The sequence below is a fragment of the Paenibacillus sp. URB8-2 genome (assembly GCF_013393385.1).
GTDB lineage: Bacteria > Bacillota > Bacilli > Paenibacillales > Paenibacillaceae > Paenibacillus_AQ.
On the sequence record NZ_AP023239.1, the window covers coordinates 4,150,153 to 4,207,823 of the forward strand.

The following is a 57,671-nucleotide window of genomic DNA, read 5'->3' on the forward strand; positions in this document are numbered from 1 at the left end:
CTGCAAGTTGGGAGGTTATCGTCTCAAGGAGTAGCTTTGATAGATCTGTCTTGCGTTCTCCGCTTGTTTTTCGGTATAGGTTACTTCTCTTTCTCTGGTTTTGCGGCTTAGGGGCTGTAACGGCCACAACACAGAATGTCGCAGAAGCTGTATGTCCTTTCATATCCAATCTTTAATCATCCTACTGCCCATCCTATGAAACTGAACACTCTTTGACGTTAATTGCGGGGTAGTTTTGCCCTCTTTTCTCTTGGCTTCAGGATGTAACTGCCGTCTGCCCTATTCTTTCAGTTCCCAATTTCCAGTAACTTTATATAAACCTCATATAAACCACACATCTTACTGTTACACTAAAAATGAAATCAATGGTCTATCATCTTTTCTCAAAACTTAACTCAAATTTCAAGGAGGAATGTTCATGTTAGGAATGAATAGTTTGTCAGGATCAAGAGGTATGTCAAGTGATTGCAAAATGGAAAATATGCATGCAGATTCTACAATAAACAACCTAGAATAACCCAGAAAAGCAAAGAATCTGATCAGAATATCCAGTCAAATAAAATACCTGACAAATTTCTCGGTAATGCAATCGATTTAAAGCTGTAAATTACATTTATGAAAGAAAATTCCAGTATATAAACGTGCTAGTGTAAGCATCTCATTAACTCCGCACTCGTTAGAAAAAAACCTGCTATATATTCGGCATTTAATATTTAGAATTGAAGACATAAGCGTTCAACTGTGGCAGCGGGCGTTTCATTAATCAAACGGATAAATCCTTGAACAACTTTGCGAATTTTTTGTACCGAGTCGAAGAAGACATTATGAATTACGGATGATTTTAACCAGCCCCACAATTCTTCAATCATGTTCAAATTCGGACTATACGGAGGCAAATAAACCAAGGTGAGTTTGGCTTGATGTTCTTTTAAAAAAGGCTGGATGAGGTCTGCGTGATGAATTCGTGCATTGTCCAAAATCATCACGATTCGGTCGCCTTCATACTTTTCCAAGACGCGTTCCAGAAAGGACAAGAATTCTTTGGCGGTATACTGTTCTTCTTGTACGCAAAACACTTCGCCGGATTCATAATCCAGCGTCCCGATCAGCTTCGCTCCCCAATGCTTGCCGTAGGTGGGAATGATTTTTGCTGCCCCTTGGGAAACCAGGTACGAGAAAGCGCTTGGTAATCCCGGATCATGGACTCATCTTCAAACAGAATCCGGTCGATGCGCCCAGCGAGGAGTTTTTAACTCCTGAAAGTGTTCTTTGAATTCTTCTTGTTTCTGTGGGTCTGCTTTAGCCAGTGTGTAGGTCGGCTTCGTAAAGCTAAGCTTCAAACGGTACAAAAGGTCTCGTGTCCCTCGATCCGAATACCGAATATTCCACTTTTGTTCGATCCATTTCCGAACGAGTGGAGAAGTCCAGTTCATCTGGGAAGGAAATCCTTGATCCTCGGGCGTTTGATTCGTTATCACTTCATACACTTGTTGCTCTTGTTCAGCAGTTAACAAGCGATGTCGTCCTGGAGGACGTCCGATTTGTAGCCCCTGCATCCCTTGCTCTCGGTAAGCTTTGCTGTAGTTATATAAGGTCGCAACCGTTCGTCCTGTCACTTCGGAAATTCGTTCGTAGGATTCGCCAAGTAACAGCAGGAGGATCGTCTGATACCTTTCGTGCATCCGTAAATCTTTGTTTATTTTCATCGCGGCTTTGATTTCCAGAATGGCTGCTGCTTTGTGTTCTTCTGCCACACCAACTCGTACACTCATTTGTATCGTCTCCAATAATCATCGTATTGAAGACTATTATACTGGAATTTATTTCTTTGTGGGTTGTGCATGATCGCTCAACTCAATTTATTTTTCGCCGGGTATATAGATTTCTAGCAGGCTCACACTCTGAAAAATTCGCCCCGTTCTAAAGTCCGGCCATAAGCCAAGCTTACATTCTTACTGGCTCGCCGCGGGCTGTTGTTTCAACGTCTCAAGGCACTTTTCCATCATTTGCTTTCCTTCCGGGGTTTGCATCATTTGCATCATTTCATCCATATTTCCACTACCCATTGTCTTCATCTGATCCTGCATATTCCCTTGAGGAGCTTGTTCAGAGGTTTGCTTTGCATCTGCTTTTGAAGCTTGTGCAGTAGGGTGGTGCTGGGCATGTTCGGCCTGTGACACCTGAGTCGGTTCTTGCTTCTTCGAATCATTATTCGCCGCCCACACCACTTGACCTACTACCAGTAACGTTCCTAGTACGGCTATGACAACCAGCAATCTCTTCTTTGACATTGTAAATCCCTCCATATCTTGTGTTTCTTTATGCTTTTATCATACACATTCTTTTTGTTGAATCTATGTAGAGAATATGTGGAAAGTAAGGAGTTGAACAAACTTATTCTTCGTAATACACTTTGACTGTATATCCTCCAAGCTCACTGATCAATGGCGCCATCAGGTTTTCGATAATACGTTGATCTTGAAAGGACCGGTCATCCTAATATCCGGCTCTCGCTTCGAAATTCATTATTGAATCCACTTCTTTATCCACGCTTGACCAACAAATTTGCCTGTTCTTAAGCCGAGACCTGTTCTTTTATTGTACTTACCTTAATGTCATTTCACTTTCCTTGCATCTTTGGACTTGCTAATACCTTATCTTTTCAATGTATTATGGATTCTATCAGCAATGCCCTGGCGTTCAAATATATTTATTAAAATAAAAAAATCCAAGTCTCCAAAATGGGTACTCAGATTTGACCTTTGTTACGTACACACCTGGCTATACTTGAAAAACAGCTATTCTCTCTTTCGTATTCTCACTGAACGGAGCTTGGTTCCTACTATTCCAAAGATTTCTCCATTGGCCTGTAATTGGGATCTGGTGGCATTGGTAATGTCCTACTTGATGAATGACCTGAATTCCCCTTTCCAGTTGTTCAAGCCTAGCTCTCATGGCTTCCGAAGCATCTTTAGTCGTATATTAAACAGAATCGATCAAGGAACGAATTTATTGGGCGGACTGCTCCGATTACACTGCAAGCTTTTACATTTCACCCGTAACCATCGTAAATTCTCGTCCCTGCTCTATTGCTCGGGCAGTTTCAATGAGAGTAATAAGCGTCAACAAATTCGTTTAAGTCGTAATCTTCATAATTACAACAATGATAAGTTCGATTCTCTCGGACTATGGCTAAAGACCTTTAATTTTATTCGCTAACTGCCGAGTTGTTGGATCTAAATGAAGGATTCCTTGACCAGATGTGAGGTTGGATTTGTTCCCGTGCTCAGCCCTTTCTACCATCTTTACGAAAGCAAACGCCCACTTGGGAAGAGATTACGACGATGTACTGTATCGTAAAAAATATGTAGCCACGTTCACGGGATTATCACAAAAACCACATGGTTTCTCTACAAATTTACTCTACGATAAGAACAAATCTAAACTGGAGGGATAAAATATGATTACCGGTCAATCCAATGATTATGATGACCTGAATGCAGATCCCCTTCTCCTTCATAAGGCTTTTGAAATGAGCAGAGGAGACGATAATCAAATTTCGGAATTGATTAATCAAACATTGCGAGCATATATCAACCAAACGAAACTGGAGACTTTAGGATACAGGGAGACTCTCTTCCATCTGGCAAAATACAATGAAGTAAAGAAATTATTTGTCAAACCAATAGCCAAGCATGAGATCAAGCACGACCTAAATACTCACCTGAATGATCCCAACTTCTGCGGAGTAATCTATCCATCTGCTGTAGTTGAAGTTTTCATGACTCCCAAAGGCAATATCCTTATGCAAAAATCTGTGGATCGGGAAATCCACTTTTGCAACGGCGTCGTCATCCGGGATCATACATCCCCTAGAATCATGGAATTTAAGGTGCTGGATCATGCGGATTCTATCCGAAGAGAACTTCCCGATTTAATGCATGCTTCTGTTACAGCAGTATTGAACTCAAAAGGATCAAATCGGCTTTTAAAGGAGTTAGATAGAGATTTTATTGATGCACTCGAGTTGTAAACAGATATACGGTATAAAGGAGCCCTCCGCGGCTCCTTTATTGTTTGTTACAAAATGTTCACGAGGTATTGGAGTTAACTGGGTTGAATAACCACCGCGAGTTCGAGATTTGTACTTTTTCCACGTGTTTCTTCGACTGTCTCAACAAGTCGACCGCCAAACCTCTTTCTGATCGAATTCGTGCACTTTATATTTATCCATCTACTTCCAATGAAGTTCCAACATATATTAACACTTAGGCGGTATTGTATTAACGCTGGTCCAATTATAGGGGCAAATGGCTTATTACAGTAACTATCTTAAAAACACCACTTTCCACTTATCGCCAAATTTCGATTTTTGCAGTACAATAGTCACATAATAATCGAGCCGTTCTATACGTCTTCCAAATGCTACTACGCTTATTCGGACTGGCTTCTTTTTCGGGTCAAGAACCCTCAGCAGACTTCTTAAACCTTCTAGCTCAGCTTCAGATCACGCCGCTCTCAACCGACACGAGTCTTTTTCAAAGATTCTTTTCTCTAAACGATGCTGTAGCCCGATAAGATAATCCTTCCATGAGACATTCTCCAGGTCTTTTCATCCAGGCTGTGCCAAAATGCTTCAATTCGTCCTATTCGGTAACGGTTCTGTTTCATTTGGTCAGGGCCTCTTCCGGAATAGACAAACTCGTAACCGCAACTTAAGCTAGCCGGTTCCTGAACGGCGAGTAATCTGCAATTCATTGATTACTGCTTCTCCATAATGTTCGACGGCTCGGTTTAGACAAGACCAAGGTCCATTTACAAAAAAGGGCGTAGTCGGTCTTACATCGACCTGACGAATAATCTTAGCTGTAAGTCATACACTCCAGCGATTCCAGCAATTGTTGGCTATAGAAATTCACATGTTGTACTTCAAGCTTACGCTGCCGGATATGCTGATTCGGTGTTAGGAAGCCGTGCTGATCCATGAAAGAGAGCAGGTATCTTCTGGCATTGAATAGATTGGGAAATTAAGTTACATTCATCAAACGTTGAATATCTTATGCTATTCCCGATAGATCCCTCGTCTGATCAAACGGATCGGTAACGCAGGGATATGCTCGACCAATAGAGGCATGAATATCTTCACTATAGCACTCATGACAAAAAGATCTGTTAGGTGCTGGCCGTTATTTCAACAAAAGAAGAGGATGCGAGAACCATCTTGCTATTCATCAGCTTTCTTAACCGTTTAGCATGCTCTACGGGCAGGTATGGCGTATAGTAAGGATATAGCATGAACCTATCAATCTAATCATCAGAGGAGAGGACAGCCTTAAAAAGGAATGGCGCTTCTCAAGCACACTCAGATGACTTAGAAGATCGATAGTGGGATAAAGATGCGCAAAAAAAGGAAGCAGGATAAGCTGCAAACAGCTATCCGCTTCCTCCCACACCATACCTTTTACAGAACGTCATAACCTTGCTCTTCGATCGTATCCTTAATTTGGTCCAAAGTTACTTCTGATTCTTTAAATTCCACGGTTACATCTTGATCCCTCAAATTGACTTTTACCCATTCGATTCCCGAAAGTTTGTTTACTGCCCCATCAATGGAATGGACACAATGATTACAGGACATTCCGTCTACTTTCAATACCGCATTGGCCATGTTCTTCACTTCTCCTTTATGAATTGTATTTATAGAAATCCCCAATGAGAGGAGAATTCTTAGAGTTTGACCCTTTTGAGTCTTAGCGCATTCAATACGACAGATACCGAACTGAAAGCCATAGCGGCGCCAGCCACCCAAGGGGCTAACAACCCCGCGGCTGCAACCGGAATTCCAACCGAGTTGTAGAAAAACGCCCAAAACAGGTTTTGCTTAATGTTTCTCATCGTTTTATGGCTAAGCTGAATGGCATCGACAATGCTGTTCAGATCTCCCCTCATCAGGGTAATGTCCGCAGCTTCAATGGCTACATCTGTACCTGTGCCAATCGCCATTCCCACGTCGGAGAGAGCCAGAGCCGGTGCATCGTTGATGCCGTCGCCGACCATAGCAACCTTTTTGCCTTGGTCTTTCAGTTTCTGAATTTCGCTGGCTTTATCTTGAGGCAGGACCTCCGCTCGAATATGGTCAATGCCCACTTGTTTGGCAATGGCTGCGGCTGTCCGCTGGTTATCGCCGGTAATCATGATTACTTCAAGCCCCAGTTTCTTCATACGTGATACGGCTTGACGGGATGTTTCCTTCACCGTGTCCGCAACGGCCACCAAACCGGCAAGAGCATTGTCAATGGCAACCAGAATCGCTGTTTTTCCTTCTCCTTCCCATTTCTCCATGTCGCTTTCAATTTGACGGATATCAATTCCTTGCTGTGCCATTAGTTTCCGGGTACCGACCATAATCGTTTTCCCCTCTACTTCCGCCCGCAAGCCGAAGCCTGGTATAGCTTCGAAATCGTTCGGAATCAGGATAGACATTCCTTGTTCTTCGGCCGCTTTCACAATGGCTTGTGCCAGCGGATGCTCCGAACCTTTCTCGGCACTTGCTACGTATTTCAACAATTCCGCTTGTGACCAAGGATGAAGCGTCACGATGTCCGTTAACTCAGGCTTTCCTTTGGTAATCGTTCCGGTTTTGTCGAGGACGATGGTTTGAAGCTTGTGAGCGGCTTCCAAATGTTCTCCGCCCTTGATCAGTATCCCGTTCTCCGCCCCTTTTCCGGTTCCTACCATAATGGAGGTTGGTGTTGCCAATCCGAGAGCGCATGGGCAAGCAATTACGAGTACGGCGATGGCATTCTCGAATGCCTGTGTAAAATTACCTTTATCCACAATGAAGTACCATATGAGAAATACGATGACAGCGATGACAACCACTATAGGTACAAAAATACCGGATATGCTGTCCGCTAGCCGCTGAATAGGTGCTTTGGAGCCTTGGGCTTCTTCTACTATCTTGATGATTTGGGCCAAAGCTGTTTCCTTTCCAACCTTTGTTGCCTGAAAAACCAAGTTCCCATTCTTATTGATCGTAGCACCGATCACGGTATCTCCCGGTTTCTTATCAACTGGCAAGCTTTCTCCAGTCAGCATCGATTCGTCAACGGCTGAAGCGCCTTCCTGTACAATACCGTCGACCGGAATCTTCTCCCCGGGGCGGACACGGATAAAGTCCCCTGAAAGCACTTCATCGATAGGTATGATCATTTCTTGACCATTTCGGATAACGGCTGCCGTCTTGGCTTGGAGCCCCATCAGCTTTTTTATCGCTTCGGATGTCCGGCCCTTAGCCAGCATCTCGAACCATTTTCCTAAAATAAGCAAGGTAACCAAGATGGCGCTGACTTCAAAGTATAACTCCGGCATCGCTTCGTGCTGGCCTTTCATTCCGGCGTAACGCAGCATCTCCACTATACTGTAGAAATAAGCTGCAGATGTGCCTAATGCAACAAGAACATCCATATTGGCGCTGCCGTTTCGCAATGCCTTATAGGCTCCTCTGTAGAAGGGCCAGCCGATGATGAATTGAACCGGTGTGGCCAGCGCAAATTGGAACCAAGGATTCAAAAGTAATTCAGGTACGTATAGTCCCCAATTGAAGTGGGCAACCATAGCCCAGAGCAGCGGTAACGAAAGAATGGCCGATACGATAAACCTGCGTTTTTGACGTTTTAGTTCGTTATTCTTATTCTGTTCCTGCCCCTTCCCGCTGTCATGGACCTTCGCTTTATAACCAATCGACTCCACTCTGGCTATAAGGTCCGCAATGGACGCCTGTCCTTCCTGGTATCGAACGCTGGCTCTCTCCAAAGCAAAATTGACGGAGGCTGTAACGCCGGGAAGATTGTTTAACCCTTTCTCAATCCGGTTGGCGCACGCCGCGCAAGTCATTCCAATCAGATCAAGCTCCACTTTGCTGTGCTGAACCTTGTAGCCGATTTCGTTAATTTTCCTTTCAATCACGTTCTGGTCGACCCGGTTCGGATCAAAGGTTACATTCGCCTTTTCCACAGCAAAATTCACGTTGGCCTCAAGAACACCATCTATCTTGGAAAGACCTTTTTCAATTCGCGCTGCACAGGCCGCGCAAGTCATTCCTTCAATGTTAAGCATCAAGCTTTGGGAAGCTTCCTCAGGCTGAAACTTCGTTTGAGTAACCGATTCTTGTTGATCCATCACTGATCCCTCTCTTTGTGGTAACTTTTTACTAACTTATCATATACCCCTAGGGGGTATATTAAATTTCCATTAAAGGGAAGTGACGCCAGTCACTTCCCTTATTTTATACTATTTCAACGATTACTAATCGCCTTATTATATACCACACCGGGGTATAATTATTATATATCATAAATTTTACATCATTACAACTAGCTTACAACTATCCATGTTGTTTTTTTTCTTCCTTATGATAAGAGGGATTAACAACAAATGAGACAACGGACCAAAGGAGAATCAAAATCCATGGGAAAATGCTTCCCCCCAATCCCGTAGCGCTATTGGGTAAAAACAAATAAGCAACCAATATGATCGGTAAAACGCAGCAAATGATCATCATCCATTTATGAAATTGTTGCTTTCCGCCGTGTTGGTGTTGTTGCTGACCTGGTTTCTGGCTTCCATGGTTATGGTTTCCGCAGCAGCTTATGTTTTATTCCTCCCTTCAATACGGTTTCAAGCGTTATTTTTTAGACCAAGCAGTTTTTGCTGCAGCGTATCATTCGTCTTCTTAATTCCTCCAGCTCATCCGCGAAATTCTTCTGAGGATCGTGCCGGGAATGATCCGAATAATTTCCCTTCATCATCATGAACATCATAGGAATCATCATAAAGGGACATATCAGGGAAGCAGCAACCAAGACCAGTTCATATTTCCTACCTCCTAATTTTTGATATCCTATTCTTTGATGATTCCATTATAATTAAAGGTTGTGTGGATTCGATGTGGAAAAACTGAAGAAACGAAGTATTTGTGCAAATTACGATCCCTTAAAGAACCTCGTTTTCATGCCGTGCTTTCAGTCTTCTCCATCTGCGTTCGACTTCTTGCTCGAACGATTTCAGGAGTTCTTCTTCTTTCAGCAAGTGCTTCGTTTTACCCATACCTTTCAGCCATTCGCTGACCGGCACACGGTTGTTTTTCGCTTCCGGATTATAGGTGATATTCGTGATTCCATTCTCCACTTCGTACAGCGGGAAGAAGCAGGAGTCTACGGCCGCTTTTACCAATTTTGTGCCGGCACGATCTTCGGCTTTCCAGTTCAGCGGGCAGGAGATCAGAATCTTGCCGTAAGCCAGGCCTTCGTTTTGCGCATACCATTGAGCTTTGGCGGCTTTCTGGATCAGGTCCTGTGGGAATGCTTCGGTACCGGTGAAGACGTATGGAATGTTCGTTGCGGCCAGGATTTGCGCCGTATCCTTATGGTGGCCGGATTTACCCTTTTGTGCTTTGCCTACGCCGGAAGTAGACGTCTGGTGGCCAAGCGGAGTCGAATAGGACAATTGGGAACCGGTGTTCATATAACCTTCATTGTCATACTCGATTATAATCATCTTGTGGTTTCGGAGTGCGGTACCGATGGCCGGCCCCATGCCGATGTCCATTCCTCCGTCACCCGTTACCATGACGAACGTAAAATCGTCGGCGATGTTTACTTCGCCGCGGCGTTTCTTTTCAAGGAAGGCTTCAACCATGCCGGAAACGGTAGCTGCGCCATTCTGGAACAAGTTGTGAACGAATGATTGCTTATGTGAAGTATTCGGATAACCGGTGGTAACTACGTATCCGCAGCCTGTTTGGAACAAAGTTACGACATCGCCTTCGATGCCTTTGAAGAACAGTTCGAGCGCCGGAATGATGCCGCAGCCTGGGCATGCGCCGTGTCCCGAGGCAAAACGCTTCGGTTTCGCGGTAAGCGCGCGAAGCGGTGGAATCTTAACCTTCAGCTTGCCTGTCGCTTCTTCCTGCGTTACGTTGATCAAACCGGTTTTATAAGCTTCGCCTGTCATCGGTTCAATGATTGGCTGCTGACGGCCTTGCGCTTCGCCCGGTACATGTCCAAAATAATCAAACGGCTTCTCGGCATAGCCCTTCTCTGCGGCAGCGATCGCTAGTTTTAAAAACTCTTCCGCTTCGTCCGGGTAGAAATCTTTACCGCCGACACCGAAGATACGGCTCATAACGATTGTTTGGTTGTCTTTATCAAGCTGCAGAGCGGAGCGAATTTCATGTGTCATATTGCCGCCATGAGCGCCGTAGGAGTCCGCCAGTTCGCCTACAAGCAGCGCTTTGACATTCTTAAGTGCTTGGCGAAGCTCTTCCGCCGGGAACGGACGGATGATATTCGGACGAATCAAGCCGGCTTTCACCCCTTGCTTGCGCAGCTTGTCGACGGTGTCTTTCGCAGTTTCAGCTGCGGAATTCATGAGAAACAGAGCGACTTCCGCGTCTTCCATACGGTACAAATCAAGCGGTGAATACGAACGGCCGGAGAGCAGTGCGTATTCATTTGCCACTTGCTGAAAAACTTCACCTGCTTTATATAGAGCTTCGGATTGCTGGAAATGGGCATTGATCAAATCGTCGCCTAACATGTGCGCGCCAACAGTTACGGGGTGATTCTTGTCGATCACATTGTGGAATCCTGCCGGAGCAGGTCCAACGAAATCCTGAACGACCTTACGATCGGCAAAATACATGACTTTACGCTTCTGGTGAGAGGTCAAAAAGCCGTCGTAGCAGACAATGACCGGTAGGCGGACGTCGGAATGCTCGGCGATTTTCAAAGCCATAATGTTCATATCGTAAACGGCCTGCGGTGTCGAAGCCATTAGCGTTACCCAGCCGGTATTGAGCGTGTAATACAAATCGGAATGATCGCCGCGGATATCGAGCGGACCGCTGACAGCGCGGGCTACGAGATTGAGTACCATCGGGAAACGGGTGCCGGATTGGGTCGGCAACTGCTCGAGCATGTACAGCAAGCCTTGTGAGCTCGTCGCATTGATGACGCGAGCGCCGGTCAGGGCAGCGCCGTAGCAAATACCGGCGGAACCGTGTTCCCCGTCGGCAGCGACGAGTTGAATATTATGCTCACCTCGGGTTTTCATTTGGTCCAAATATTGCGCAACTTCCGTAGAAGGCGTAATGGGGAAGTATCCCATCAGGTGATAGTTGATTTGAGCGGCAGCGGTAGCCGCCATTTCGTTGCCGGATTCGAAGACGGCTTTCTGTTCGGCAACATGCAATTGGTTCAGATTTTCCTCAAGAATAGCCATTAGTTAACCCCTCCTGCTGTATAAGGAAATTTTTGCGTTACGGTGTGAGCTTCGGCATAACCGACTTCTTCGCGTAGATCGGTGAGTGCTTGGGTCGGGCATGCATCGACGCATTTCAGACAGCCTTTGCAGTATTTATAATCAATGCCACGCAGGAACATTTGCGGACGGCCTTTCTTGTCGGGAGCTTCTTCCCAAACAAAGCATAAGTCAGGGCAAACATTGTCGCAAGCCGCGCAGCTGATGCATTTATCTTCATGGAACTCAGGCAGCCAGCCTTGACGGGAGCCACTCAAGTCTTTCAATATCGTGTTGGCTTGGGCGATCAGTACGCCGCCGATTTCTTGCGTTTCGTAACCGTATTCGGTTTTCGAACGGATGAACGTTTTGCCTTGCGCCCCTTCGGGAGCTTCGTACGTCTTAAACTTCACTTCATTATAACCACGGTTAAAGGTGTTGATATTCGGTTCGACCAAATGGGGGTATTTCTTCTCAAACGTTTTGCGGATAACGTCCTTCATGCCATCTGGGTTCAAAAATTCGCAAATTCGGTACAGCGCACCCAGCATTGAGGTATTGGCTTTCGTCTTCTCTTCCACCGCAATACCTGTCGCATCTACGATCGCCAGCGTACCGTATTCAAGCTTCAGATCGCGTCTCACTTCATCAAAATCACGGGTCGTATTGACGAGTACGATGCTGTCAGGCTTCACGCCGTTTACGACATTGACGGTTTTGTAAAGAGCTTCATGGAAGATTCCGACAACATGCGGTTCCTCAATCGGGCTGTGGTCGCGAATTTCCACATCAGCTTCGCAAAAACGAACGAACGCCTTAACCGGAGAACCTTTCTTTTCGGAGCCGTAAGACGAGAAATTGGAGCCATTCAAACCGAGCCCGAGCACCCCGGCTTCCGCTAGCATTTTGCCCGCAAGATTCGCCCCCAGACCACCGATTGATTCCAGGCGAATCTCAAAAAATCCGAGTTCATTCTTTTTTGGTAAAATAGACATCAGGTTTTCTCCTTTTTTCGTGATTTCAACATGCTGTCCTTTTCTTCAAGTGGGTTTATTGTAAAATAGGATAATGTAGATTCCATGTAGAAACAGTGTGGACACAAAATGTTTGCAATTAAGAAAAAAGAGAAGCAAATAGGAGAATCAGCTGAAGAAAACCATTCATTGCAGGTAGGAGTCTGGCGAGACCTATGCGTGAAAAGGCGCAGCCAAATTACTGGATCGTCATGATACCGAAACTTAGAAGAGTAGCTCAGTCGAGGAGAAATCGATCATATTTAGTTTAAAGATGAGTCTATGATTTCCGAACGGCAAAAACATAATTTTTCACGGAAAAGTAGCAATATCCAAACGAACGACAAGTAGTATACTGTTGATGCGCTCCCTCGCACAGATTTTCGCCGTACGTAGCTGCGGGGTATTCAGGTAAAATTTGATCCTTCATAAAATAGCCTTGTTCTTTTGCATTTTAAAAATTCTGCACAGAAGTAAAGTATGGGGCATAAACAAACTGCTAAGATTGGCTTACAGAAAAGTTATAATCTGCGGCTAGTTGGGTATAATTTACTTGATCTTTTTTTCTCTATATTTGAAAGGAGAGGTGGAAAAACATGTATAAAGGCCCTCACAAACACCATATGCTTCATTCAAAAATGGAACATCCTCCTGGTCAACCCATGCATGATAATCACCAGAAAGGAATGCATCATAGTCATCACCCTAAAGAAAGCCTTGAAAATCATCATACACATGGCGTTGATAAGCATGCGGGTCATCATGTCGGTGATTTTAGAAAGAGGTTCTATATATCACTATTGTTTACAATACCCATTATGCTCTTATCCCCAATGATCCAAATGTTTTTAGGTGTATCATGGCGTTTTCCTTATGATACATTTCTCCTGTTTCTTCTTTCCTCGTTCGTGTTCTTCTTTGGGGGTAAACCTTTTTTAGTTGGCGCATACCGTGAAGTGACTCTAAAAAGCCCGGGTATGATGACATTAATTGCACTAGCTATTGTTGTAGCTTATTTTTATAGTTCATTAATTCTTACGGGATTAACTGAAGTTGATTTCTTTTGGGAATTAGCGACTCTAATAGACATAATGCTACTGGGACACTGGTTGGAAATGAAATCCATCCTAGGCGCATCTGATGCACTTGAGGCATTGGTCAAGCTCATACCTTCTGAAGCACACCTCATCACGGAAACGGGAGACGTCAAAGAAGTGAGTGTATCGGTGTTAAAAGCAGAACAAACCATTTTGATTAAACCCGGCGAGCGAGTTCCGGTCGACGGCGTTATCGTAAAAGGAGAATCGTCTCTTGATGAATCCATGCTGACCGGTGAATCCATGCCAATTGTTAAAAATCCCGGAGACCGTCTCATTGGAGGATCTATTAATGGCGAAGGCGCTCTAACTATAACGGTTACTAACAGCGGAGAAAAAGGCTATCTCTCACAAGTAATTTCTTTAGTTAAAGAAGCTCAAGAGTCAAAATCCAAAACGCAAAACTTATCTGATCGCGCTGCAAAATGGCTGTTTTATATAGCTCTTAGTGCTGGTCTGGTAACTCTTGTGGTATGGTTAATGCTGGGTTATAGTTTTAATTTTGCGTTGGAACGTATGGTTACGGTTATGATAATCGCTTGTCCTCATGCCTTGGGATTGGCAATTCCACTAGTTGTTTCTACAACCACTTCTATAGCAGCTAAAAAAGGCCTTCTAATTCGCAACCGTACCTCCTTCGAGGAAGCACACAAACTAAATGCCGTTGTATTTGATAAAACAGGAACACTAACAGAAGGTAAATTTGGCATTACCGAGATATTGCCCGCCAAAAGGTTTACCGAGAGTGAAATTCTCAGTCTGGCCAGCTCTCTTGAATCACAGTCAGAACATCCAATTTCGAAAGGATTTACAGAAGAAGTAAAAAGGCGAAATCTTAAAGTTAATGACCCGCAATCTTTCGAGGCGATGACAGGAAAAGGGCTAAGGGGTATTGTCAACGGAATGAATATAAAAGTTGTTAGCCCAGGTTATATGAAATCCGAGGATATAGACTATCCCTCTGAAGACTATAACATGCTTTCTCTTCAAGGAAAGACCGTAGTTTTCATTTTAGTTAATGAAGAATTTGCAGGCATGATCGCGTTGGCGGATAGAGTTAAAGAAAGTGCCAAAGACGCCATTAGCAAGCTAAATATTGCGGGTATTAAACCTATGATGTTGACCGGTGATAATAAACGTGTAGCAGAATGGGTCGGTGAAAGTCTGCATTTAGACGAAATCTATGCAGAAGTTCTTCCTCACGAGAAAGCCGAGAAAATTACCGAGATCCAACACAAAGGTCTTAAGGTCGCTATGACAGGAGATGGTGTTAACGATGCCCCTGCATTGGCGAAAGCAGATTTGGGTATAGCAGTGGGTGCAGGAACGGATGTCGCTATTGAAACAGCGGATATTGTGTTGGTTCGAAGCGACCCTGAGGATGTAGTTTCAATTATTGAACTATCCAGGAGGGCTTATCAGAAAATGATCCAAAATCTTTGGTGGGCAACTGGATATAATATAATTGCCATTCCGCTGGCAGCCGGCTTATTTTATAAAGCAGGTATTGTTTTGGGACCGGCAGTCGGGGCCGCACTTATGTCTTTTAGCACTATTGTAGTAGCTATAAATGCCAAGCTGCTTAGAGCGTAAAAGATACCCTGGTATAAGGAAGAGTTCTTAACCGAACATCTTCCTTAGTTAATGGATCTAGATGTTCTGCAACCGGTCGGCACCCTTTACAGACGAGCTATCGTGTCTCTCATCTTTAAAAATATAGGTCATTTAGATAAACTTTGAATTTCTTTTTTCAACATTTCATTTTGCACTTTCAGCTCATTATAGTCTACATGAAGCGTCCAATCCGTTTCTGACTGTTTGGAATGTGCAGAACGCCCATGCTTTCCCTTCATGCCAAACATCATTGAGACCATCATCAACGGACAAATTAACAACAACAGCAATGACAGATTCATTATTTTTACCTCCTTGGTAAGTTGCTTTCTTGTTGATAATTTCATTGTAGGAGGATTTTATGTGGAAACTGTGTTGAAAGATTGAGGAATCCATGGAGTTAATGATATTTCGCTTTAATAAATCCTAATATCAAGCTCCTAACAGAACATAAAGGGAATGGATAGTGCCGTGTAGAGATGAATAATAAATAATATCCGAGAGGATAAGTTATTAGAGTTTAAGGAATAAAGCAATCGGGCTAGTTGAAACGAATTCTTATTATGAAACCCGAAACTAATTTATCCGAATAGAGTGGTAAAAGGCGCGGAATATTCCGCGCCTTATCATATCATCCATATCTGTAGCTGGTTTCGGTCTTGCTCCCCTGTTTCTTTAGAGTTTCAGGTACAGACAGCGATATTCTTAAATTCATATCTTACCATTCTAGAAGAAGATGCGCTTCGTGAAAGGTTAATCCTTTCGTTCGCATCATCTTTTAAGCAAAAGGGGCCTCAGCATGCTGGATACATTCAGTTGGACAGCTTTCAGCGGCTTCTTGCAGTTCTTCTTGTAAATTTTCCGGAATTGCGGTTACTCCTCGATTATCGTCACCTTCAAAAATAACTTCAGCAATACCATCACTATCGAAATCAAAAATATCCGGTGCAATGGAACCACAAGACCCGCAAGCAATACATGAGTCTTTTTTTACAACAGCATATTTTCCCATAATTAAATTCTCCTTTTATTCAGATAATAGGACAGCATTATTACCTTAGCCATATCGATAAGCAATGCCATATCCGCCCCTCATATAAGTCCAATCAATATTTTCAGACGGACAGGCGATTCGGCATGTACCGCATTCCAGGCAATTTTCGAATGAAATAGTCGGTCTCTTCTGTTCATCATTCCATTCGTATACATCCGATGGGCATATAAAGGTACAGCTTTTCGTCGAGCAATCCATGCATAATCGCTCATTCTTGATTTTTAAATGGGACGTTTCATCGCATTTGTAGCGTATCGTGAACAATCGATCCGTAATTCCTTGTTGGCTCATCCGTTGGTCGCCCTCCATCCCTTGATCCCCAGTTTCACCAGATTAAGTGTGCCGCCGGCAGCTTCCTTTACGAGCCGGATGGCTTGTTTTTGTTTTTCCTCTTTCGCAACCCCATCCACAGAAAACATTTGGAAGGCTGCTTGGTTAATAGCCTGCGGTATTTTATCAAACAACAAAGTCGAATCGTAATCTTTCATAAGCTGGTGCATGCCCTTGTATTTTTTCAAATCCTTCATTATAAAAGAAGCTCGCATGGCCTCATCATAGCGTCCCAAAGATTGTGCAGAAAAATCTCCTTGATTTGTCGCTTCAATGATTGCCGTTGCGGCCAATTCACCGGACTTCATTGCCAAGTTGGTGCCTTCCCGATGAACAAAATTAACTAACTGTGCCGCATCCCCTGCAAGGCACCAGCCATTGCCGGATAAAGCCGGTATGGAACGGAATCCACCCTCGGGAATAAGATGCGCTGCGTATTCCTTTCTTTCTCCGCCTTGAATCAACTTTCGGATAACCGGATGTTGTTTCACAGAATCCAGCAGCTCGTAAGGTTTGATCCCCCTTTGGGTCAAATCATTCACCATCACGCCGATGCCCAGCGAAATCGATTCTTTGTTCGTATAAAGGAATCCCATACCGGCCATGCCAAGAGAAGTCTCTCCCATAAACTCAACAGTGACGCCTTCATCCCCTTCGACGTTGAACCGATCCTCAATCTTTTCCTTGGGAAGAGCGATCATCTCTTTTACAACGAGAGATACTTGATCCGGTTTCCAGCCTCGATGCACGCCAAGCGATTTGCCAAGTAAAGAGTTGACTCCGTCCGCAATGACGACGACATTCGCATAAAGATCCCCGTCGTCACGGTCTGTTCGCACACCGACAACCCGATCTCCGTGCCGCAGGAGTTCTACTGCCGTCGTCTCATAAACCGGAATGGCGCCGGCTTCAACAGCTTTTCCCGCGAGCCATTGATCGAATTTTACCCGCAAGCCAGTGAAGCAGTTCATCGGTTCTTTGAAAGCTTCATTTCGGTGACTGAATGTAGTGTACGACTCCTTACCCATCATCCACATTCGCTGCTCAACAATTGAGCGTTCAATTGGAGCGTTCTTTTCTTTCCAGAATTCAGGGACAAGATCTTCAATTTGTTTGCGATACAAGACGCCGCCAAATACATTTTTTGCACCTGGGAACTCTCCCCGTTCAAGCAATACCACCTTTAGCCCCGCTTGGGCCAATTTAAGAGCCGCAGCTGATCCTGCCGGACCAGCCCCCACCACAACCGCGTCAAATGCTTCGTTCAAGCCATACCCCTCCTTTTCTTTGCTTCTACCGTCATCGCAGGCAAGATTTCGAACAAGTCTCCTACGATTCCGTATTGCGCAACCTGAAATATCGGGGCATCCGGATCTTTATTAATGGCAATAATCAAATCGGAATGTTGCATCCCCACTGTAAACTGAACCGCTCCTGAAATCCCTGCGGCAATGATGAGTTTTGATCGAACCGTATGGCCTGTTTGACCGATTTGACGCTCGTGCTTGACCCAACCGGCATCTACTGCCGCCCTTGAAGCACCAACCGTTCCGTCTAAAGCATCGGCTAAATCTTGAAGAAGCTTGAGAGCATCCGGTCCACCCAAGCCCCTTCCTCCAGCAACGATGATGTCCGCCTCCTCTAGATTGACACTGTTGGTATCGGAAATAAAATCAATAATTCGAGTGGCCGTCTCCCCGGATTCAAGATGAAACGGCACATTTATGACATCTCCCGTTCTTGTTTGGTCCGGCAGTAATGCTTGGAAGACGCCCGGTCTTGCTGTTGCCATCTGAGGGCGATACTTTTTACAGAGAATGGTTGCCATCATTTTCTCTGAAAACGCAGGGCGGCTTGCCAGAAGTAAACGGGAAGGGTTCGGCTCCACATCCAGCTCGGTGCAATCCGCTGTCAATCCCGTTGGCAGGTGTGTGGCAATTGCGCCCGCCAAATCTCTCCCCGTTGCTGTAGCGCCGTACAAGACGATTTCGGGTTTTGCCAGAGCGAAAACATTAAGGCAAACCTTACTGTAAGGTTTAGTCCGGTAATCCTTCAAATACTCGTGGTCGCAAATATAAACTTTTTCTGCACCATAAGCAATTGCCTCTTGTGCCAAATGTTCCACTTGATGGCCAATAACAAGCGCTATTAAAGGAGCTCCAAGCTTGTCCGCCATTCTTCTTCCTTGACCAAGGAGCTGCCAAGACACTTTCTTTGCTTTCCCCTCTCGCTGCTCCACTACAACGAGGATCCCTTCATATTGTGAAATATCCGTTGCGGGTTGTTTTTGCAATTGCTCGACTGCCATGGTTTCTTCCTCTCCTTCACAAATGATCGATTACAACCATCCCATTTGCTGCGGTATTTTCGTTTCCCATATTTTATCTAAGGCAAGCTTACTAATATCCTGTGGCATGTCTGCGCTGATTGTCTCTCCACTGGATTTCTTGACTTCGGGAACCCACGTCTTGCCCACTGTTGTTGGCGAACCCTTAAGCCCCATCTTGGAGCGATCCAGTTCAGGGAAGTCCGCCGCTGTCCAAACGATGGGTTTGTATCGGGCTCCGCGAATCATCCCTGGCAGGGATGCTCGCCGAATTTTGTTCATGTCCTTTAAAACGGTCATAAGAACCGGCAGTTTTGTTTCAACAATCTCGATGCCGTCTTCCAGATGGCGCTGAACCCGGATGAGTTTCTCCTTGTTCTCCAGACTGACGATTTTGTTAACGTACGTCAGCTGTTCAACATTTAACCGGCAGGCAATGCCCGGACCGACCTGACCGGTATCTCCGTCAATGGTTTGTTTGCCACAGAAGATCAAGTCTGCCTGTCCCCATTGGGATTCTACCTTATGGATTGCTGCCCCAAGCACATATGAAGTGGCGAGGGTATCCGCACCGGCAAATCCTCTATCCGTTACCAGAACGGCTTCGTCCGCGCCAAGCGATATACATTCTTTGAGCGCTTTTTCAGCAGGGGGCGGCCCCATCGTAATGACGGTGACTCTCGCCCCAAGGGAATCCTTGATGCGGAGTGCCTCCTCCAAACCGTGCATATCATAAAAATTAACGATGCTCGGGACTCCTTGACGAATGAGCGAATTTGTCTTGGAATCGATCCGGATTTCTCTACTGTCCGGGACTTGTTTCACACATACAACGATATGTAACAAAACGTATTCCCTCCCTTTTCTAATTTCGTGCCTTTACTATAAACAAACTTTTTGTTGTTTCTGTGGGGAGAGTGTGGAGAAAGTGTGGAGTTCGGAAAAAATGAACTTGAAATTTAAGACATACAACTGCGGGCCGCTTCTTAATGTTTTATAAGCAAGGACTTCACGTAAGAACTAAACTCGGAATAAGCTGATCGCGTTTTTCATTTCTTCCACTGAACGGAGCATGGTTCCCGTAGCATCAGTTATTTCATTCATCGAGTGAACCTGGGATTGAGAGGCATCAACAATGATTTGCACATTCGATAAAGTACCCTCTGCAATGTCCGCAACTGTTAAAATGGAAGCCGATATTTCTTCCGTACCCGCAGATATTTCTTGTGTTACGGCAGAAACCTCTTGATTCCGACCGGCCACGAAACGGGCAGACTCCAAAATACGTTCAAAGGCTTCTCCAGCATGTTGAATAACCCTCACTCCTTTTTCCAATTGCTCCAGACCGGTACTCATGGCTTCAACCGCCTCCTGGGTTGTTTCTTGAACCGTTTCGATCAAGGACGTGATTTCTTGGGCCGATCGTTCCGCTTGCTCCGCAAGCTTCTTCACTTCGCCCGCAACAATGGTAAACCCCCTACCCTGCTCTCCCGCACGCGCAGCTTCAATGGCAGCATTAAGTGCCAAGAGATTGGTCTGTGCTGAAATTTCGCTAATGACAGTGGCAATACTTCCAATGCTGTCCGATTTCTGGCTCAATTCGGCAATCTTGTCCGCAACTCTGTGGGCTGAAACGTTTAGTTGATTGATTTCATCAATGGCTGTTTTCACAGAGTGGTTCCCCAGTTCAGCCTGCTGAACCATTTCACCGGATGCATAGGCAACATGAGATGAGGTTTCAGCTATATTTTGTATGCTTTCAGCGACTTCTTCGACTGCCTTCGCGCTCTCGTCTGTTCCCTGTGCTTGATTCTCAGCTCCTGCAGCCACCTGCCGAATGGAAACATCAGCTTGACTCGCCGACTCTGAAATATGTATGGTGTGATTGGATACTGAATGGGAAGCAATGGCGACCTGCTCAGATGCTTGCTGCACTTTTGTGATCAATGTTTGCAGTCCCCGAATCATTTCATTGACAGCTCGTCCCAGCTTACCAAGCTCATCTTTTGACTTAATAGGAAGCTCCTCTACATTTAATTGTCCGGTTGATACCTGACCTACCACTTGAGTAATTTGTATGAGTGGTCGCACTAAACGAGACGATATATAAGCAGAAGTTACAATTGCAATCAATAATCCCGCTAAAGCAAACAAAAGCATGCTATTTCTGAAACTTGCGGAAGCGTGGTCATACATTTCCTTATCCATTCCAATGTGGAAGGCTCCTATGACTTGCCCTCTTTTATCCTTAATTGGTTCATATAAAGACATTTCATTATTGTCATGAGATTGTCCGACATAGGACTTCCCTTGCGTCAGAATGGTCTTTTCTAATTCCGTCTCAAGCTTGTCCATATTGCTTTGGCGATCCGAAGACGTAGCAACGCTCATATCTCCTTTATAAATGACAATTGTATCTCCTGTAAGGTTACCAATCGACTGGACTACTTTATCATTGCCGTCGATTTGGGTATTCCCCTTAAATAATTTTCCATCTCTAATCTCCCAGTCCCCTGGATATTTCTCGTTGATTAAGGCGGTAGCGATGGATTCGTTTGAAACCAGCTTTTTCTCTGCGATATGAGCGACCTGCGAACTCATGCTAACAATGGCGTAAGCCCCCATGGATACGGTTACCAGTAAAATCAAGGCGGAAAATAAAACAATAAGTTTCAGCGAGAGTTTCATAGTCATCACTCCTGATTATGTAATCTGTTTCTTTTGACGTATTACTAAAACTTGTTGAAAGCATGAGCGTATCATCATAACTCATTTTCCAATTTTCTCAGTACAATAGCAGGACAATGACAAGTACGGTCAAAAAGATACCAATGAATCCCAGCCCAACAAAAACGACTCTGATCTCGGTAGTAGGGGCGCGAAACATTTCTTTATTGATCCCAATTCTTTTTCTGAAATAATCCTTTGTTGCCATCCCCAGAATCATGATACCGAGAAAAACAGCACTAATTCCAACAACCGCCGCTATCGTATGACCAATATGCTCATAGGGTGTAGAACGAAAAACGATTCCTGCTGACAAAAATCCTAATCCAACAATAGCAATGGCCGTTCGGACCCATGCCAAAAATGTTCTCTCATTAGCCAAATGCTGCTGTATATATTTTGAATCCACTGTTTTTTCCAAATTCATCAAATTTATTGCCCCTTCAGTAAAATAGTGTCCACAAAATTACACGCTAAATTTAAAAAAGGAAGCAGGTTTAACTGCTCCCCCTTTCATAGCCTCATGATTACAATACGTTATATCCTTGATCCTCAATCGTTTCCTTAATGTTCTCCAGGGTAACCCCGGCATCCTTGAACTCTACCCTTACTTCGCCTTCGGCCAGGCTCACCTTCACCCATTCTACACCGGGAAGTTTGTTTACAGCCCCTTCAATGGAATGAACGCAATGATTGCAGGACATCCCATTTACTTTGAAAATCGCGTTTGTCATTTTTCTTCACATCTCCTTTATTAAGCTAAATTTATGAAAACCCTTCTAAAAGGAGGATTCTTATAACTTTACTTTCGCTCACCATTATTGGTTTTGGGAAGCCAATCCTTACTGGATCATTTTACTTCCCTCGCTCTCTATAAGCACTATATATACCCCATCCAGGTATATTTACTACGTTTTTATAGGGAAGCGACAAGCGTCACTTCCCTTATTCCATATACCATAGGGGGATGGTTGGATTAAATTATAATTCAAAATTTGTTATCACTTGGTATTATGATTCCCTCTCTTTTTATTCATCAACGGCATCATAACCAAGTGGGAGAGCGGACATAACAGAAGCAGGAATAAAGGTACGTAATTGCTTACCGATCCGTTAAATCCCTTGGTTAAAAAGAAAATCGCCGCCAAAGCGATGGGTAACACACAAATGATCATCATCCACTTATGTGAATTGTTCTTTCCACCGTGATGATCATGTTGACCGTGTTGACCCTTTTGATGATTGTTATGATTATGGTTTCCGCAGCAGCTCATCGTATATTCCTCCATTTATCGTTTATTCAACTATGTTGTTTAATTTCTGTAATTCTTTTTGCATGTCTTCATTTTGCTTCTTCAATTGAGCGAGTTCCTCCGCCAGACCATTATGTTGATTCTTTTCGGGGCTTTGCCCATGACTTCCCTTCATCATGAAATACATCATGGGAAGCATCATTAAAGGGCACATCAGAAATAACAACCATGTCCAGTCCATCTAAATTCAACCTCCTCGATATTGGCTTATATTTATTCTTTGTTGAGTTCATTCTAAATCAAGATTATGTTGATTCTATGTAGAATCGTTGTAGAAACAAAGTATTTATAAAAATATCATGAGAAAAACTCCGGTCTGAGTCTTCTTGAAGATGATCAATCCGCTACCTTTCCAGGAGTAAATCTTGTACGTCCCGCCGCATGGTCAGCGGAACCTTCTGTTCAGGCTTGCCCAGCCGGATAAACATTTGAATAGTTCCGCCCTCTCGGGCGTATTCCCCGTGGATGTTCCGGTACTGTTCATTCATCTCTTCATACTCCTCCAGGACCTGGCTGGGTGGCTGGGCGGCAAAGCCCAGGGAGTGAAGCGCCAGCACCAGCCTTCCGTACAGCATGCCGCTTTTGACCTGTGAAAGCCTGCTGTTGTCCTTGGTCACAATCATAGAATAGGCGGGTGTATGTTTCACAGCTGTCTGGGTGGATTTCACAAACTGGTCTGCCGAGTTTTTTTCGTTGTTGAAGGAAGGGACAAGGGTAACAAGCCCTTGGAGAATATGCTTCATGAATCCGGTGGTGCCTTGTCCCTCGACGGAAAATCCGGAGCGGTATTTATTCTTTTGGCGTTCATTTGCGCGGAAGATTGCCGCCGCTTCTTCATTGATACGGTGTATGCGGGATTCAATCTCGGCGCCGGCTATCGCATAGCGTCCTAGCTTGTCCAGATTATCCTGATCCTGGTAAAAAGATAGCTTTATGTCCGCATCATCATCGTTAATAGCTGACAGCAGTTTGAGCTGATCTGCAGTCAAGGTCTCGGGTTGATAAGGCCCCCTGTTGGTATCTGGAAGAAACATATACTCATAGAAGGACGAATTCTCTGGCTGCGTTTTGATCAAAACGACCCGCGCCACCGGCTTTGCTTTCATACTTTCAACCAGCCGGCTTTCATCATATTCTCCCTCCGGAAACAGGGTGATGGTCGCTTCGTAGCCCAGCTTTTCCGCGGCGATACGCACATTTTCCAGAAATGTCCCCTGGGAAACCATTGTCTGGCGGGCAAGGGGGTCCACCTGCAGGGTCAACCGCTCACTATCGGCATACAGCAGAAATGCTAGTTTGTTGTTCTGATCAAGCCGGATCTTCCACGGTTGAGCATTATGGCCGCTTGCAGCCAGCAGACCGTGAGCAGCCAATTGGAGACGCGGGTCCTCCAGCTTCCCGGCATACTCCTTATCCCATGGCTCCAGATACTTCGGGGTTGTAAAAATACCGCTTGCTAAAAGCAAAGCGGCAAGTGCCGCCACCATTACGCTGGCGATAGCTGAAAGAATGATCAGAATTGTTTTTTTCACTACCTTCCTGTTCATCATGAACCTCCCAGATCAGTTTTGGATGGAACGCAGTAATAGCTTGAGAATGACAGCTTTTTGAGCGGACGCTATAGGATAAGCTTCTATCGATAAGATAACCTCAATAAGTATAAATCCAATGACAGTCCGAAAATCAAGTGTTCAGCCCGTACCTTTTGTTCTCAGGTATTGGGTGCCATTGTAATGCAACAAATATCCGGTGCTGATGGGACGGTGTTTGATAAAATTGACAATGTTATGTAAAGGGTAGTGAAGCAAAAAACCGATCCAAGAAAGTAGCTGGATCGGTTTTTTACTGTTATTACACCCGATGCATCATCGGAAGGGAGAACAGATAAATATTGGCTGCTCCCAATACAATCATGAGTGCATAATAGGGCAGCAGCTTCTTCCATGAAGCACGACCGCCGATTCGATAGACCGAATAAGCAGAACCGACAAGACCGAGGACAACGACGATGTATTGCATAATCTGAACCGTTCCTGCGGAGGTCAGACTGAGGTCTCCAGTTATCTTATAGCCGAACAAATTAAAGGTGTTGAACCAAATGGCCTTACCTTCTGTTAAAGCATGGAACAAGTTATGCGCCAAGTGTCCAGCCAAATCAAGCGGGATAATGGCGTAGCCGAAACGAACGAAATTTTCTTTTACCTTCTCCGCGGTTTCCTTGCGCGCTGTTAATTTTGCAGTGACCCACAGCAACCCAATCGGTAGAACCATGGAGATGATAAATGCAACGGTGAAATTCACATTGTAGTTCGTTGTTTGAGTTACTTTGCTGATAACGTCCAGAATTTGCTGCCAAATTTCCAGCATGGTGATGTTTTGAACGAATACAATCCCCATGATTACGGCTGCCAGGAACGCGTGCTCTGTCTTCGGCTTCTTGATACCCCAAAGCTCAGCTGTCGGTTTGCGAGGCGAGATACGGATTGAGTTGTTCGGGCATGTCTTCACGCAATTGCCGCAAAGGTTGCAATCCGCGCTGTTATCCATGGTACGGACAAACTCGAACATCGGGCAGCCTTCTACCTTCTCGTCCCCTTTAAAGCAAGATTGGCTTTTGCAGGTTTTACAGATTTCAGGGGTGCCGCGCAACTCCACCATACCTGAACGCGAGTAGTTGCCGGCCAAGCCTCCAAGGAAGCACAATGTCTTACAAAATGTCCGTCTTTCATAAAAGACCGATGTTGCGATAACCATTGTCGTTAACAAGAGCAGCAGATATCCGGAGCCCCGCGGAGATTCAACGATTCCCCAAATATGGTCTGACCACGTGATCATAATGAAGAAAATATCAATGAGCCAGATGCCATACTTTTTCAGAAATTTGGGCATAGGTCGTTCTGAACCTACTAATTTTCTTACGATATCACTAATTTTTCCAAACGGACAAACCGCACACCAAAACCGCCCTAAGACTAGAAAGAGGATTGGAATGGCTGGCCACCACAAGACCCAGGTCATGGAGGTACCAAAATTTCGACTTGGGTTTACGGTTCCTGCAACAAGCTCATACACGATAATGGAGAAAACCACCATTGCCGTCCATTGAAAGATACCCGGGTACCAGCGGCTCTTAATAAAGGTGCGAATGAACGGGTTATCTAAGAAGTTGACTTTCTTATCAGGCGGGGTTGCATTTATGGTTTGTGTTCTTTTAACTGGGTTTGTCATGCTAATGCCCCCCCTTTCTTTCTAAACCATTTGTTCCAAATGCCAATTAGTAAAAAGGCTATGTTTATGGCTAAGAATGTGCTGAGCACAGGTATATTGGGCGGGCTCTCAACCACATTTTCATGACCGCCATGGCCGCCGCCGCTTTCTTCAGTTTCCATGTTCATGTTTTGATGTTCTTCTGATGTCATGTTGTGAGATTGCGCATCTAATGTCGCTGGAGTTTGGGCAGGTGTACTCACCTTCGATTCTTCTTGCACTACAGGCTGAACCTGTGTTGTACCATGTCCGTCGGTATGCCCATCGTTCTTCTTCTGCTCATCGGCCAATGCAATACTGGAGAACAGCAGAAGACCAGCTAGTGCCCCAGCTAGCGCTGCAGTAAGGGCGATTTTCCTCATTACTGATCTTCCTTTCATCTTTATGTTTTAATGACTCCCATTCTAAAAAAAATATATGTAGAAACTATGTGGAATCATCAACAAAAAATAAAACGAGCCTTCCTTCTTTTCACTGTTCACAAAAAATCCCCAATCATCTCAATAGATTTGTATTCTACCACAAGAAATAAAAGGACTCTCTCATTGACAACCCCTCAGGCTGTCAAAGTAAGGCTGGAACAGGAGATTCAAACAAATCTGGCGTACCGTCGGTTTTTGTGACTCGGACTTGACGGACAAGATGCCGGATCTCATAGCGATAAGCCGGAACCGGCGAACTCGGTTTTAAGATACGCACATCCTCCAGAGTATTTTTTTGATGAGATTGTGCTGCAAGCTTTAACGCAACGTATGAAAGAGGATGGACGTATCCTGATTTCCGACTCGATTCGCGTCGAACGCCAACAACAAGTGCTGCAAAATACCAAAGATTATATTGAGGAACTCAATGCCGCAGAAGACCGGAAAGAAAATGAAAGGTAGAAAATTGCAACTAAATGTCTAAGGCTTTTTAATAGAACAACGCAATAAATTGAATATAATTTTAATCACATATTTTCCTATATATAGAATTAAAACAAATAAAGTGTGAATAAAATCGCTTGTTTTCCATTACTTTTCTGAAACTTCATGATAATTGCGATTATTGTTATTGACACAAAGAAAACATTGAAGTTATCATGTGCCTAATTGAGAACAGTAATCATTATTAAGGGGGATGTTTGAAATGATGAAACGTAAAATCTTTGCTCCATTGCTTACGGGAGTGATGGCAGTCGGTTTGTTTGCAGGATGCGGTGCAGCTCAGACTAAAGAAGCGGGGTCAACCAATGCCGGAGATAGCAAGCCGACGGCGCAGGCAGCCGAGCAAGTCGTCAACATTTATTCCGCCCGCACCTATGATGTAGACACGCTCCTATATAAGAAGTTCACTGAAGAAACCGGAATTAAGGTCAACGTTATTGACGGAAAAGCGGAGGAATTGATCGAGCGTCTGAAGCGTGAAGGCGAAAGCACACAGGCCGACTTGTTCCTTACGGTTGACGGCGGTGTATTGAACACTGCTAAACAGGCCGGACTGCTTCAGCCGGTCACTTCGGAAACGATCGACCAAAATGTTCCCAAGGAACTGCGCGACCCTGAAAATCAATGGATCGGACTCTCCACACGCGCCCGCGTGATCGTCTATTCCAAGGATCGTGTAAAGCCGGAGCAGCTCTCCACCTATGAGGACCTGACCAGCCCGGCCTGGAAAGGAAAAGTGCTTGTCCGTCCTTCCGCGAGTTTGTATAACCAGTCCCTTCTGTCCTCGTTCATTGAATTGAACGGTGAAGAAAAAGCGGAGGAATGGTCCAAAGGGCTTGTCGCCAACCTGGCACGTACTCCGGAAGGAAATGACCGTGACCAGGCCAAGGCGATTGTCGCCGGTGTAGGCGATGTGGCGCTGATGAATACGTACTACGTGGGCCTGCTGATTAATTCGGACGATCCGGAAGAAGTGAAGGTCGGAAAAAGCATCGGCGTGTTCTTCCCGAACCAGGAAACGACAGGCACTCATGTGAATATCAGCGGCGCGGGCGTAACCAAGTACAGCAAGAACAAGGAAAACGCCGTCAAGCTGATTGAATTCCTGACCGGTACCGAAGCCCAGACGATGGTTACCAATGAAAACTTCGAGTTCCCTGTTAATGCTAAAGCCGAGCTGCCCGAGCTGCTCAAATCCTGGGGGGCGTTCAAAACGCAGCACATCGATTTCAACAAATTGGGCGTTCATAATGCCAAAGCGATTGAGATCATGAACAAGACTGGCTGGAAATAACTTATGAATCTAAACGCAGTTAAGGTACAGATACAAAGACGCCTTAGCGGTTGGCGAATCGTAAGCTTGGCGGGGGCGGCAGTTATTTTGCTGCCCATTCTTTTTGTACTGCTCTCGATCTTTAATCCGCCGAATGACAATTGGGTTCAAATCAGGCAGTACCTCGTAAAGGATTACATCGCCCAGACGGTTCAGCTGACGCTGACGGTTGCCGTGCTGACAGCATTGCTCGGGGTAACGCTGGCCTGGCTTACGGCGGTCTTTGATTTTCCGGGAAAACGGTTCTTCAGATGGGCACTGATTCTTCCTTTAGCCATTCCTCCATACATCGCCGCTTTTACTTACAGCACCATGTTCAGCTACACCGGCGTTGTCCAGACCACGCTGCGGAACCGGTTCGGAATAGTTCCCAATCAGGAGCTGATTACCGTCTCCTCCATGCGGGGCGCGGTCCTTGTATTTACTTTGTTTTTGTTTCCTTATGTATACCTGATTACCAAATCGTTTCTGGAAAGACAGAGCGCTTCTTATATCGAGAACGCCCGGCTGCTGGGAAGGAATGGCTTGTCTATATTCCTGCGGATCGCACTTCCTTTATCCCGGCCGGCGATCGCAGGCAGTATCAGCCTTGTTATCTTTGAGGTGCTGAGCGATTATGGGGTCACAAGCTATTTTGGCATACAGACCGTCTCGACGGCGATCTTCCAGACCTGGTTCGGGATGTATGACGCCGATTCGGCGATGCGCCTTGCCGCCTGGCTCATGATCATTGTCATCGGCTTGTTCCTGGTCGAAATGCTGCTGCGCAAACGGCGGGCATACAGCTCAACGACGAGTAAGTCGAGGCCGCTTGTGCCTAGGCGCTTAACGGGAATTCGCGGGTGGGCAGCCTCCCTGTTCTGTATGGTCGTTTGGTGCGCAGCCTTTTTGTTTCCGCTTCTGCAATTAATCGTATGGGCGGGCTGGACGTTTGACAGCATGTGGAACGCGGGATTGTTCCAGCTAATCTATCAAACCTTGTTCGTGGCTGTCGTCTCCACTTTGATCATCATGATTTTTTCACTGATTGCCGCCACTGCCAACCGGACGCGTTCCACCTCTTCATTTGTGCTCTCCAAGGCGATAACCGCCGGATATTCGATGCCCGGGGCCATTATCGCCATCGGTGTGCTGGTTGTTTTTTTGAAGCTGGATAAAGTCTGGACGGCCTTCCATCATCAGCTCACGCTCGGGGGAATTCCTCTTGTGCTCAGCCTGACTCTCGCGATGCTGATCGCGGGGTACGTGATCCGATTTATGGCTACAGGCTACAATTCCGTGGAAGTCGGGTTTGAGAAAATGGGCCGGAAATATACGGAAGCTTCGCGAATGCTAGGGCACGGAATAACCGCAACCTTTTTTAAGGTGGATCTGCCTTTAATTAAGGGAGCGGTGATGAGCGGATGCCTCCTGACCTTTGTGGAAATCTGCAAGGAGCTGCCGCTGGCTCTAATCCTTAGACCCTTCAATTTCGAGACTTTGGCCACAAAAGCTTACCGGTATGCCAGCGATGAACAGATTTTCGAGGCGGCCATTCCCTCTTTGCTTATCATTGGCATCAGCTTGATCTCGGTTTATGTTATGCATTATTTAGACAGGAAGTGGGAGAAATGAGTATCGTAGACATCCGTAATCTATCATTCTGTTATGGACGGGGAAAGCCCCCGGTGATTGACCAATTTTCCTGTTCTATTGCCAAGGGGGATATTGTGGGTATTGTTGGCGCAAGTGGCAATGGAAAAAGCACATTGCTGCGGCTAATTGCGGGTCTAGAGATTCCTGCGGGAGGCGAAATCCGGATTAACGGAGCTCCGGTTGTGAATGAGGGCTGCTACATCCAGCCCGAGCGGCGGGGTGTCGGCATGGTATTTCAGGATTATGCTCTGTTTCCACATATGACTGTCCGCAAAAATATCGAGTTCGCCCTTCACCGTCTGCCTCGAAAAGAGCGGGCCAAACGGCTGGAGGAAGTGCTTGATCTTGTTCAGCTTGGCGAATTTAAGGAACGCTACCCGCATGAGCTGAGCGGCGGACAGCAGCAGAGGGTGGCGCTGGCTCGGGCGCTAGCGCAGAAGCCGGAAGTTCTCCTTATGGACGAACCTTTCAGCAACCTGGATGCGGGGCTAAAAGACGCAATCCGTTCGGAGCTGCGGACCATTTTAAAGAAAGCGCAGATGACCTGCTTGTTCGTAACCCACGACCGGCAGGATGTGGAGGCCATCAGCGACCGTTCAATTCATCTCGGTCCAGAGTCCGAATTAAACGAACGGAAATTCGCTACTCCATAAAAATGCAGCCTTAACCTCGCTAGGGCTGTATTTCATAAGCTACTTGTTCCGGTTCCAAAAATTCTCGTGCGGTGAGAGCAATGAAAGTCTTTGGGAGATAGGGGTGAACGTCACGCAGTCGTAATGACTCTGCTTGCTTTTTATTGTTCTTGCCTAGCTTTTAGGGAGAAACCGCGAGCATCGGAATAAAAGACTTCGGAAAATCACCGAAGTGGTCATACCTTTTCTATTAGACAGATGAAAAAAGCTAAGCAGCCTATGCGTGCCGATACTCAATCGGTGTGCGCTGTTTAAGTTTAGATTGAAATCGCTGGTAATTATAAAAGTAGGGTGTATTCTTCTACCGCTTGATGTATTTTCAAGATACGCTTTGACTGCCACCACTTTGAATTCTACCATATACGCTTGATATACTTGGCCCTTTCTAGACATAAAAACATCTCCCAGTTCACTCGTTCCTCATGATAACAAATGCTTTTTACGAGTGTCTACTTAGAAGGGGATGCTACCATTTCTCAAGCTTTTCGAATACATCTTACCCGAGTTCTGCAAGAGCCAATCAAGGCTACGCACTTTATTCTTTCACTCGAATAAGTCGTAGACTATTTAACGTTACCAGAAGAGTCGCCCCCATATCTGCAAGAATGGCAATCCAGAGTGTTAACCAACCCGGGATAACCAAAAGTAAGGCAATTAGTTTAATCGCTAATGAAAAGGTGATATTTTGCTTTATTACATGTAAAGCTTTACGGCTTAGTTTCAGAGTGAATGGAAGTTTTCTTAAATCGTCTCCCATTAGAGCAACATCTGCCGTTTCAAGTGCTGTATCTGTTCCCGCTCCGCCCATGGCTATCCCAACAGTAGAAGCCGCTAGCGCTGGGGCATCATTGACACCATCTCCTACCATAGCTACCAATTGTTTAATAAAGTCTAATTTGTCCTGTGGCAACAGTTCTGCCTGAATATCGGATACTCCAACTTGCCCGCCGATAGCATTCGCAGTACCTTTGTTATCCCCTGTAAGCATAATGGTTTTTTTGATTCCAAGTTGGTGTAACTTTTGAATGATTTCCTTACCCGATTCACGCACTTCATCAGCTACAGCAATCACTGCGAGTATTCCTTTCTCTGTTCCAACAACCATAGCTGTTTTACCTTGATTTTGAAGTGTCTTCACCATTTGCTCTTGTTCGTTACTGAAACCTGCAGTTGGTAATTCTTTGAAGAGTTTCGGACTTCCAATATAATAAGTCGTTCCGTTTACATTACCCTTAATCCCTTTCCCTATAATAGAAGAAAAGTCATCAACTATTACATTAGAATAAGATATATTTTCCTGTTCAGCTTTTTTCATAATGGCTGAAGCAAGAGGATGCCCGGAACGATATTCCAATGCAGTGATAATGGAAAGCAATTCTTTGTCGTTCGTCTTATTGTTCAACACGTTAAAATTCGTTACAACTGTTGCTAGACTAAAAAGTAGACATAGGGAACCGAGAATCGGGTAAAATGAACCTATCCAAATTCGAGGTGCTAACATGACGAAAAAATACGATAAAGAATTTAAACTGCAAACGATTCAGATGATCCAGGAAGAAGGAAAGGCGGTGGCGCAGGTCGCCCGCGAACTGGGGATAAGCGACAACACCCTGTATCGTTGGATGGCGGAATATGAGCAAGACGGTGCACAAGCCTTTCCAGGCAGTGGACAACTGAAAGCCGACGATAAGGCAATGAGAGACCTTCAGAAACGCATTCGTGATCTGGAAGAGGAGAACGACATCTTAAAAAAGGCGATGCACTACTTCGCCAAAGACCGGCGCTGATCTATGCCTTCATCCACGATCATCGCTTCAAGTGCCGAGTCTCGAAGATGTGCAAAACCTTTGATGTATCCCGAAGCGGCTATTACAAATGGACCAAGCGAAAAGCCAGCAAACGTGAAAAACGACGTCGCAAGCTGGAGCGGCGGATCCGTCGTATCTTTCTGGAATCCCGTCGATTATATGGAAGCCCCAAAGTAGCAAAAGAACTTCATAAGCAGGGCATACGTGTATCCGAGAAAACGGTCGCTCGGATCATGAAGGAGCTGGGTTTACGCTCTCGCACGGTGAAGAAATACAAGGCCACAACAAATTCGAAGCACAACCTGCCCGTCCAAGAGAACGGTGTTGAACCGCGAGTTTAATCCGGCAGCTCCAAACAAGGCCTGGGTGGCTGATATTACGTATATCCCGACCGATGAGGGTTGGCTGTATTTGGCGAGCATCATGGACCTGTACAGTCGTAAAATCGTTGGCTTCCACATGGATCAGCGAATGACGAAAGAACTGGTGTTAACGGCGCTGGATCGCGCCTACAGCCAGCAGCGGCCTCGTGGTGAGGTGCTGCATCATTCGGATCGTGGCAGTCAGTACGCTTCCCATGATTACCAAGCGCGACTGCGCACCTATAAGATGAAAGGCAGTATGAGCCGTAAAGGGAACTGTTACGATAATGCGTGCATCGAATCGTTCCACAGTGTGCTCAAGAAAGAACTCGTCTACTTGGAAAAATTCAAAACACGCAAGGAAGCCAAGAAACGCATTTTTGAATACATTACTTGTTTCTACAATGGAAAGAGAATCCATTCAGCAATTGGGTACTCTACGCCCAATGAGTACGAACGTATGTACCGATTCGCTGCATAATTTTCTCGATTCTTTGTGTCTACTCTATTGACAGAGGTACAATAGCGGAAGCTGCGGTTACATCCACACCGGGAGTGGTTTGAAGAAGCTCTATCTCCAAGCGGTAGGACTCCAAATGTTGGTCAATGGCTTCATCGAACTGTTGAATGGATTGCTCGAGATGGGTCAGGTGCTGCCACGATTGGGAAAGCAGGAAACGATGATGGGGGAGAGCTTCCCTTGAGAGTGCATCCAGAAGTTGCGGAATTTTGTTTTTGATTTGGCCTTTAACCAGCGAACGAATCGTTTCCTGATCCAGTCTGCCGTTATCCATGAGTTGGTTCAGTAAGGCACGGCCGGTAACGCCAAACACATCGGAGATGACAGAAGCCAGTTTGATGCCGGCAGATTCAAGCACTTTGTGAATGCGATTCTTTTCCGCCGTAACATGATGAACCATCTTCTTCCGATGACGAGTCAGGTCACGGAGTTCCCGAATATCTTGTGGCGGTACGAAGCTGCCCTCAATAAGTCCGGAGCGAAGGAGCTTGGCGATTCATTCGGCATCGGAAATGTCCGTTTTGCGTCCAGTGACATTCTTGATGCATTGTGCGTTGGCCAGCCTAATCTCGCAAGACTCCTCCAGTACATGGTAAACTGGCTTCCAGTAGACACCCGTGCTTTCCATGGCAACGTGAGTACAGGAGGCAGCTTGGAGCCAGGCTTCAAGCTCGTGTAGGCCCTTGGACATCGTAGAAAAGGTGCGTATTTCTTTCTTGGGACGGCCTTCCAGATTTCCAGTTAAGAGACAGGCAACGACCGTATCCCGGTGAACATCGAGACAACAGTTCTCCAAAATAGCTTCCAAAAAACACCCCCCAAAACAGAATGTGGAGGGACAGAATAGGCTGGTGAGTGAGTAAGTAAGGATTTTTTTACACGTGCTCATCCGAAGATGGCGACAATTGGGTTGTACTCATGACCAGTCGTGGACGGTTTTTTGTACGGGGTTATACCACCATTAAAAACCTCGTATTTCTTCTGTCCCTCTAGTATTAGGATGGACAGGATGGACCCGGTTAAGACGTAGGGGCAACGAGCAAATAAACATTTTCATTCTGGGATGTGAGCCGATGGCTCATGAGAGTTTTTTGTGATTGACATAGTAGCCAGTTCCCACAAGGTCGTCATCATTTGGGATAACCAAATAGGGTAAAGTCTTTTATGTTCAACGTTTTTTTCTTATACGGATCCAACGTACCAGCAGAAAGATAAACACGATAAGAAATACAGCACAGATTAAAAATATTCTTATATAACCGCCAAACTGTAGCAAAGAATTACTTTGAAAAGATAGCGCCGCTATGGTCATACATGTTAAACCCATTCCTATAAAAAGAATTGCAATCAGCCACTCTATTTTTTTCATGTACTCCCCTCCCCAAACTCTGATTGCAGGACAAACCGGATTTTAAATCGAGTCCCTTCCCCCATTTTACTGGTAACTTGTATTTTTCCTTCTTGCAGTTCTACCAATTTCTTCACGATCGATAATCCTAATCCAGTGCCTCCAAATTGACGGGAGCGCGACTTTTCCACTCTATAAAATCGCTCAAAAATATAGGGGAGTTCATCAGCGGGAATACCTATTCCAGTATCCTCTATAATCAATGTTACAGAAGCAGTTTCATATAACAAATATACCTTAATGCCTCCCCGCTCTGTATAACGAATGGCATTTTCGAGCAAGTTTAGTACAATCTGTTCCATCCGTTTTCCATCTGCCCGAATGAGTGAGGTCGTTCCAGATTGCTGCATAGTTAGACATAAGTTTTTTTCTCTGGCCTTCAGTTCAACCTTCCTGACCGCGTGTTCAGTGAGCTCTGATAGGTCAATCCATTCAAGAACAAGTGTGATTTTCCCTTCTTCCATCTTTGCCAAGTCAAACAAATCATCGACCAGATGCTGAAGCCGAACCGATTCATCATAGATAATATCAAGGTATTGATTTTTCTCCGCTTCGGTCTCATATAACTCCTCCTTCACCACCCGGGAATAACCCTCCAGATAAGTAATAGGCGTACGCAGCTCATGAGATATATTGGCGAAAAATTCCTGTCGTGTATCCCGGTAACGCTGGAGATCAACCGCTAAATCATTGATTGCTTCAGCTAAGGCGCCCATTTCATCCCGGCTTTTAAACTCCAGTCTGGTTTCCAGCTCACCGGCGGCAATTTTACGGGTCGCCTTTTGCATCTGCAGAAGCGGACGGGACAAAAATTGAGCGATGATCCATGTGATCCCGAGGGCGAGTAAAAATGCCCCCATTCCGGAGAGGATGAGTAAATTCCGAACACCTGACAATGATTGCTCCATCTGTTCCGTAGACGACATAACATAAAGAGCAGAAGCAACAACTCCTCCTTCATGTATGGGTTGCCCCGATACAAAATAACGGTGTCCAGTAGGATCCTCGTACAGTAAGTTCACTTTTTTCCCGGAAAAAATCTTATTTAGGTCAGGGGCCCTGATAAACGATCTATCGGATGAATCGTGGACTCCTGAATGAAGGATAACCTCACCATCCTTGCGAATATTAAAAATACTGACATTTGAAAACTCGGCAAACGTCTTCATGGTTTGATCAGATGTTGCATCGGTGGAGTCCGCCATTAACGCGAAATGGGAAGTGAGTTCCTCCGTTTCGGTCTGCGTGCGGGCATAATAATAGTTAGTAAACATACGGTCAATTGAAAATCCTAGAAATACGATCACGATCAGGAATAGCGTGATGATTATCAGGCCAAGTTTTAATCCGATCCGGTTATTTTTCATTCCTGTTCTCCGGAAACGTAAAACTTATAGCCTACTCCCCACACCGTTTGAATAGGATTGTAAGTCATTCCTGCCTTCTGAAGTTTTTCACGTATATTCTTGATATGGGTATCCACCACCCGGACCTCACCTTCGTAATCATAGCCCCATAACTTTTCAACGAGCTCCTCCCTGCTGAAGGCGCGCTGCGTATTTTGGGCCAATACAGCGAGTAGATCAAACTCCTTCTGGGTAAAATCAACCACTTCATCTTGAATACGAATCTCACGCGCATCCGGGAAAATGGTGATTTGCGAGAATTCTAGTACCCATTGCTTAGGCTGCGATGTCTGTGTAATCGTTGACCTACGAATTAACGAATACATGCGGGCCAGGAGCTCTTCAGAATCAAAGGGCTTTGTTAAATAATCGTCCGCGCCGATCCCTAAACCATGAATCTTATCCTTAGTTTCAGTACGTGCCGTTAGCATTAATATTGGAACCGTTTCGGTTTCTCTGATCACCTTGCATACTTGCCAGCCATCCATATCAGGCATCATGAGATCAAGTAAAATAATATCAAAGGAATTCTTCTTGACCATGGATAAGGCCTCTAGCCCTGTAGCCGCTTCCTTAACCTGGAATCCTTCCTTCATCAGAAAAATCCGGAGCAGGTTCCTCATATTCCACTCATCATCGACAATTAACACATGAAGTTTCAACAATTTCGACATTGTGCCCACCTTCTTTGTTTTCTTTGTTTTATTATATAAAAATAATGTGTTGAAAAAATGAAGTTCTAACAGGTAAAAGAAGCTTCTTGAATGGAAGCCTCTTCTTACTTTCGAAATCCTTTTTTAAATCCGCTTCAAATCCCCAATAAAACCCAGGTGTATCTCGCGCTTGAATTGTAGCCTTCCCTCTGTCCTTTGAGTAAGCTAATCGTTAACACTGATAAACTGTGTCCATTGTACGGCAGCTGAATAATTACCAAAAACAAGCTGACTTCCCGCCAATTGCCGGTGTCAGCTTGTTCACTCACAGCATATTATCAGAAAATCATGTTGTTATATTTCATCATGTTGTGTATGACCATCATGACTAATGTTGTTCATGTCAGTATTCTTGATCATTTTGCTCATGTCTGTAGTTCTGAATTTTTTAATGGCCAGCGTGCGGATTGCCACCGGAAGCAGGCGAAATTTCCAGCATATCATCGATTTCACTTTGTGCGACGTTTGAAATGGTCGAGCTGTCGCCTGTGATCCAAGCATGATTATACGGTCCCTCTGATGGCGAATCCTGGAACTTCGGTTGAAGAGCCGCTGTATATTCCATGACGGAATCCGGCATATTGTCTTTATTAGTGAAAATTAACGGAGCATGTTTACCCAAGTGAGAGAATGGAGCGGCAGCAATGGCAAGCATGGTAGAATCCTGAGTTAAGAACGACAAGTTATGTCCAGGTGTTGTGATTCCCCAGCCAAACTGAGTACCCTTGTCTTTAAACTGAGCAAAGGCAATCGAGTTAGCATATGGATCATTACCAGAAATACGTGTTACCTTCCCATAGGATTTCAGTTCCTTTTCCACGTTACTGGAAACAGCGGATTCTGGTCCAATGAGATAAATAACCGCATTACCTCCGCGTTTATTTAACGCATCCACGGTTGGTGCAGGAATTTCGTCCTTTGTTACGTAAAGCAGAGGTTCAGGCATATGCGCAATCCAGTTTACTGCAGGCAGCGTATATTCCGGGCTGTCCATAGATCCAACCACGACGGCCTGTGGCAGCTCACCCGCAACTTTGGCATAATACGTATCAATCGCTTGGGCTACTGCGGCCGGCTCTTCTCCTTCAATCTTGTCAATCTTCATATCCAGACCTTTTAACTGTTCTTCAACACTTGCAGTGACAGGACCAACAATCACGATTTGAATATTATCATTGCCTTCTGCACCCATCGGGTTCAACCGTTTTAATTCCTCAAGCGTCGCTTCAGGGACTTTATCCTTATCGAAGAAAAGGACCGGGCCATTGCTCGGATGGTGAATCAGATCGGTGCTCACCGCAGCAATCTGCCAGTTGCTTACATCCGTTAACACAACGCTTGCCGGTCTGTTACTTTCGGATACCGCTGTCCAGAGTGTGCGAGAGACCAGAACAGCCGCCTCCACCGGATCGGACGTATTAATCCGTGTTGTATTTTTAGTGCCCACCCAAGGAACAGTAACGGATGAACTATTGGTGTCTTCAGCCTTTGGTTCAGCCGCTTTATTTCCGATTTGGCAGCCGGCCAGAACTGCACTTAAAACTAAGGTCAAACTAACAACTACTAAACCTTTTTTCATCATTTACCCTCCACTTTGAAATGTTAGAATTATTATCACTTTACCTTAAAAATATGTAGAAATTATGTAGAATCCTTTTGTAATAATAATTATTATTAGGTTGGAACTAAAATCAAAAAAAGTCAGGTATGTACGTTAACCCAAGGCTCATAACATACAATATAAACAAGCAGGGGTTGTACTCATGTCCAACTGGATAATCGCAGCCATCTTCTATACTTTTATTATTGGTTGGTCGTTTGGCTTTATTTATCGGTTCCGTTCCACCATTACGGGTACCATTGCAATGATTTTACCAATGGTATGTGGGATGATTTTCGGCTTTGGAAGTAGAACAATCATTGGGATCGCATTTTCATCGAACTTATCCCTATCATTATTGACTAGTGTTCTAATCGGCATACTCGCTGGAGGGATCATCACTCTTTAATCCATATCGGAGCATTTCTGAACGGGGCTCTATCTTGCATGATGGCAGGTATGATGGGGACGATGCTCATTGTAATGTTGCCTTCGTCAGAGTGGGATCGAGTAATTTTTATTTTTATGGTCTTCAGCGGTATTCTCCAATTTATTCATACCCTAATGCTCCAGGGACAAATCGAGGAAGCTGTTCTGAAACGCTCCCTTTGGATCTTTCGCACTCCATTACTTATGTTTCTGGCTATCACTACTTTAATTTATCTTTACTCCACTAGTACCTTGACCTATTTTTATTCTAGTTTTATGCTCTTTCTATAAGAAAAATATGGGAGGGCAAGCAAATGAACAAAAAATACGAGGTTCGGCTTGAGCCGAAAGAACGTGAAAGAATTGAACAACTTCTTCATGCCGAAACGACATCTCCCGGCATTCGCCGCCGCTGTCTCGTGCTGCTTCTTTCGGATGAAAATCAAGGTGCTATTCCCAAGCAGACTGAAATTGCCAGTCGTTCAGGAGTCAGTAATGCAACCGTTTTTTACACCGTTAGAGACTACTGTACCCACGGACTGGAGCAAACGCTCTGTTACCGCCGCCGTGCTGAACCGGCACGCCCTTCACCGATCACCGGTGAGGTGGAAGCCCGAATTATTGCATTAGCCTGCTCTGAGCCTCCAAAAGGGTATGCGCGCTGGACGATTCGTTTGCTAACGCGCCGAGTCATTGAGCTGAATATTTTAGAATCGGTCGGACGAGAAACCATTCGGACGACTTTAAAAAAACGAAACTTAAGCCTCACCTGAAAAAACAATGGTGCATTCCCGCCAAATCGAGCAGTGAATTCGTCGCTCGGATGGAAGACGTCTTAGAGACCTATGCCCTGCCTTATGACCCTGAAATCCCGCTCATTTGTATGGATGAACAGCCGATCCAGCTGCTCGATCATTCGCGCCCACCGCAACCTATGAAGCCAGGACAGGTTCTGCGAGAAGACTACGAGTATGTTCGCAAAGGCAGCTGCAGCCTGTTTCTGTTCACGGAGCCGCTCGCCGGGTGGCGTCACGTGCAGGCTTCGGAAAGACGCACAAAATCCGATTGGGCTCTGCAGATCCAAGAACTGCTGGAGGTCCACTACCCAGAGGCGAAACGGGTTCGGCTCGTGATGGATAACTTGAATACCCATACGATCTCGTCCTTGTATGAAACCTTTCCGCCTGAACAGGCGTTGGCTTTGGCAAAACGGCTAGAGATCCATTATACCCCTAAGCATGGAAGTTGGTTAAACATTGCTGAGATAGAACTCAGTGTAATGACGATCCAATGCCTGAACCGCCGAATCACCTCTATTGAAGAATTGCAGGGCGAGGTGTCCGCTTGGGAAACCGAACGCAACCGAATTCAGAAATCTGTCGATTGGCAATTTACCACGGAGCAGGCACGAGGCAAGTTAAAGCATTTGTATCCTGAAATTTGATCTGGTCAAGGTACTAGTACAGCATCAGAATTAAAATAGTTAACTTTTGGTAGATATGATATAGTCGAGAGAAAAAGAGGTATCGACTATGAAACTACGTGCATATGCGGTTTGCTTGACCCCGGATCAGCAGAAAGAATTACAAGGGGTGTGCTCAAAGGGAAAGTGGCCGCACGCTCACTCCGGCGAGCACAAATTCTGTTGTGGGCGGACGAGAACCGGGTGGGCGGCAAGCTTTCGGACACCACCATTGCGGAGCAATTACACATCCACACCAACACGGTATATCTGGTCCGTAAGACCTTTTCGGAAAAGGGATTACAGGCTGCTGTCGAACGAAAAAAGAGACTGACACCGCCAAATCCTCCAAAGGTTACCGGCGAACTGGAGGCGAAAATCATCGCGCTCAGTTGCAGTACTCCGCCCGCTGGAAGAAGTCGGTGGACCCTTCGACTTTTAGCAGACAAGACCGTTGAACTGGGTTACATTGACAGCATTTCGTACGACACGGTGGACCGCATTTTAAAAACGAACTCAAGCCCCATCTTCGTAAGTGTTGGTGCATTCCACCGAAGCAGAATGCAGCGTTTGTGGCAGCCATGGAAGATGTATTAGAGGTCTACCATTTACCCTACGACAGCGAATGTCCCGTGATTTGCATGGATGAGAAACCGTTCCAACTGCTGGATGACGCTCGAAAACCGATCCCGATGAAGCCCGCCAAGCCGCTGCGTGAAGACTCCGAATACGTACGTCATGGGACCTGCAGTATCTTTATCTTCACTGAACCGCTTGTGGGCTGGAGACACGTCAGCGTTCGTCCTCGCCGCACAAAAATGGAATGGGCGGAGCAAGTTCGAGAACTGTTAGACGTACATTACCCGAGTGCACCCAAAATTCGTTTAGTGATGGATAATTTAAACACGCATTCGATCGCCTCGTTGTATGAAGCCTTTGAACCGGAAACCGCCTTGCGTCTAGCCAAACGGCTCGAAATTCATTACACCCCCAAACATGGCAGTTGGCTGAACATTGCTGAAATTGAGCTGAGCGTAATGACGCGCCAATGTTTAGCAAGACGAATTCCGTCAATAGAAGAATTAGCAAGCGAACTGACCGAATGGGAATCTGCTCGTAACGCTTCTCAAAGAGGTATAGATTGGCAATTCACTACCGAAGATGCACGGATAAAACTTAAAAGGCTTTACCCACAATTTAAAGACTGATGCTGTACTAGCAGCTCATCCGACACTATAATTCGAAAAGATAGGTCAAACCAAAAACAGCAAGAAACTATCCTTCAACCAACAAACAATAATCATAAAAGTCATGATATCATTAATATGAAGTAATCCTCGGTGTCCCCAAAGCCATATACCATTTCTTGAACTCGGATGAGTAATTCGTAAGTATTTGCAGGTTAAACTTTTCATCTTCAGCCATAACTGAATTATGAAAAAGCCCAGAGTAATAACTGGTATACAATTGTTGGCCGTTTTGATCAGATTCTACTTCGTAAGCAGAGATGTACAGCAAAACAGGATCCAACAAAGCACTCATTTCTCTTCCCTCAATCATCCATCCCTCAATGCTGATATTCCAAAAACCAACAATCCCTAATTTCTCCAGATTTGCAACTGTATCTTTCATCCATGATTCAGCTGCAGGTAGTGCCTTTAGTCCGCTGACGCGATTTTGAAGCACTAAGGAGCACTTTTTTCCATTGTTATCATCTATTGGACTCTGTACATGCTTATCTGCATATAACTTTGCGGCTAAAGACTCTAATTCCGCTTTATCACCTTCAAAACTAACACTTGTAACGATCGTTCGCTCTTGATCCGACAATAGCTCATCAGCCAATTGTGACAAAAACTGCAAGTCTTCAATGGTTTCAGAAATGACATGTGGCTTACTGGAGTTAACGCTCATGGCGGCAGTTGTAGCAGCCAAAATCAGAAAAGTAAGTATTTCGCTCAATCATTATACCTCCATTTACCAATAGATGGACTCGCCCATCTATTTTTGTTAAGCGTTAGAATTAATACTACTTTACTTTAAAATTATGTGGAAATCATGTAGACAGGATTCTAGTCGAGGATAAATACTCGGATGCAAAATATTCAGACATAGAATAAGGAAACTATATAACCAAATAAAGCAAGCCATCCATATCAAGCATCATAACATCGAGTTAAATAATATCAACGGAATTCTTCTTGATAATAGATCATATTTCTTGTCCTTTACCAGCCTCTTCAACCTGGGATCCTTTCCTTCATTAAAAAATCCGGATTAAGTTCCTCATATTTCCATTCATCTGTCGAACTTCAGGACTATGTTCATTGGTTTAATTATCACCGAATCCACGGTACATTGAGGTATCTTACTCCTGTACAAGCCAGAAAAGCGCCCTCATAATTATTGTTCAGTTTAGGGTTGACTATCCATTAAGAACGAAGCGGATGGTGCTGCTTGATATAACTAGGGTAGGAAATGTGGAAGCTTTAGTGGAGCAGACGTCTACTATCGTAATCGAGCCTGATAAGCGACATGAATTAAACAGGAGCCTTCTACGTAGCAGGCCCCTGTTTAATTCAAGTCTGACTTTTATTGTCCAATAATTTTCGTCTATGATTAAACTCTTCATCACTGAGTTCACCATTGGCATAACGTTCTTTTAATATCATGAGGGGTCCATCATCCACTCTGTATTTCCTCATTAGCAATCGGATAACTACATAAATTGTTATGCCAATAGCAATGATCAGAAGAAGTAAACCAATCACCATGATGAAGCACATCATGGTCATCTTGGAACCATACATCATTGCACATTCCTCCCATCACTAGCATTTTCATTTCGCAAACCAATTATTCCCTTAGTTCCAAACTCCTTAAATGCGAAACGAGCCTTAGAAGCTATTCATTCGTAAAGCCCCTATTTATTTTTATTTTTGAAATGAGTATTACTGCATTCTATCTGTCCCCAACAACTCTCCACCACTCTCTTAGGGCCTTCAAATGAAAAAAGACAAGCCCGTGTGAATAAACACGAACTTGCCCTTATTGTCCTATTGGTTAGTCACTTATCATTGTTCGGAAACTCTTATCATTCACCACTCGCCGAGCGGTAACGTAACGATTTTGGTAGTATGATTCCGATAACTTACTTATTCTTACTCCTTTGCTGCTGGAGGCGTGTGCAAACTGATTATTACCGATATAAATTCCTGCATGAGATACTCCCTTACCGAAGGTATTAAAAAACACCAAATCACCTGATCGCAAATTTTCTTTAGCTACCGGAGTTCCTTCCTTGGCCTGGGACTGGGATGTACGCGGAAGACTATTTACATTAAACTTTTTCATTACATATAAGATAAACCCTGTACAATCGAACCCTGAAACAGTAGTTCCTCCCCATAAATATGGGGTTCCAATTACTTGTTTCACTGTGCTTTGAAGCTTGATTTCACTTGCAAAGATTGTGGGTGCTGTTGAAGTAAATAAAACTGCAGCTCCTATTAGAGAAATGATGACTTTCTTCAGAACCTTATTCTCCCTTCAATGCCTACGGAGTTAGCTGAGGGTTCGGTTAAAGGTTCCCTATACTCTCTTGATTACAAGAATAATTCACCCGGAATGGTTCCCCCGTTTTCAAAACGAAATTCGGCAGCAAGTTAATATTTTGTAACTATTTCTACTTTATAATATTTAGAAGACGCCTGTCAATACTTTCTCTTACTCGTTTGTTTTATTTTCGATCCACATAGTTCCTACATATTTTTGTAGTACAATTTGCTCTAAAATCTTAATATAACAAGGAAAGATAAGGCAATGGGGAATATCAGCTACTTACGAGTAAAAATCCTTTCTACTACATTTCTATCAAATACAAATAAAGATATCTAAAACTAAAAGCAACAAAATTGTAATGACTATTCACTTTTTTCGTTTACGACCCTACTAGTCAATGATATGAGAAATCTGATAATTAGTCCAAAGACCCATATCCTGCCTTACTATCTTAATTTACCAAAGCACGCTTTATAGAAGACTGCTGGATATACAAAGAATGCCACAACGAAAAAATATAAATTGTCCAAATCTTGCGGGAGTAATCCACTTTTCCCCTTCGATGTTGTTTCAGCATCTCTTTAACATAGATTATTTGAATCCACTGATCAATTCCACTGTTCTCGATTTGCTCGATCATGATGTCACCAATGGAAGTTTGTAACCACTTTCTTAAGGGTACAGGAAAGCCCAGCTTAGGACGGTCTAACACAGGAAAGGGAACTATACCTTCTAAGGCTTTGCGCAGCACATATTTAGTAGTTCCTTTTGCCACCAGTAGAGAGGCAGGAATTTTTCGAGCAATTTCAAAAACCTCTTTATCAAGAAAAGGAACGCGGACTTCTAAAGAGTGAGCCATACTCATCTTATCCGCTTTCATTAATATATCACCGGGCAACCAAAGTTGGAGATCTATTAACTGCATGCGGGTTATGTCATCCAGATTCTTATGTTCCTCATAAATGGCTCTCGTGATTTCCGTCGTAGGTTCCCAGTTTTTATATAGGTCAGGATGAAAATTTAGGACCATCCTTTTTTCATCTTCCGAAAAAATGTTGGCATTTCCGAAAAAGCGCTCTTGCAAAGGGGTCAGTGCTCTTCGGATATAATTCTTTCCATAAAATGAGAAAGGGATTTCACCTACATATTGTTTTAATCGTTTTTTTACTCCTGCAGGCATCCACGATAATGGTTTTAGCGAGTGAGGCTCCCTATAAATGCGATATCCACCAAACAATTCATCGGCTCCTTCACCGGACAGTGCCACAGTAACCTGTTCCCCTGCTAATTGTGCTAACCGGTAAACGGCAATGGCCGATGGATCTGCAATGGGCTCGTCCATGTGCCATACAGCTTTCATGGTATCTTCAAAAAAATGTTGAGCCGAAATCAGTTCCTCGAAATGATTTGTTCCCAGCGCTTCGGCGATTTGTCTAGCAACCACATTTTCATTTTGTTCTCCTTCAAAACCGACTGAAAAGGTTTTAACCGAACGTTGACTCGCTAAGAAACTTGCTATCGCTGTAGAATCAATACCACCAGATAAAAAGCTTCCTAGGGGGACATCACTCTGCGTGTGCAGTTTAACCGAATTCCTAAGACTGTATCTAATTTCTTCGATAAAGGTCTCAAGCGGACGATCCTCTGCTTCAAAGCTTGGCTCCCAATATCTCTGTTTTGTGATTCTTCCCCTGGAATCTATTTTCAAAAAATGACCTGGCTCGAGTTTACTGACTCCACGAAACATTGTAGCTGGCTGCGGAACGTATTGAAGTGTGAGATAATGCAGTAAACTTTTAGGATCGACTGCCGGATTAATATCTTCCACCGCTATAATACTTTTAATTTCCGATGCAAATACAAACTTCTTATGATCCAAGTAATAATAAAATGGCTTAATGCCAAAGTGATCCCGGGCAGCAAACATTTGTTTGTTTTTCCGATCCCAGATAGCAAAAGCAAACATTCCACGTAACTTATCTACACAGCGCTCCTGATATTCTTCATATAGATGGACAATAACTTCAGAATCAGTATTCGTTTGGAATCGGTGTCCCAATCCCTCCAATTCTATTCTTAAGGACTGATAATTATAAATTTCACCGTTAAAAATTAGCCAAAAGGTTTGGTCTTCATTGGATAGTGGCTGACTTCCATTCGATAAATCAAGAATTGATAATCTGGTAAATCCTAAACCGACCTGATTATCGATGATTCGGATTCCGGTGTGATTAGGGCCACGGTGCTGCATCATATGGGTCATTTTCCTTAACATGGATACAGTTGGCCCTTGGTCATTTTCAAATCTCATAATCCCTGCAATTCCACACATAAAAAAGTCCTCTCCTTATTTATAAACTACATATTGTAGTTTAATATACAACTTAAAGCACCTTCTTCAGTTGGTTAACCTTATTTCATAAACTACAATGCGTAGTTTTTAACTTTCAAGAAAAGCGGCTAGCTGCAGCCGCTTATGATAATGATGCTAAGCAATACAAATAGAATGGATGACATAACCACTGGGATTATTTCTAATACAGGAATTTTAATCTTAGCCTTCGGTTGAACCAGCTTTTGAATTCGATAATTAATTGCATCATCAGCGAAACCAACCCCAATAGGTCGTTTTTGTTTACTTCTGGAACATTTATAGAGCACACAAGCTAATTCATACGGTGATTTCATCTGACTAACCGCAAACTGATCCGCTTCAATTTCAGTCCAGACCATAATATAATGAGCTAGCTTTTTTAAGATGGGAACAAACGGTAAACTATTCTTAATGAGATGAATGATCAGTAAGCGAAGCGGATCAAACTTTTGAGCGTGGTTGTACTCATGTAATAAAACAGCAAGAATTTCGTGTTCTGTAAACTCTTGAACAAGCTTTGATGAAAGCACAATTTTCGGCCTGAAAAAACCCGAAGTGAGAGCTAATAACGAATCACGGTGAATGACGACAATCCGTCCATCTATAAAATCATACCGTTTATTAAGCCTGTTAGTTAAAGTGATATCACATTGAGTTTGCACAACCTTATTCCACTGTCGTTCTAGTCTGATCTGCTGATAAACCATGATTATGACTACAAAGAAGCTATACAAGATAATAATATTCAGTCCGACGAAAATCACTTGATGTAATATCGTCCTCTCTGCCAATGCAGAAAGACAATATTCCAGCAATCCCCATATTGGAGAATATCCTCTAAACTCATGTAAAACATATAAGATCATTTGACTCCATATTAGTAAACTAATAAGGATCATCAAACTAAGAGCCACTTGATGCTTTTTAATGCTCATTATCATTAACACCTTTGCGCCACTGCTCCAAGCGAGCCTCCAACAGCTTCATTAGTTCTGGGTCGGCCTCCTGTACAGCATCAACCATGTGGTTGACCATTAGGCCCCCAAAATCATGAATAAGTTCCTCGGTCACAATTCGCGTTTGCTCATTTATAAATGCCTCTTTACTTTGGATGGGTTCAAAATAACTGTGCTTAAACCTTCCCTTACCTACGGTTGTTTTCTTGAGATGACCCTTTTCAAAAAGCCGATTCATTACTGTCATCACAGCATTGTACGACAGCTCTTCTTTGAGAAGAGATTGTACTTGCTTCGCCGTGACTTTTGAGTTAGCCCAGATAATGTCCATAATTTGAGATTCAAGAGATCCAAAAAAGCGGTTTATCCCTTCTCCTTCTAAATTAATACGTTTAACCAACACGTTTTACCCCCTTCTCTCTAGATACTTTTGGAATAGAGAACTACTTAAAGGAGTATCTTCCAAAAGCTTATCTCCCCAAATAATCAACATAACGACTAATAAAACAAACAATAACATAATCCATTTCGTCATAATAGGACCTTGTAATCCTCCTGCATGTTTTAACTACTACACATTGTAGTTTCTTTTAGATCTATAGTCAACGGATTAGTGCTTAAAGTTATAATTACCAAAATTTATATATCTACAAACGTTTTAAAACTATGTTATGATGTGTCCCATATTTATTACAACCTGTTGGAGGGATAGAACATGAAGAAGAAGTCATTTATTTTCGTAGCACTAGCTGCCTCAATTTCTTTTGGTTCACTGAATGTTTCATCTATTTCCGCAGCAAGTCAATCTACAGCTGTCCAAACTAGTAATCTGCGAGAAAATGTGATTAACAGTGGAATGAAATATTTGGGCACCCCCTATGAATTTGGTTCCAGTCGCAGTAATACACAGACTTTTGACTGTTCCGATTTTGTAAGACAAGCCTACAAAGAAGGTACAGGAGTTACCATACCTCCCGATTCACGTAAACAAGGAGCTTACGTTAAGGAGAATGGCTCGCACACAAAAAACTGGCAGGAATTAAAGCCCGGCGATATCATGTTTTTTATGTCTTATCGAGGAAATAACGAGTCCTCTTACACAGGAATTGATAAAAATACAGCCCGAATCACCCATAACGGGATCTACCTAGGCAACGGAAAAATACTCCACACTTACTCCAAAAAATCCGGAGGTGTAAGGATTGATAATATCCCAGGGACTCAATGGGAAAAACGATTTCTATTTGGTGGGAGCACTCTTAATTAAATAATTTAATAAAAACAAGTGTCTAAAATTGTATTATATATAGTATAATCACCTTCGATTCCTATTGGAGGTGAAATTAAAAAATGAAGAACCGCAAGAAGTTTATCCTGATTCTAATTTGTAGTTCAATATTACTAATTAGCGCAGCAGGATGTAGCCAAACAAATAATAATCAAAATCAAGGGAACATGCAGAATATGGATCATAGCAACATGCAAATGGAAAATAACAATTAAGAAAGTCTGTTCTAAAAACAGACAAAATCAGCAGCCATTTATCTGAAAAACGGATAAATAGCTGCTTGTTTTATTTATGCCAGATAGCTCAATGGTACCTTATTTGTCATGAAGTATACATTTTTAACACATTGTTTCTTCATACTTTTTTCTTATAATACGCATGAAGGGAAAAATTTCATATAAAAGAAGAGGATGATGAATCATGTTTTTTCGTTTTTTGAGGAAGAATGTATTTGCGGCTGGAGTATTACTCCTTCTGAGATTGATAGTAGGTTGGAAATGGTTAGAATCCGGATGGGGAAAACTAACGGGTGATAAGGCTTTTGATGCAACTGGTTTTTTAAACAATGCGGTCTCCAAACCGGTTCTGGACAATGCGACGAAAGAAGTCCTTTACCCCAATTTCACCTGGTTTATTGAGTACTTTGCGCTTCCTAATGCAAAACTGTTTAACTTCCTCATTCCGTTGGGCGAATTTTTAGTTGGCTTGGGCTTAATCCTCGGTATTTTGACCACGGCAGCAGCATTTTTTGGACTGTTAATGAATTTCATGTTTTTGTTTGCCGGAACTGTGTCGGTCAATCCATGGCTTATCCTACTTGGAAGCATAATCCTAGTGGCGGGAGCCAATGCAGGAAAATTTGGAGGGGACTTTTATGTACTTCCTTTCCTACGTAAAGTCCTTCCTTTTTATTCAAAAGACGTTGAAAATATTAAAACAACAAGCGTCTGAATTGTATGACTTTAACTGCTTGTATAAGCAACGAGGTGCTCCCGTTGTGGATCCTATGATAGATTATATCATTTATTAATCCTTACAGAAGTTAGAACGTGCCGACCCATGGTTCATTCTTGGTCGGCACGTTTTCTTCTTTTGTCTGTTGAAGAAGTTCAAGCAATTTTAAACAGACGAAAAGTAACTGAATCCTTCAAGTCACAGACGAAAGTATAGTGACTAACATGTGCCCCTATTTTTATACCATACACCAAGATGTGTTCCAATTATAACTTCCCACAGAACGCTCCCCCATTAGCTGTTTTCCTGCATAACTTTTCATCATTTTAATCATTTCCTGACTGTTCTCATCGTTCAACAAGGTAATTTACCACCAGACTGTTTTTTCACAAGATTATCATTAAAACTACATGGTTTCTCTATACTTTTTCGCTAAACTGGACCTACAAATTCCATTGAAGGAGGAAAAATGAATGGCTGTACAACTATCTTCATTAAACAATTTGAATATTAATCCCGACTTAGTGCATAGAGCTCTTAATACCGGTAAAGGAGACAGCACGTTAATTTCAGATTTTATTAATCAGGCTTTAAAAAGTTATGTTAACAAATCCAAATTGGAGGTTCGTGGGTTTACAGAAACGATGTTCTATTTTTCTAATCAAGAGGTAAAGAAAATCTTCGTAAAATCCATTGTAAAATACGAAATTAAACACAATCCCTACGATCATGTCAACAATCCGAATTTTAACGGCATTGTGTATCCATCCACTCTTTTTGAAGTTTTTATCACGCCAAAAGCAAATATATTGGTACAAAAATCGATTGACCATGAAATTCAATTTTGTAAGGGCCAAATCATTAATGAACAAAAAATGTTTCGAACGACTGACTTGATTAAATCCTCTGGCGCGGAATATGCAAGAACCCTTCTTCCTTCACCCTTGTTCAAGTTAGTTGAGAAAGCTTACCTACAACTTGACACGGCACGTATTCCATTAGAATTGGATACTGATTATTATCAAGAGTTAGAACTATGACCAATAAGGAAGTATGGTTTTAGTGATTAGTCAGGGTATATTTTACGGCTAAAAGCTTAGTTTTCACATTATCAAACTGATGATTTCAACCGGAAATCTGGGTAGTACTTATTAATACGAACGCTGGGTAATTGCCCCCCAATTACACTCAACAGTAGACGGAAGAGTTTAAGATTGTGGTGGCAAAAGCGTTTTAGAGGCATCAAATCAAAACCACCCGTCCAACGGGTGGTTTGCTCTTGGGGTATAACCCCTTGTTGCCAAACTGCACCTAAAGACGCTAGCCTGACCATAAATTTGTTCAGGCTCAGTGTAATTTGTCAATTCCACTTACCCGTTAAACGGGCTTATTTCTTTTTGTTCCTTTTGTCGCTAAATGGATCTTCGTACTCTTTTACACTCAGTTTATCTATAGCTTGGTCATGTGCTTCTTGTTCTCGAATGTATTTTGCTACGGTGGCTTCATTTAAACCCACGGTGCTCACATAGTACCCTTCCGCCCAAAATTTTCGGTTCCCATATTTATACTTTAGTTGGGCATGCTTCTCAAAGATCATGAGCGCACTTTTTCCCTTCAGATATCCCATAAATGCCGATACTGAAATTTTGGGAGGTATGGCGACCAGCATATGTACGTGATCTGGCATCATGTGACCTTCTAAAATTTCGACTCCCTTGTACTTACATAGACGTTTGACTATTTCGATTACGTCTTTCCGCACTTGATTATAAATCTCTTTCCGTCTATACTTCGGGGTGAATACAATGTGGTATTTGCACATCCACTTTGTGTGAGCTAAACTATAGCTCTTGTTTGCCATCTAAGACCATTCCTTTCTTTGAGCCTGAACATCTCAATTTTATCGGAATGGTCTTGTTGGTCAAACCCTCGATCCCTCCACCCGCATAGCGGGTAGTTTTTTGTTTCGCGCGTTTCACGCACTCAACTGGCTGAAGCCATAACAAAAATCAGACTCTCTGTTGACAAGAGAGTCTGATTGTTTTCTGCTTTTGAGCACCAAGTTGTCCCGTTCACTGACTTGCAGTTGTCGAACTGTTCATCATGTTCTGCATGGAGCCATTCATCATGTTCCCCATCATACCGCCCGCTTCGCCATTCATCATGCCGGACATACCTTTCCCATTGCTCTTGCAGTTGTTATACATCTCCTGAAGCTGCTGCTCCGATACATCCGGATGCATTTGCTTCATCTGAGGGAGCATTTCTTGAAAGCCCTTGTCTTTATCCGTTGCGGCGTACACCGCTGTACCCAGAGCAAACACCATGGTAACTGCTGCCAATACAATCCAAGTTTTCTTCATTTTCTTTCGCCTCCTTGATTATATCTTACCTAAGAGACGTGTAGGTTTTATGTAGGAATTATGAAGAAGTTATAAAGTTGTTTCTACCTGTCATATGCATCATATTCAGCACTTTTCACTAGTTAACGGATTAGTTGGAAAACTTGCATTTGCACATCCAATGCATGGATGGTCAACCTCTACACACCATCCATTTCCGTTATTCCATTTGAAGGATGGACATACATTGTTAGTCATTGGCCCTTTACAGCCAATCTCCATATAGCATCCATAGATACCTGGCTGCGATACCTTAGGAGTAGTTATTCTAGGGCATACATGGTGAATCATTGTTCTATAATATTTAGTTGGTCTATTAGACATATCCAATGAAGGTGTCCCTATTAAGATAAGATCAAGCAAAGTTTGTATTAAAACCGTTGGATGAACTGGACAACCTGGGAGGTTAATAATAGGATTTTTAGTCTTGCCGCTTAATAATGATTTTACCGATACAGCAGATGTTGTATTCGGGGCGGCTGCCGGTACACCTCCAAAAGAAGAGCAGGTTCCTGCTGATACTATATACTTAGCCATAGGACCATATTTAAGTATTGCCTTCATCATTGTAATCGGTTGTCCATTTAGTTCACCAATCACACAATAATATCCGTTTTCTGCAGTTGGTATTGCACCTTCAACGACAAGTATAAATTCTCCGGTATACTGATTAGCTGCTTGATCAAGAATTTGTACAGCACTTTCCCCTACTGTAGTCATAAGAGTTGTAGTATACTTCAAACTAACTTTGTTTAACAGTACATCATCGATCGTTGTTGGATTAGTAACGTTTAAAGTTGATAGTGTACATCCTGAACAACTTGCGCCATTAAGCCAAATAACCGGTGGATCGGTTTCTGCTGCAAGCACGGTATTTAGTCTATCGATATCAAGATCAACCTTTAGTGATACTGCAGCTGCTACAGACCATTTAAGAAAATCTCTTCTGCTAATCTTCATCATTTCACTCCCTCGGATCATTGTATTTGTCAGGTATTCAATATTTTCCCGGTTGCTCCAGACGACTTAGTACCGAAACATAAGTATATAAAACGCTCGTCCTTTCTATTCGAAAATTGGTAGGATTAGTTTTCTTGTAATTGTAAACTAATACCCTGAACACCCTCGTTGAGGACAGATTTAAAACTAATTATAAAATACTTTTTTTAACAATTCCCAATCAGGATCATTGTAAAATAAGCTTGTGTGGATTCTATGGAGAAACGATGTTTACACAAAATATTTACATTAATGATATAAAAAGGGGTGGAATAAGTGTATCAGAACCCATTGAATTTATCGCTGGGAAGGGGTGTAGTAGCGCCCTCCTTTAGGGGGAGTTACTTGGAAATCCGAATTCCCGGCTTTACCTCATTTATCCCGATAACCGCGAGAAGGAAGTTCAGGCTCAACTGCTCCGCCCTTCCCTCCAGCAAGAAAAAATTCCAAGTATTTCTGATATTTTATTTTCTGATTTACGCTGCGATTGCGATGCTATGTGTAAATACGGGGTATCTTTAGAGGCTCTAGTACAGCATCAGAATTAAAATAGTTAACTTTTGGTAGATATGATATAGTCGAGAGAAAAAGAGGTATCGACTATGAAACTACGTGCATATGCGGTTTGCTTGACCCCGGATCAGCAGAAAGAATTACAAGGGGTGTGCTCAAAAGGGAAAGTGGCCGCACGCTCACTCCGGCGAGCACAAATTCTGTTGTGGGCGGACGAGAACCGGGTGGGCGGCAAGCTTTCGGACACCACCATTGCGGAGCAATTACACATCCACACCAACACGGTATATCTGGTCCGTAAGACCTTTTCGGAAAAGGGATTACAGGCTGCTGTCGAACGAAAAAAGAGACTGACACCGCCAAATCCTCCAAAGGTTACCGGCGAACTGGAGGCGAAAATCATCGCGCTCAGTTGCAGTACTCCGCCCGCTGGAAGAAGTCGGTGGACCCTTCGACTTTTAGCAGACAAGACCGTTGAACTGGGTTACATTGACAGCATTTCGTACGACACGGTGGACCGCATTTTAAAAAAACGAACTCAAGCCCCATCTTCGTAAGTGTTGGTGCATTCCACCGAAGCAGAATGCAGCGTTTGTGGCAGCCATGGAAGATGTATTAGAGGTCTACCATTTACCCTACGACAGCGAATGTCCCGTGATTTGCATGGATGAGAAACCGTTCCAACTGCTGGATGACGCTCGAAAACCGATCCCGATGAAGCCCGCCAAGCCGCTGCGTGAAGACTCCGAATACGTACGTCATGGGACCTGCAGTATCTTTATCTTCACTGAACCGCTTGTGGGCTGGAGACACGTCAGCGTTCGTCCTCGCCGCACAAAAATGGAATGGGCGGAGCAAGTTCGAGAACTGTTAGACGTACATTACCCGAGTGCACCCAAAATTCGTTTAGTGATGGATAATTTAAACACGCATTCGATCGCCTCGTTGTATGAAGCCTTTGAACCGGAAACCGCCTTGCGTCTAGCCAAACGGCTCGAAATTCATTACACCCCCAAACATGGCAGTTGGCTGAACATTGCTGAAATTGAGCTGAGCGTAATGACGCGCCAATGTTTAGCAAGACGAATTCCGTCAATAGAAGAATTAGCAAGCGAACTGACCGAATGGGAATCTGCTCGTAACGCTTCTCAAAGAGGTATAGATTGGCAATTCACTACCAAAGATGCACGGATAAAACTTAAAAGGCTTTACCCACAATTTAAAGACTGATGCTGTACTAGATAAGATTTCAAAGTTCGGTGCAGTCCGCTGACAAAAGAAAAAGGAACTGACCATAAACTCACTGGGAGTTAAATGGCAGTTCCTTACTCTTAGTATTAATGTCCTTTGAGCCGTTTATTTTAAACATTATTTTCCGTTTCTATTGTGCTACAACCACAAATTTTTCTTCATCACCAGTCTTCGGTAAGATCCAATTTTCTATTGCAAACATCGCAGTGAACTTCAATGATTAATCCAATACCTGTTGGAATGAATGGGTACCCAAATTTAGCACCTGTCGTATCGACCGCCTTACACGAGTCCCATTCCCTAATCTTATTTTCCACTTTTTAGTAATTTTAAATATCAATTTAAATCCCCCATCAAACTCTTCTAATCGCATGAAGTGTTCCTTCAGGTTTATAAGATATCATTAATTCCTTGGCTTTATCCGGACGTTAAATAAAAATTGGAGAATACCAATAGATATAAACTCGAAAGGTTTTTGACTACCTTTCTATTTTAATCACCTTCTTTCAAAAGAAGAATTTCATTTATAATTTTTTGAATGTGTTTTAACTCCTTAGAGTTTTTCCCAACCAGCATTAAGTTAATCTTTTCAAGATGTGCCCGTTCAGCATCCGAGTTTACCTCTTGTTTCCTTTCAAAAAAATTATTAGGTAAAACATCCAGAGAACTCGCAATCTTTTCAATCGTTTCTAACGAAACGTTTATTTCTCCTCTCTCAATTTTCCCTACGTAAGATTGATCAAAATTAGTCCTTTCACCTAATTGCTCTTGTGTAAAATTTCTTAATTTTCTATAGAATCTAATATTTTGACCAACTTCTTTATAGAAATATGACAATTGGACCACCTCTCTCTAAAGAGTAGGCAAGTCCTTTTGAAATATAAAGAGTATTATTCTACATTATTCCATTTGATTTTAGGTATTATAACACCTATTATTATAATATACAATACACTATCAAGGAGAAGAATACATGAATACGTTAGCGAATCAACATGCCATTGAAAATGTATTGCAATATAAAATGCGGGGAAAAGTCGCTTATTTAGGTCACATGAATTCCAATGTAGCCCTTCATCTTACTTATGTAAAACCATATGACCTTCCTTCAGGTAAAGGCTACCAAAGACCAGTTGATAGAAAGCGATGTACTGATTTTGCCTTATATTTATCCAAGGGTGAGAATGCATTATTTACTCCTATTCTCCTGAATGCTGAAGCCAATTGGGAATTTGTATCGTACGACAAACAAAGACCAAGTTATGGAAGACTTTTATGTAAAGAAAAAGCTTCTTTAATGGATGGGCAGCATCGCCTTGGTGGCATAAAAAGGTATTCCCAAGAAACCAATGCGGAAATATCAGTACCCTTTTTAGCATTCCATTATCTTGACGAAGACGAAGAGATCCATTTGTTCGATACCATTAATACTAAAGCAAAGGGTATCGGTCTTTCTCTCAGTAGATATTTACGCCGAAGCTCAGACGACCTAAGTTGGATCGCAACCGAGCTGATCATACGTAATGATAGTCCGTTTCATAATATTGGAACTATTACTGGTAAACGAAGTTCTGGAAGACATATTACTTTACAAAATTTATACCGTGCCCTTGAACTACTTACCAACCAACCTCATATCGCTTCTTTACCAAGAGAGGAAAAGTTGCTGTTATCGTTAGTGTATTTTAATTCAGTAAAGGAAATCTTTAGCCAAGAGTGGATGGATTACAAAGATTACAGGATTACACATATCGTTTGTATCAATGCTCTATCCATAGCAGGGTGCGAATTAATTGGACGGAATGTCTCTGAAAATAAAAAAAATATTAATTATGCTGCAATAACAAAGACGATTAAGAAAATTAAAAAATTCGATTGGTCCGCATCAGGAAGATTAAAGTATCTCAAAGGTCTGTCCGGTTCAAAAACATTGGCAGCGGATTTAATTGCTCAATTATTGCCCGAGTAAATTCATAAGGGGGCACTAGACATGCTACCTAAAGTTTATAATGTAAAAACTATTATCTTATTAAGTGAAAATGGTCATCGTGAATCCTATTCCTTTGAAAAATTAGTCTTCGAGAAAGAATGTTGCTATCTTCTATTTAAAAAAAATTACGAGTTTTACGTTTATAAGCTTTACTTAGCAGATAATCAAGTTTTCTTGGATCCTGCTGAAGACGAACTTACAGATGCTTTATCCAAAACTTTCTGTAAAAATATTAAAAATGGTCCTCTACGACATTGGGCAATAGGAATAAGTTATAATGAAACGACTTCTAAAAATAAGACATCAACTCAATTTAAAATTTCAAATCAAGATCAGCCGCTAGATATATTGCCATTTCTTCTTCAAATGGGGGAAGATGCAATCTATTTCAGATAGTTATACATGACTCGTTTCATAGCTTGCTTTTATCTCGAGGCATTCCATTATGTCAATTACAACTAAGAAAGCTTGATCCAGGGATGGCCATTCATCGCTCTTCACGCTAGACGATGGTATACCTTGGTTTATTGTTGGTTTACCGGAGTATTCCGGTTGACCAAGTAGACAAGAGGCGGAAATCCAAGTTTGAGGTGGCAAACGCGCTGCGGCCTGTCACTCATAATAAAATAGATTTGTTATACGGGTTTTGCGATATACGGATCAGATTCTCGATTTTCCCTTACCTTATCTCCAAGATAACGCACATGAATGACCTTCCTGGACGTTTACGTTTTTTTTGTGTGCCTGAATTGTTGCCCCATTGGCGGATGATGATGACGAAGGAAAGTCTTATCTCATGCAGCTGGCGGGGAGGTTGACGAGCTAAAGCGTGCTGTACTTATACCGAACCGGAGTATGGACTCTACAACGACAGTGAATGATGAAGTGCGACAAGGCTTTTAGAAAACCAAATGTATCGGGGTTGAAAGAACATGACATTGTTAAATGATACTGAGAAAGTCATTTTTTTAATCAATGCCTTAGAGCGCCATATAGAGAAACTCTCAAGTGAAGACATCTTTGCAAATTATCTTGATTCAATCCGTT

The 57,671-nt window shown here is 43.4% G+C and carries 51 protein-coding genes, 5 pseudogenes and 1 riboswitch (1 of these 57 running past the window's edge); of the genes and pseudogenes, 18 read left to right on the forward strand and 38 right to left on the reverse strand.

From position 1 onward, the window contains the following. Positions 1 to 713: 713 nt before the first annotated feature. The 3 genes from PUR_RS26605 to PUR_RS19170 all read right to left on the reverse strand — a co-directional run bounded on the left by PUR_RS26605 (position 714) and on the right by PUR_RS19170 (position 2,291). On the reverse strand, positions 714 to 1,169 hold the full coding sequence (locus PUR_RS26605; RefSeq protein WP_442953849.1) for an IS630 family transposase: 456 nt from the start codon (positions 1,167 to 1,169) through the stop codon (positions 714 to 716). Between the two features lie 42 nt (positions 1,170 to 1,211). After that, the gene (locus tag PUR_RS26610; RefSeq protein ID WP_442953732.1) at positions 1,212 to 1,772 is read right to left on the reverse strand and encodes an IS630 family transposase; all 561 of its coding nucleotides are present in this window, start codon (positions 1,770 to 1,772) and stop codon (positions 1,212 to 1,214) included. 180 nt (positions 1,773 to 1,952) lie between these two features. Beyond that, positions 1,953 to 2,291 carry a hypothetical protein gene (locus PUR_RS19170; protein WP_179036624.1) on the reverse strand — a complete coding sequence of 113 codons (339 nt, stop codon included), beginning with the start codon at positions 2,289 to 2,291 and terminating at the stop codon, positions 1,953 to 1,955. Between the two features lie 1,169 nt (positions 2,292 to 3,460). Between PUR_RS19170 and PUR_RS19175 the strand changes: the two genes are divergently transcribed. Continuing rightward, positions 3,461 to 4,033, forward strand: coding sequence for a hypothetical protein (locus PUR_RS19175; protein ID WP_179036625.1), 573 nt, complete (start codon positions 3,461 to 3,463; stop codon positions 4,031 to 4,033). A 1,428-nt stretch (positions 4,034 to 5,461) separates the two neighbouring features. Here PUR_RS19175 and copZ (PUR_RS19180) read toward each other — a convergent pair. The 4 genes from copZ (PUR_RS19180) to PUR_RS19195 all read right to left on the reverse strand — a co-directional run bounded on the left by copZ (PUR_RS19180) (position 5,462) and on the right by PUR_RS19195 (position 12,296). Beyond that, a complete protein-coding gene (copZ, locus tag PUR_RS19180) occupies positions 5,462 to 5,668 on the reverse strand; it encodes a copper chaperone CopZ (protein ID WP_179036626.1) in 207 nt (68 codons plus the stop codon). A gap of 59 nt (positions 5,669 to 5,727) precedes the next feature. Next, positions 5,728 to 8,118 (reverse strand): heavy metal translocating P-type ATPase, encoded by a 2,391-nt coding sequence (locus tag PUR_RS19185; RefSeq protein ID WP_179037993.1) that lies wholly within the window; start codon positions 8,116 to 8,118, stop codon positions 5,728 to 5,730. An 876-nt stretch (positions 8,119 to 8,994) separates the two neighbouring features. Next, the gene (locus PUR_RS19190) at positions 8,995 to 11,283 is read right to left on the reverse strand and encodes a thiamine pyrophosphate-dependent enzyme (protein WP_179036627.1); all 2,289 of its coding nucleotides are present in this window, start codon (positions 11,281 to 11,283) and stop codon (positions 8,995 to 8,997) included. Beyond that, positions 11,283 to 12,296 (reverse strand): 2-oxoacid:acceptor oxidoreductase family protein, encoded by a 1,014-nt coding sequence (locus PUR_RS19195; protein WP_179036628.1) that lies wholly within the window; start codon positions 12,294 to 12,296, stop codon positions 11,283 to 11,285. The genes PUR_RS19190 and PUR_RS19195 overlap by 1 nt, the downstream gene beginning before the upstream one ends. A 614-nt stretch (positions 12,297 to 12,910) precedes the next feature. Here PUR_RS19195 and PUR_RS19200 point away from each other — a divergent pair. Next, the gene (locus tag PUR_RS19200) at positions 12,911 to 15,004 is read left to right on the forward strand and encodes a copper-translocating P-type ATPase (RefSeq protein ID WP_232101569.1); all 2,094 of its coding nucleotides are present in this window, start codon (positions 12,911 to 12,913) and stop codon (positions 15,002 to 15,004) included. Positions 15,005 to 15,132: 128 nt separating this feature from the next. Here PUR_RS19200 and PUR_RS19205 read toward each other — a convergent pair whose 3' ends face one another. The 14 genes from PUR_RS19205 to PUR_RS19270 form a co-directional block, all read right to left on the reverse strand. Beyond that, complete coding sequence (locus PUR_RS19205) at positions 15,133 to 15,327, reverse strand: DUF2933 domain-containing protein (RefSeq protein ID WP_179036629.1); 195 nt, start codon at positions 15,325 to 15,327, stop codon at positions 15,133 to 15,135. Positions 15,328 to 15,803: 476 nt separating this feature from the next. Then, the gene (locus PUR_RS19210; RefSeq protein ID WP_179036630.1) at positions 15,804 to 16,037 is read right to left on the reverse strand and encodes a ferredoxin; all 234 of its coding nucleotides are present in this window, start codon (positions 16,035 to 16,037) and stop codon (positions 15,804 to 15,806) included. Between the two features lie 45 nt (positions 16,038 to 16,082). Beyond that, entirely contained in the window at positions 16,083 to 16,388 is a 306-nt protein-coding gene (locus PUR_RS19215) for a ferredoxin family protein (protein WP_179036631.1), read from the reverse strand. Further along, a complete protein-coding gene (locus PUR_RS19220) occupies positions 16,367 to 17,677 on the reverse strand; it encodes an FAD-dependent oxidoreductase (protein WP_179036632.1) in 1,311 nt (436 codons plus the stop codon). The genes PUR_RS19215 and PUR_RS19220 overlap by 22 nt, the downstream gene beginning before the upstream one ends. Next, complete coding sequence (locus tag PUR_RS19225; protein ID WP_179036633.1) at positions 17,674 to 18,717, reverse strand: electron transfer flavoprotein subunit alpha/FixB family protein; 1,044 nt, start codon at positions 18,715 to 18,717, stop codon at positions 17,674 to 17,676. Before PUR_RS19225 ends, PUR_RS19220 begins: the two co-directional genes overlap by 4 nt. A gap of 30 nt (positions 18,718 to 18,747) precedes the next feature. Continuing rightward, on the reverse strand, positions 18,748 to 19,581 hold the full coding sequence (locus PUR_RS19230; RefSeq protein ID WP_179036634.1) for an electron transfer flavoprotein subunit beta/FixA family protein: 834 nt from the start codon (positions 19,579 to 19,581) through the stop codon (positions 18,748 to 18,750). A 174-nt stretch (positions 19,582 to 19,755) separates the two neighbouring features. After that, positions 19,756 to 21,423, reverse strand: a complete 1,668-nt coding sequence (locus PUR_RS19235; RefSeq protein ID WP_179036635.1) for a methyl-accepting chemotaxis protein — start codon at positions 21,421 to 21,423, stop codon at positions 19,756 to 19,758. A gap of 97 nt (positions 21,424 to 21,520) precedes the next feature. Further along, positions 21,521 to 21,889: a YidH family protein gene (locus PUR_RS19240; protein WP_179036636.1), complete on the reverse strand. Its 369-nt coding sequence runs from the start codon at positions 21,887 to 21,889 to the stop codon at positions 21,521 to 21,523. 100 nt (positions 21,890 to 21,989) lie between these two features. Then, positions 21,990 to 22,196, reverse strand: coding sequence for a copper chaperone CopZ (gene copZ / locus PUR_RS19245; protein WP_179036637.1), 207 nt, complete (start codon positions 22,194 to 22,196; stop codon positions 21,990 to 21,992). A 267-nt stretch (positions 22,197 to 22,463) separates the two neighbouring features. Then, on the reverse strand, positions 22,464 to 22,751 hold the full coding sequence (locus PUR_RS26615) for a DUF2933 domain-containing protein (RefSeq protein ID WP_179036638.1): 288 nt from the start codon (positions 22,749 to 22,751) through the stop codon (positions 22,464 to 22,466). A 7-nt stretch (positions 22,752 to 22,758) separates the two neighbouring features. Next, positions 22,759 to 22,956: a hypothetical protein gene (locus PUR_RS19255; RefSeq protein ID WP_179036639.1), complete on the reverse strand. Its 198-nt coding sequence runs from the start codon at positions 22,954 to 22,956 to the stop codon at positions 22,759 to 22,761. A gap of 163 nt (positions 22,957 to 23,119) precedes the next feature. Next, positions 23,120 to 24,322 (reverse strand): Acg family FMN-binding oxidoreductase, encoded by a 1,203-nt coding sequence (locus PUR_RS19260; RefSeq protein WP_179036640.1) that lies wholly within the window; start codon positions 24,320 to 24,322, stop codon positions 23,120 to 23,122. 304 nt (positions 24,323 to 24,626) lie between these two features. After that, entirely contained in the window at positions 24,627 to 26,003 is a 1,377-nt protein-coding gene (locus PUR_RS19265) for a 4Fe-4S binding protein (protein ID WP_179036641.1), read from the reverse strand. Further along, positions 26,000 to 26,404 carry a hypothetical protein gene (locus tag PUR_RS19270; RefSeq protein ID WP_179036642.1) on the reverse strand — a complete coding sequence of 135 codons (405 nt, stop codon included), beginning with the start codon at positions 26,402 to 26,404 and terminating at the stop codon, positions 26,000 to 26,002. The genes PUR_RS19265 and PUR_RS19270 overlap by 4 nt, the downstream gene beginning before the upstream one ends. Before the next feature lie 766 nt (positions 26,405 to 27,170). Here PUR_RS19270 and PUR_RS19275 point away from each other — a divergent pair. The 3 genes from PUR_RS19275 to PUR_RS19285 all read left to right on the forward strand — a co-directional run bounded on the left by PUR_RS19275 (position 27,171) and on the right by PUR_RS19285 (position 30,589). Beyond that, on the forward strand, positions 27,171 to 28,262 hold the full coding sequence (locus PUR_RS19275) for a Fe(3+) ABC transporter substrate-binding protein (protein WP_179036643.1): 1,092 nt from the start codon (positions 27,171 to 27,173) through the stop codon (positions 28,260 to 28,262). An 87-nt stretch (positions 28,263 to 28,349) separates the two neighbouring features. After that, positions 28,350 to 29,915, forward strand: coding sequence for an ABC transporter permease (locus tag PUR_RS19280; RefSeq protein ID WP_332107911.1), 1,566 nt, complete (start codon positions 28,350 to 28,352; stop codon positions 29,913 to 29,915). Next, positions 29,912 to 30,589: an ABC transporter ATP-binding protein gene (locus PUR_RS19285; RefSeq protein WP_179036645.1), complete on the forward strand. Its 678-nt coding sequence runs from the start codon at positions 29,912 to 29,914 to the stop codon at positions 30,587 to 30,589. Before PUR_RS19280 ends, PUR_RS19285 begins: the two co-directional genes overlap by 4 nt. Before the next feature lie 256 nt (positions 30,590 to 30,845). Here PUR_RS19285 and PUR_RS26620 read toward each other — a convergent pair. Together PUR_RS26620 and PUR_RS19290 are read right to left on the reverse strand one after the other, a co-directional pair. Continuing rightward, positions 30,846 to 30,911, reverse strand: a pseudogene (locus PUR_RS26620) (IS3 family transposase); the annotation flags it as partial. 252 nt (positions 30,912 to 31,163) lie between these two features. Continuing rightward, positions 31,164 to 32,048: pseudogene (locus tag PUR_RS19290) on the reverse strand (HAD-IC family P-type ATPase); the annotation flags it as partial. Positions 32,049 to 32,127: 79 nt separating this feature from the next. Between PUR_RS19290 and PUR_RS19295 the strand changes: the two are divergent. After that, a pseudogene (locus tag PUR_RS19295) lies at positions 32,128 to 33,279 on the forward strand (IS3 family transposase). Between the two features lie 19 nt (positions 33,280 to 33,298). Here PUR_RS19295 and PUR_RS26320 read toward each other — a convergent pair. The 5 genes and pseudogenes from PUR_RS26320 to PUR_RS19325 all read right to left on the reverse strand — a co-directional run bounded on the left by PUR_RS26320 (position 33,299) and on the right by PUR_RS19325 (position 38,427). After that, positions 33,299 to 34,207: pseudogene (locus PUR_RS26320) on the reverse strand (IS110 family transposase). 279 nt (positions 34,208 to 34,486) lie between these two features. Beyond that, a complete protein-coding gene (locus PUR_RS19310) occupies positions 34,487 to 34,687 on the reverse strand; it encodes a hypothetical protein (protein WP_179036647.1) in 201 nt (66 codons plus the stop codon). After that, a complete protein-coding gene (locus tag PUR_RS19315; protein WP_179036648.1) occupies positions 34,684 to 36,093 on the reverse strand; it encodes a sensor histidine kinase in 1,410 nt (469 codons plus the stop codon). The genes PUR_RS19310 and PUR_RS19315 overlap by 4 nt, the downstream gene beginning before the upstream one ends. After that, positions 36,090 to 36,806: a response regulator transcription factor gene (locus PUR_RS19320; RefSeq protein WP_179036649.1), complete on the reverse strand. Its 717-nt coding sequence runs from the start codon at positions 36,804 to 36,806 to the stop codon at positions 36,090 to 36,092. The genes PUR_RS19315 and PUR_RS19320 overlap by 4 nt, the downstream gene beginning before the upstream one ends. Before the next feature lie 427 nt (positions 36,807 to 37,233). Further along, positions 37,234 to 38,427, reverse strand: a complete 1,194-nt coding sequence (locus tag PUR_RS19325) for a cell wall-binding repeat-containing protein (protein WP_232101570.1) — start codon at positions 38,425 to 38,427, stop codon at positions 37,234 to 37,236. Positions 38,428 to 38,608: 181 nt separating this feature from the next. Between PUR_RS19325 and PUR_RS19330 the strand changes: the two genes are divergently transcribed. From PUR_RS19330 to PUR_RS19345, 4 genes and pseudogenes are all read left to right on the forward strand, one after another. Then, positions 38,609 to 38,854, forward strand: coding sequence for a hypothetical protein (locus PUR_RS19330; RefSeq protein ID WP_179036651.1), 246 nt, complete (start codon positions 38,609 to 38,611; stop codon positions 38,852 to 38,854). A 334-nt stretch (positions 38,855 to 39,188) separates the two neighbouring features. Further along, positions 39,189 to 39,647 carry a helix-turn-helix domain-containing protein gene (locus PUR_RS19335; protein WP_179036613.1) on the forward strand — a complete coding sequence of 153 codons (459 nt, stop codon included), beginning with the start codon at positions 39,189 to 39,191 and terminating at the stop codon, positions 39,645 to 39,647. Between the two features lie 14 nt (positions 39,648 to 39,661). Next, positions 39,662 to 40,318 (forward strand): IS630 family transposase, encoded by a 657-nt coding sequence (locus PUR_RS19340; RefSeq protein WP_232101895.1) that lies wholly within the window; start codon positions 39,662 to 39,664, stop codon positions 40,316 to 40,318. 88 nt (positions 40,319 to 40,406) lie between these two features. After that, positions 40,407 to 41,544, forward strand: a pseudogene (locus tag PUR_RS19345) (IS630 family transposase). 112 nt (positions 41,545 to 41,656) lie between these two features. Here PUR_RS19345 and PUR_RS19350 read toward each other — a convergent pair. After that, positions 41,657 to 42,298 carry a hypothetical protein gene (locus tag PUR_RS19350; protein ID WP_179036652.1) on the reverse strand — a complete coding sequence of 214 codons (642 nt, stop codon included), beginning with the start codon at positions 42,296 to 42,298 and terminating at the stop codon, positions 41,657 to 41,659. A gap of 300 nt (positions 42,299 to 42,598) precedes the next feature. Between PUR_RS19350 and PUR_RS26625 the strand changes: the two genes are divergently transcribed. After that, positions 42,599 to 42,739 carry an IS3 family transposase gene (locus PUR_RS26625; RefSeq protein WP_442953850.1) on the forward strand — a complete coding sequence of 47 codons (141 nt, stop codon included), beginning with the start codon at positions 42,599 to 42,601 and terminating at the stop codon, positions 42,737 to 42,739. Positions 42,740 to 42,915: 176 nt separating this feature from the next. Here the strand turns inward: PUR_RS26625 and PUR_RS19360 are convergent, their stop codons facing one another. The 5 genes from PUR_RS19360 to PUR_RS19380 form a co-directional block, all read right to left on the reverse strand. Further along, entirely contained in the window at positions 42,916 to 43,149 is a 234-nt protein-coding gene (locus PUR_RS19360; RefSeq protein WP_232101571.1) for an SHOCT domain-containing protein, read from the reverse strand. Positions 43,150 to 43,399: 250 nt separating this feature from the next. Beyond that, a complete protein-coding gene (locus PUR_RS19365; RefSeq protein ID WP_179037999.1) occupies positions 43,400 to 43,870 on the reverse strand; it encodes a C40 family peptidase in 471 nt (156 codons plus the stop codon). A 4-nt stretch (positions 43,871 to 43,874) separates the two neighbouring features. Further along, positions 43,875 to 44,006: riboswitch (cyclic di-AMP (ydaO/yuaA leader) on the reverse strand. A 342-nt stretch (positions 44,007 to 44,348) separates the two neighbouring features. Then, positions 44,349 to 46,229 (reverse strand): asparagine synthase (glutamine-hydrolyzing), encoded by a 1,881-nt coding sequence (gene asnB / locus PUR_RS19370; protein ID WP_179036653.1) that lies wholly within the window; start codon positions 46,227 to 46,229, stop codon positions 44,349 to 44,351. Positions 46,230 to 46,357: 128 nt separating this feature from the next. Then, positions 46,358 to 47,206 carry a M56 family metallopeptidase gene (locus tag PUR_RS19375; protein WP_179036654.1) on the reverse strand — a complete coding sequence of 283 codons (849 nt, stop codon included), beginning with the start codon at positions 47,204 to 47,206 and terminating at the stop codon, positions 46,358 to 46,360. Beyond that, positions 47,196 to 47,630 carry a BlaI/MecI/CopY family transcriptional regulator gene (locus PUR_RS19380; RefSeq protein WP_179036655.1) on the reverse strand — a complete coding sequence of 145 codons (435 nt, stop codon included), beginning with the start codon at positions 47,628 to 47,630 and terminating at the stop codon, positions 47,196 to 47,198. The genes PUR_RS19375 and PUR_RS19380 overlap by 11 nt, the downstream gene beginning before the upstream one ends. 312 nt (positions 47,631 to 47,942) lie before the next feature. On the opposite strand from PUR_RS19380, the gene PUR_RS19385 reads away from it, so the two are divergent. The 3 genes from PUR_RS19385 to PUR_RS19395 all read left to right on the forward strand — a co-directional run bounded on the left by PUR_RS19385 (position 47,943) and on the right by PUR_RS19395 (position 50,509). After that, the gene (locus tag PUR_RS19385) at positions 47,943 to 48,494 is read left to right on the forward strand and encodes a C40 family peptidase (protein WP_179036656.1); all 552 of its coding nucleotides are present in this window, start codon (positions 47,943 to 47,945) and stop codon (positions 48,492 to 48,494) included. Between the two features lie 441 nt (positions 48,495 to 48,935). Beyond that, positions 48,936 to 49,466 (forward strand): DoxX family membrane protein, encoded by a 531-nt coding sequence (locus PUR_RS19390; protein WP_179036657.1) that lies wholly within the window; start codon positions 48,936 to 48,938, stop codon positions 49,464 to 49,466. Between the two features lie 476 nt (positions 49,467 to 49,942). Continuing rightward, the gene (locus PUR_RS19395) at positions 49,943 to 50,509 is read left to right on the forward strand and encodes a hypothetical protein (RefSeq protein WP_179036658.1); all 567 of its coding nucleotides are present in this window, start codon (positions 49,943 to 49,945) and stop codon (positions 50,507 to 50,509) included. Between the two features lie 347 nt (positions 50,510 to 50,856). Here PUR_RS19395 and tnpA read toward each other — a convergent pair whose 3' ends face one another. The 3 genes from tnpA to PUR_RS19410 form a co-directional block, all read right to left on the reverse strand. Next, on the reverse strand, positions 50,857 to 51,330 hold the full coding sequence (tnpA, locus tag PUR_RS19400; protein ID WP_179036659.1) for an IS200/IS605 family transposase: 474 nt from the start codon (positions 51,328 to 51,330) through the stop codon (positions 50,857 to 50,859). A gap of 211 nt (positions 51,331 to 51,541) precedes the next feature. After that, positions 51,542 to 51,832 carry an FAD/FMN-containing dehydrogenase gene (locus PUR_RS19405; RefSeq protein ID WP_179036660.1) on the reverse strand — a complete coding sequence of 97 codons (291 nt, stop codon included), beginning with the start codon at positions 51,830 to 51,832 and terminating at the stop codon, positions 51,542 to 51,544. Positions 51,833 to 51,937: 105 nt separating this feature from the next. Beyond that, entirely contained in the window at positions 51,938 to 52,852 is a 915-nt protein-coding gene (locus PUR_RS19410) for a hydrogenase small subunit (RefSeq protein WP_179036661.1), read from the reverse strand. 620 nt (positions 52,853 to 53,472) lie between these two features. On the opposite strand from PUR_RS19410, the gene PUR_RS19415 reads away from it, so the two are divergent. Next, a protein-coding gene (locus PUR_RS19415) for an IS630 family transposase (RefSeq protein ID WP_179033643.1) occupies positions 53,473 to 54,613 on the forward strand; the annotation gives its coding sequence in 2 pieces (ribosomal slippage) (positions 53,473 to 53,912 and positions 53,911 to 54,613; 1,143 coding nt in all). Positions 54,614 to 55,126: 513 nt separating this feature from the next. Here PUR_RS19415 and PUR_RS19420 read toward each other — a convergent pair. Continuing rightward, positions 55,127 to 55,471, reverse strand: a complete 345-nt coding sequence (locus PUR_RS19420; RefSeq protein ID WP_179036662.1) for a helix-turn-helix domain-containing protein — start codon at positions 55,469 to 55,471, stop codon at positions 55,127 to 55,129. Between the two features lie 136 nt (positions 55,472 to 55,607). Between PUR_RS19420 and PUR_RS19425 the strand changes: the two genes are divergently transcribed. The 3 genes from PUR_RS19425 to PUR_RS19435 all read left to right on the forward strand — a co-directional run. Next, the gene (locus tag PUR_RS19425; protein WP_179036663.1) at positions 55,608 to 56,603 is read left to right on the forward strand and encodes a DGQHR domain-containing protein; all 996 of its coding nucleotides are present in this window, start codon (positions 55,608 to 55,610) and stop codon (positions 56,601 to 56,603) included. A 21-nt stretch (positions 56,604 to 56,624) separates the two neighbouring features. Then, positions 56,625 to 57,020, forward strand: a complete 396-nt coding sequence (locus tag PUR_RS19430; protein WP_179036664.1) for a hypothetical protein — start codon at positions 56,625 to 56,627, stop codon at positions 57,018 to 57,020. A 536-nt stretch (positions 57,021 to 57,556) separates the two neighbouring features. Continuing rightward, positions 57,557 to 57,671, forward strand: partial view of a hypothetical protein gene (locus PUR_RS19435; RefSeq protein ID WP_179036665.1) — the start only. It continues 275 nt past the right edge of the window; only the first 115 of its 390 coding nucleotides appear in the window; it begins with the start codon at positions 57,557 to 57,559; its stop codon lies off the right edge, out of view.

Bases quoted from the DNA above. Each gene is read 5' to 3' on its own strand.
- PUR_RS19175 (WP_179036625.1), top strand. From the start codon at position 3,461: ATGATTACCGGTCAATCCAATGATTATGATGACCTGAATGCAGATCCC.
- PUR_RS19395 (WP_179036658.1), top strand. From the start codon at position 49,943: ATGGCTGTACAACTATCTTCATTAAACAATTTGAATATTAATCCCGAC.
- PUR_RS19225 (WP_179036633.1), bottom strand. From the start codon at position 18,717: ATGGCAGTCGAGCAATTGCAAAAACAACCCGCAACGGATATTTCACAA.
- PUR_RS19200 (WP_232101569.1), top strand. From the start codon at position 12,911: ATGTATAAAGGCCCTCACAAACACCATATGCTTCATTCAAAAATGGAA.
- PUR_RS19210 (WP_179036630.1), bottom strand. From the start codon at position 16,037: ATGGGAAAATATGCTGTTGTAAAAAAAGACTCATGTATTGCTTGCGGG.
- asnB (WP_179036653.1), bottom strand. From the start codon at position 46,229: ATGTGTGGAATTGCAGGGATTATGAGATTTGAAAATGACCAAGGGCCA.
- PUR_RS19195 (WP_179036628.1), bottom strand. From the start codon at position 12,296: ATGTCTATTTTACCAAAAAAGAATGAACTCGGATTTTTTGAGATTCGC.
- PUR_RS19215 (WP_179036631.1), bottom strand. From the start codon at position 16,388: ATGGAGGGCGACCAACGGATGAGCCAACAAGGAATTACGGATCGATTG.
- copZ (WP_179036637.1), bottom strand. From the start codon at position 22,196: ATGACAAACGCGATTTTCAAAGTAAATGGGATGTCCTGCAATCATTGC.
- PUR_RS19360 (WP_232101571.1), bottom strand. From the start codon at position 43,149: ATGATGTATGGTTCCAAGATGACCATGATGTGCTTCATCATGGTGATT.
- PUR_RS26615 (WP_179036638.1), bottom strand. From the start codon at position 22,751: ATGGAGGAATATACGATGAGCTGCTGCGGAAACCATAATCATAACAAT.
- PUR_RS19335 (WP_179036613.1), top strand. From the start codon at position 39,189: ATGAACAAAAAATACGAGGTTCGGCTTGAGCCGAAAGAACGTGAAAGA.
- PUR_RS19390 (WP_179036657.1), top strand. From the start codon at position 48,936: ATGTTTTTTCGTTTTTTGAGGAAGAATGTATTTGCGGCTGGAGTATTA.
- PUR_RS19385 (WP_179036656.1), top strand. From the start codon at position 47,943: ATGAAGAAGAAGTCATTTATTTTCGTAGCACTAGCTGCCTCAATTTCT.
- PUR_RS19270 (WP_179036642.1), bottom strand. From the start codon at position 26,404: ATGAGGAAAATCGCCCTTACTGCAGCGCTAGCTGGGGCACTAGCTGGT.
- PUR_RS19310 (WP_179036647.1), bottom strand. From the start codon at position 34,687: ATGAAAAAAATAGAGTGGCTGATTGCAATTCTTTTTATAGGAATGGGT.
- PUR_RS19285 (WP_179036645.1), top strand. From the start codon at position 29,912: ATGAGTATCGTAGACATCCGTAATCTATCATTCTGTTATGGACGGGGA.
- PUR_RS19330 (WP_179036651.1), top strand. From the start codon at position 38,609: ATGTCCAACTGGATAATCGCAGCCATCTTCTATACTTTTATTATTGGT.
- PUR_RS19260 (WP_179036640.1), bottom strand. From the start codon at position 24,322: ATGAACAGGAAGGTAGTGAAAAAAACAATTCTGATCATTCTTTCAGCT.
- PUR_RS19240 (WP_179036636.1), bottom strand. From the start codon at position 21,889: ATGAATTTGGAAAAAACAGTGGATTCAAAATATATACAGCAGCATTTG.
- PUR_RS19170 (WP_179036624.1), bottom strand. From the start codon at position 2,291: ATGTCAAAGAAGAGATTGCTGGTTGTCATAGCCGTACTAGGAACGTTA.
- PUR_RS19185 (WP_179037993.1), bottom strand. From the start codon at position 8,118: ATGCTTAACATTGAAGGAATGACTTGCGCGGCCTGTGCAGCGCGAATT.
- PUR_RS19235 (WP_179036635.1), bottom strand. From the start codon at position 21,423: ATGAAACTCTCGCTGAAACTTATTGTTTTATTTTCCGCCTTGATTTTA.
- PUR_RS19320 (WP_179036649.1), bottom strand. From the start codon at position 36,806: ATGTCGAAATTGTTGAAACTTCATGTGTTAATTGTCGATGATGAGTGG.
- PUR_RS19325 (WP_232101570.1), bottom strand. From the start codon at position 38,427: ATGATGAAAAAAGGTTTAGTAGTTGTTAGTTTGACCTTAGTTTTAAGT.
- PUR_RS19405 (WP_179036660.1), bottom strand. From the start codon at position 51,832: ATGAAGAAAACTTGGATTGTATTGGCAGCAGTTACCATGGTGTTTGCT.
- PUR_RS19205 (WP_179036629.1), bottom strand. From the start codon at position 15,327: ATGAATCTGTCATTGCTGTTGTTGTTAATTTGTCCGTTGATGATGGTC.
- PUR_RS19430 (WP_179036664.1), top strand. From the start codon at position 56,625: ATGCTACCTAAAGTTTATAATGTAAAAACTATTATCTTATTAAGTGAA.
- PUR_RS19425 (WP_179036663.1), top strand. From the start codon at position 55,608: ATGAATACGTTAGCGAATCAACATGCCATTGAAAATGTATTGCAATAT.
- PUR_RS19255 (WP_179036639.1), bottom strand. From the start codon at position 22,956: ATGGACTGGACATGGTTGTTATTTCTGATGTGCCCTTTAATGATGCTT.
- PUR_RS19265 (WP_179036641.1), bottom strand. From the start codon at position 26,003: ATGACAAACCCAGTTAAAAGAACACAAACCATAAATGCAACCCCGCCT.
- PUR_RS26610 (WP_442953732.1), bottom strand. From the start codon at position 1,772: ATGAGTGTACGAGTTGGTGTGGCAGAAGAACACAAAGCAGCAGCCATT.
- PUR_RS19410 (WP_179036661.1), bottom strand. From the start codon at position 52,852: ATGATCCGAGGGAGTGAAATGATGAAGATTAGCAGAAGAGATTTTCTT.
- PUR_RS19315 (WP_179036648.1), bottom strand. From the start codon at position 36,093: ATGAAAAATAACCGGATCGGATTAAAACTTGGCCTGATAATCATCACG.
- PUR_RS19375 (WP_179036654.1), bottom strand. From the start codon at position 47,206: ATGAGCATTAAAAAGCATCAAGTGGCTCTTAGTTTGATGATCCTTATT.
- tnpA (WP_179036659.1), bottom strand. From the start codon at position 51,330: ATGGCAAACAAGAGCTATAGTTTAGCTCACACAAAGTGGATGTGCAAA.
- PUR_RS19190 (WP_179036627.1), bottom strand. From the start codon at position 11,283: ATGGCTATTCTTGAGGAAAATCTGAACCAATTGCATGTTGCCGAACAG.
- copZ (WP_179036626.1), bottom strand. From the start codon at position 5,668: ATGGCCAATGCGGTATTGAAAGTAGACGGAATGTCCTGTAATCATTGT.
- PUR_RS19275 (WP_179036643.1), top strand. From the start codon at position 27,171: ATGATGAAACGTAAAATCTTTGCTCCATTGCTTACGGGAGTGATGGCA.